This window comes from Serratia sp. FS14 (genome assembly GCF_000695995.1).
GTDB classification, from domain to species: domain Bacteria; phylum Pseudomonadota; class Gammaproteobacteria; order Enterobacterales; family Enterobacteriaceae; genus Serratia; species Serratia nematodiphila.
This window is the reverse complement of the sequence record NZ_CP005927.1, coordinates 2,639,271-2,696,941: the sequence shown is the minus strand read 5'-3', so window position 1 is coordinate 2,696,941 and position 57,671 is coordinate 2,639,271. Positions and strand designations below refer to the sequence as shown.

Here is a 57,671-nt window from a genome sequence, read left to right as displayed (position 1 = left end):
TTACTGTTCTCATGATGCAAGGATGCAAAAAAAACATGGAATATGAACCACAGGATTTTTTTGAAGGCCAGCAACTGGACATCGCACAGCTGATTTATGATGGCGATGAAGTGAAACTGAAAGAGAAACTTCCCTCTGTCAGCAAGGAAGAACTGAATCGACCGGTGAAAGCAGACATGACCCTGCTGTTTTGGTCGGTGCTAAACTCAATCTATGATAAAAACACGCCAGAAAGGCTGAAAATAATAACCAACTTGGTAAAAACTGGCGCAGACCCGCTGCAACCCAGACCAGAAGGAGGTAGCAGCCCAGCGGAATTCGTCATGAAAGCCGACAAGGGGATTTGGGTCAAAGCCATGCTCGACGGCGGTTTACCGCCAAACGCAAAAGATAAGGTATTCAATGAGCCCATTGTATTCCAGACAATCAAAGCCAAGAACACGGAAACGTTAAAGGTGATGCTGGATTATGGCGCGGATATAAATATCAGAGACTCCTTACAACAAACCTTATTAATGGATGTTTTTTTTAGCTCAGCCTTTGAGCACATGACCCTACTGCTCAATCGGGGTGCAAATCCTAACCCGGTAAATATAAACAATCTTTCGCTGTTAACAGCAGTGAATCGGCAAATAAAAGATAGCCAAGATGGCTCAGAATACAATGAACAGTGTAAGAAAATACTCGAGCTCATGCTTTTGAAAGGGGCAAAGGAAGCGCAGTAATTTCATCAACGCTGATCTGACAGCTGCCGGTTATTTATACCGGGGCTGTCAGATTGCATCTGTTTTCCGATACACACGCTATAGACCACACAATAAAACTGATTGAAGAGACGCGGGTGTCACCATTCTCAGGGGGAGAATATGAGCAAATTGATAATGGCAATAGCGCTACTGTTTACTGTCCTCATGGTGCAAGGATGCAACAAAAGCATGGAATATGAGCCACAGGATTTTTTTGAAGGCCGGCAGCTGGACATCGCACAGCTGATTTATGATGGCGATGAAGTGAAACTGAAAGAGAAGCTTCCCTCTATAAGCAAGGAAGAACTGAATCGACCAGTGAAAGCAGACATGACCCTGCTGTTTTGGTCGGTGCTAAACGCAATCTACGATAAAAATACGCCAAAAAGACTGAGGATTATTACTGAGTTGGTTAAAGCGGGTGCAGACCCGTTGCAGCCCAGACCGGAAGGGGGAAGCAGCCCGGCGGAATTTGTCATGAAAGCCGACAAGGGAATTTGGATCAAGGCCATGCTCGACGGTGGTTTACCGCCAAACGCAAAAGATAAGGTATTCAATCAACCCATTATATTCGAAGCGTTAGAAGCGAAAAACCCTGAAACGTTAAAGGTGATGCTGGATTATGGTGCGGATATAAATACAATGGATTCATTGGGGAATACCTTGTTAATAAACTCCCTAGACTATCGCTCGTTTGATCATACGATTCTTTTATTGGAAAGAGGTGCAGATAATAAAATCAAGGGTAAGTTTGGTTGGACTATGGGCAATCAGCTCCAACGCTTTATAGATAGAGGGGTAGGCGATGCCGAGGATAAGGAGAAAATTAACAAGATAAAAGAGTTATTAATTAAAAACGGTGGAGACTGGCCTCCTCTACTTGTAGAGAATTGATACTCCCCTACCCTACGGCATGGATAGGTCGACGTCGAAGACATGTAATATACCGCTCAGGGGCGAAATGGCAACCACCCCTGCTCGCTCTGCCGATAGTTGCCGACGTTAACGCAACTCCTTCGCTATCGCGCTAAACATCAGCGACGCCTCCAGCGGTTGCGCGCTGAAAGAAGGCTCCGCCTGCGGCCAGGTGGACCACTGGACGATCACCAGATTCTCCGCCTGATTCACCATGATCATCTGGCCGAAGATCCCCAGCGCCCACAGGGAATGCTTGAGGGACGCCTGCGGAGCGGGTTCTACGTTAGTCGCATTGGCCGGCACTTCGTTGTTCCACCATTGGAAGCCGTAGATGCCGTTAGGATGCGCCGCCGATACCGAACCCGCCGCCCGCGTCCAGTTGGACGACTGGGCTACCCAATCTTCCGGCAAGATCTGTTTGCCGTTCGGCAACGTCCCGTTATGCAGAATGAACTCACCGAAGCGCCCCCAGTCTTCCAGCGTGGCGTTAAAGCCGTGCGCGCCCACGTCGTGCTGGCCTTTGGCGTAGGCATGCCACACGCCATCGCTCGCCATGCCGTACGGCTGCCAGATGCTTTGCTCAAGATAGGCCGCCAGCGGCATGCCAGTGGCACGCTCCAGTACGTCGCCCAGCAGCCACGCGCCGCCGGAGGAGTAAGACCAGTTCTGCCCGGCCGGATGCGCACGCTGCAGGCCGGCCACCAGCTTGCGCACGCAGGCATAGGTGCCGGGTTTGGCTTCACACTCGGTCAGCTGCGCGAAGTCCGACTTCGGGTTGGTGTAATCCTCATTCCACGCCACGCCGGAGGTGTGGGTGATCAGCTGCCTGAGGGTCACGCCGTCCCACGCGGTGCCTTTCAGGTCGGGTTCGTATTGCGTGATGAGATCGTCGAGCGAGCGGATTTTGCCCTGTTTAATCGCCACGCCCACCAGCGTGGCGACCACCGATTTGCCCACCGAGCGCGATGTCCACAGCGTGGCGTCGGTATTACCCTGCCCCAGATATTTCCAGGCGATTTTGCCGTCTTTCAATACCAGCATGCCGCTGACGTTCTGGCGCTGAAGATAATCCTGCAGGCTGTAGGTTTTGCCATTCACCCGATAGCTGGCATTCGTTAGCTGTTTAGCGGCAGCCACCAGCGGTATGGCACTACCGTGATGAAACACATCCCCGGCATAGTTGCGGTAGTCGTTACGAAAACCGATCACCCGATCGCTCTGGCTCCAGGTGAGCATCTTGTGCGTGTCCGGCAGTTGCGCATCAAAAGGTGCGGGACAGGCGCTGAGTTCGGTGCCCGCACAGGCGGCCAGGGCGGCGGGCGCCAACAGGCCGCTGCAGAGACTGATGACAACGCCCGCCAACAGGCTGCGGTTAAACACTTTGCTTTTCATATTTTTTCTCGCTTAGCTCAGGAAGGCGTTCAGCTTAAAAAAACGCGGCCTATAATAAAAAACGCCTGATGGGGGAAAATCCCCCGCAAAATCGACGGGAGAACCGCGTGCCGAGCCTGATTTATTCCTTTGCCCAACTGGAAGCCTTCACCGCCGTGGCCGAGCACGGCAGCCTGGCGAAAGCCGCGCTCAAGCTGGGCAAAGACCGCACGACGCTGCGCGATTTGATTGATTTTCTCGAGGATGGCTTGGGCTATGCGCTGTTCCTGCGCGAGGGACGCAGCCTGCACCTGACGCCGGAAGGGGAACAGCTGCAGCGCCAGGCACATCTGCTGATGCGCCAGGTGAAAGCCTTTGAGGCGTTTGCCAAAGACGTGCCGAAGAGCGCAGCGCAGGAAATCTCGCTGGTTTACGATCCCTTCACGCCCCGTGCATTGCTGCAAGCGCTGATTGCCGCCATGGCCCAACGCAACACGCGCCTGAGCCTGATTAACGCCTCGCGTGATGAAGCAGAAAGGCTGCTGGCAAACGGCCAGGCCGATCTGGGGATCTGTCAGGCGCGCCACCGCAGCGTGGGCGACGCCATGGAGTGGCGCGCCTTAGGGGCGATAGAGATGGATTTTTACGCGTCTAAAGCGCTTTTCCCCGGCACGGAACAGCCGCTTTCGCTGCTGGAACTCTCCCTGACTCCGCAGGTAATTATGCACCCGGATTCTGACGAGCCCGTGGCGCGACGCCTGCAAATATCAGGGCATACAATATTTACCAACGAGCTGGAAATGCTGCGCGCCCTGCTCGAACAGGGCTGCGGCTGGGGATTCTTACCGACGCATATGCATGCCGAACAGTGGAAAAACGTCAACACGCTGCGCACCGAAGTAGGCAGCCAGGGGATCAGCCAAACCATGGTGACCATCTGGAAGCCCGGCAATGACCGGCGGGCGCTGATTGATGAGACGTTGGCGTTGTTGCCGGGGTTGTGGCGGGGAGTTGGGGGTGAAAAGTCGCTGTCAAATTCAAATTAGCGGTGTTGTTATCGGTAATCGAGCATAGAGCTCATCACCTGCGTTGCTTATTCTATCATTCTTAAGCGGGAATTGCGGTTTTCCCCTATTAGCCCCACAACACCTCCGTTCCACAGCTACTGGTGTTGATTTATTGCTTTGAACGGCGGTATTAGAGGGGCGGTTTTGAGCGAGAAGCGGAAGTTCACTTCAAGTGAAGTCTAGTCTACATTCATAGGAATTCTAAGAAGATTATGCGTTTTCGTATAGACGCCATTAACCCCATTAGCTACTTTAATACTTTTGATAGCCATCAAGTGGTAAGCCTTTATCTCCTGAAATTTTAAGAATATTACAAATAATTTCAAAATATTGCGGCTGAATGCCTTTGATTCCTTTGAATTTACCATGATCGTTTAGCGAACGAATAGTTTTGAAATTACCCCACAATTTATTTTTGGTTATAATTTCATTAACTTCGTGGTGTTTCGTGCAACCATGCTCTCGATAAATTTTTATGTACTCGTTGATTTCCTTATTTTCATTCAAAGAAAGAGATTTTCCTCTAATAACTGACTCAAAAGTCTGTCTCTGCTGGGAATACTCTCGATAGAGAAATACCATTTTACTGAATCTATCCGAACCACTGGATACTAGCAATTGCAAATTTTGCCACGAAAGCTGCGTTATATTTGTGATATGGATAGTGCTTTTTATACCTTTTTTATTAGATACTTGAACCACTTTATTTACACTAAAATTTGCAATTTCTCTGTAAAGATTTACGTCATAATCAATTTTCATAACGACCTCCAATTATACTCACCATTGAAATTTAACACAAAATTATGGAAATTCGAAGTTCTGTGTATAATTGCATCAATTAAGTTTTCCCCGAGAGCAAATTTAAACAGCGTAGAGGGAGTTATTCGAGATCATCATATCTGCAATCTGTGGTACGGTCGTGGTTTTCTCACCCCAAAAAGATCTGTCAACACCTTGTTGAATATAGGACACTGGAGGTTATCAAAGCACGTTAAGGGATTGAGTGCTGGAACCATTGGATGGAAAAAGGCAGTACTGAACCAACGTCCGCTCTTAGCACAAAGCAGCCATTAACACCTAACCTCTACCATGCGATACACCTTACCAAACTCTCCGCCAACAAAATACAACTACATAAAATGATTCAATTCACAATTAATAAACCAACAATATTATTACCTCTGCTTTCATTCTATTATTTCCCTCCCCACTCCGACCTAAACCCCCAACTCCCCCCTAGCACCGCCCCGCCCTTTCCCTACAATAAGGGATCTGTTGAGGCATAACGCAAGGAAAGACGGTGTCGAAAGCCAATCCCAATGCCACTATCGTGGATATCGCCCGCCGCGCCAGGGTGACCAATATCACCGTTTCCCGCGCCTTCAATAAGCCCGAGCTGGTCAAGCCGGAAACCCGCGAGCGCATTCACGCCATCGCCAAAGAGCTGAACTATGTGCCCAACGCGTTCGCGCAGGGGCTGAAAAGCAGCAGCAGCCAGATTATCGGCATCGTTACCAGCAGCATGTACAACCCGTTCTATTCCGGCCTGATCAAGACCGTGTCGCGCATTGCGCGCCAGCAGGGCTACCAGATCATGCTGTTCGACACCGACGGCAGCGAAGAGGCGGAAATGCGCGCCATTCAGGCGCTGTTCGGCTACAAGGCGCGCGGCATCCTGCTCTCGGCGGTGCGCGACGACAAGCGCTACCGCCCCGCCTATCTCGAGCTGGCCGAGGTGTACGGCGTACCGCTGATCCTGATCGACCGCGATCTCTACGATCAGCAGCTGAGCGGCGTGTTCCTCGATAACCGCGAGATTGGCGTGCTGGCCGGGCGTTATCTGGCGGAGCAGCCGGAGCAGAAGCTTTTGATCATCGGCGGCCCGGCGGATTCGGAAATTACGCTAACGCGCACCGCCGGCATCGTAGCGGCGCTGCAGGGCAGCGGGCGTGAGATTCATATCATCAACGGCGACTACGATTTCACCTCGCAAGAGAGCGAGGTGCGCGCCTATCTGGCGCAGCCGCAGAACCGCCCGGATTACATCATCGGCCTGAACGGCATCATCACGCTGGGCGCCATCGCCATCTGCCACGAGATGGGGCTTTATCAGCAGGTGAAGTTCTTCTCGATAGACGAGCCGCCGCGCGCCGGCGCTTACGGCCTGCACATTCCGGGGGTGTATCACGATACGCAGAAACTGGGGGAGATCGCCGCCGAGCTGCTGTTCAGCGCCATTAACAGCCCGCGCGGCGAGTTGCCGGTGCGCAGAGAGTTCTTCACCGGCTCGCTGTTGAATCGCTGACGGACGCTATTGCCCGTAGTAGGCGTGTTTACCGTGCTTGCGCAGGAAATGTTTGTCCAATAGCTCCGGCTGCATCGGGGCGATGGCCGGTGCCAGCTGGCGCGTCGCCATCGCCATGATCGCCACCTCTTCCAGCACCACCGCGTTGTGTACCGCATCCGCCGCGTCCTTGCCCCAGGCGAACGGGCCGTGCGAATAGACCAATACTCCCGGCACCTGCAGCGGATCGCGCCCCGTCTGATTGAAGGTCTCGATGATCACCTTGCCGGTTTCCCCCTCGTAATCGCCGGCGATCTCCGCCTCGCTCATCGGCCGGGTGCAGGGAATGTCGCCGTAAAAGTAGTCGGCGTGGGTGGTGCCCAGCGCCGGGATCGGCTGCCCGGCCTGCGCCCAGATGGTGGCGTTGCGGCTGTGGGTGTGCACCACGCCGCCGATGTCGGCGAAGGCGCGGTACAGCGCCAGGTGGGTGGCGGTGTCGGATGAGGGTTTGCGGCGCCCTTCGCGCACCTTGCCCTCCAGATCCACCACCACCAGATCCTCCAGCGTCATCGCCTCGTAGGCGATGCCCGAAGGCTTGATCACCACCAGCCCGCTCTGGCGGTCGATCGCCGAGACGTTGCCCCAGGTAAAGGTCACCAGCCCGTATGCCGGCAGGCTGAGGTTAGCGGCCAGCACCTGCCGCTTGAGTTCGTTCAGCATGCGATGCCTCCCTCATTCATTTGTTGTTCGATCCAGGCCTTGGCCTGGGCGATGCGTTGCTTATCCTGCCCGTCTTCACGCGCCCACATCTCCAGCAGGTAGGGGCCGCGATAGCCGAGCGCGTTGAGCACGGAAAAGGCGTGGGCGAAATCCACACAGCCCTCGCCGAACGGCACGTCGCGGAACTGCCCGGCGCTACCCGGCCCCACCGCGACGGTGTCTTTGAGGTGCACGGCGGTGATGCTGCCGATGCCCAGCGCCAGCTCGGCGGCGACGTCGTTGCCCCAGGCGCTGAGGTTGCCGAGATCGGGATACACCGTGAACCACGGGCTATTGACGTGGCGGGCGATGTCGCGCCATTTGCTGATGCTGTTGATGAACGGCGTGTCCATCACCTCCACCGACAGCATCACCTGCGCCCTGGCGGCCTGCGCCGCCGCCCACTGCATGCCCTCGATAAAGCGTTCGCGGCTGTGGCGATCGGCGGGTTCGTAATAGACGTCGTAACCCGCCAGTTGGATGTTGCGGATGCCGAGATCCGTCGCCAGTTCCAGCGCCTTGCTCATCAACACCCGCGCCCGTTCGCGGGTGGCAGCCTCGGCGCTGCCGAACGGATCGCGCCGGTGCGCCGACAGGCACAGGCTCGGCACCGTCACCCCGCTGTCGAGCCGCGCCTGGATAAACGCCAGCCGCTGGCGGCGATCCCAGTCCAGCCGCTGCTGGCGCGCCGGCTGTTCGTCGATCGACATCTCCACGAACTCAAAGCCCAGCTCGGCGGCGGTGGCCAGCCGCTGCGGCCAGCTCAGTTCGGCGGGCAGCGCCTTTTCATACAGTCCCAGACAGGCGGCGTTAGTCGTTTGCATCAGTCACCTCACTCAAAGCCTGGGCGACCGCCAGATAGCGCGCCTGCTGGGCGCGCAGGCGCCGGTGGGCAGCGGTCGCGGGATAATAACAGCGCAGTTTGGGCGGCGCGGCGGCGATCGCTTCGGCGAACCCGGCGTACTCCCCGGCGCCGACGGCGGCACACAGGGCGGCGGCGCGGCAGCCGCTCTGGCGCGTTTCCACCACCTCAAGCGGCAGGTTGCCGGCGTCGGCGTACATCTGCATCCAGACCTCGGACTGCGTCGGCCCGCCGGTCATGCGCACCCGCTCGATGCGCGGGTTCAGCTGCACCATGCGCTCCTGATGGATCAGGTGCGAGAACACGATGCCCTGGTAGATCGCCTGCACCACGTCCGCCATCTCGTGGTGGGCGCTCAGGCCGATCAGCCCGCCCGGCGTGTTGCCGCCGAGGTTGGAGCCGTACAGATAAGGCAGGAACAGCAGCCCGCTCGGCTGCTCGCGGCGCTCGGCCACCCAGGCGTTGAACTGGGCGTACCGCTGCCGGTCGTCGGCGCAGAACTGGCGCAGGAACCAGGCCAGGTTGCCGGCCGAGGTCGGGCTGCCTTCGTGCACGAAATAGCGGCCGTCGATGCAGTAGCGCCCCCAGGCGTAGGGGTAATCGGCGGGAATGATGCGCTCGGTCACGCAGGTGGCGATCGACCAGGTGCCCGCCACCGCGCTGAGCGTGCGATCGTCAGCCACGCCGGAGCTGAGCGCCGCGCCCACCACGTCGAACAGGCCGCCGTACACCGCGGTGCCCGCTCGCAGGCCGCACTGCGCCGCCGCAGCGGCCGTCACCCGCCCGGCCAGCTGCGCCGAGCCGATCGTTGGCGCGGTCTTCTCCTGCGCCTCTTCGATGCCGAAGGCGGCCATCAGCGCCGGATCGTAAGCGCCGCTGCGCTGGTTAAACAGGTTGCTGCCGGAGATGTTGGTCACCTCGGCCGCCGCCTCGCCGGTGAGGCGAAAGCGCAGGTAGTCGTGCGCCATCAGGATGCGATCGACGGCGGCGTACTGCGCCGGTTGCCGCTGCTTCAGCCAGCGCAACAGCAGCGCCGGGTGGCTGGGCCACAGCGGCTGCAGGCTGCGCGGGTAGCTCTGCGCGTCCACCCCGACGCAGCGCAGCTCAGCCACCGTGGCCGCCGCGCGGTTGTCCGAAGACAGAATGCCGTTGCCGACCGGCTTGCCGTGGCGGTCGATGGCGTACAGCCCTTTGCCGTGCGCCGAAAAGCTGACGCCGCGCACCTGCCCGGCCGCCAGCCCCGCCGCGTGCAGCGTCTGGCGGATCGCCGCGCACACGTCATCCCACAGCGCGTCCATATTGCGTTCGCTAAAGCCCGGCTGGGCGGCAATCGCCGCGCCGTCGCGCTCGGCGATCGCCAGCTCTTCGCCGCTTGCCCGGTACAGCCCGGCCTTGATCACCGTGCCGCCGACGTCTATGCCAAGAAAGACTGACATCGCGCCTCCTATTTGCGCCGCACGGAGCTGAGGTAGATGGCGGCCAGGATGATGCCGCCCTTCACCACGTTCTGGATATACGGCGACACGTTCATCAGATTGAGGCCGTTGTTGAGCACCCCGAGCATCATCGCCCCCACCAGCGTGCCGACGATGGCGCCGCGCCCGCCGGAGATCGCCGCCCCGCCCAGCACTACGGCGGCGATGGCGTCCAGCTCGAAGCCTTCGCCGGCGTTGGGCTGCCCGCTCATCAGGCGCGAGGTCAGCACCAGCCCGGCCAGCGCGGCGGTCAGGCCGCTGATCACGTAGACCAGCATCTTGTAGCGCGGCACGCGGATGCCGCTCAGGCGCGCCGCCTCTTCGTTGCCGCCCATTGCATAGACGTAGCGGCCGAACGGCAGCTGGTTGAGCATCAGCCAGGCCAGCAGGTACACGCCGAGCATGATCAGGATCGGCACCTGGATGCCCAGCACCGTGCCGCGGCCGAAGAAGGAGAAGACGTCGGGCAGGCCGGAGATCGGGTAGCCGCCGGTATAGAGCAGCGCCAGGCCGCGGGCGATGCCCATCGACGCCAGGGTGACGATGATCGGCGGCATGCGCAGGTAGGCGATGCAGGCGCCGTTGGCCAGGCCGAACAGCGCGCCGAGCGCCAGCGCCGCCACCATCGCCAGCGGGATCGGCACCGCCGCCAGCATCAGCCCGGCGGCGACCGAGCCGGCCAGCGCCATCACCGGCCCCACCGAGAGATCGATGCCGCCGGTCAGGATCGCGCAGGTCATGCCCACCGCGATGATGGCGTTGATAGACACCTGGCGCGCCACGTTGGTCAGGTTGTTGACGCTGAGGAAGCTGTCGTTCAGCAGGCTCATCAGCACGAACAGGACAGCGAAGCCGATAAACGGCAAGACCGCCGGGTGATGCAGCAGTTTTTCCCAGCGCTTGCCGAGGCTGGGGCCGGCGGCGCGGCGCGCCACGGCGGGTTGTTCAATTCCGATCATAAGGCACTCCCGGTCGCGTGAAGCATGATGTGGTTGGATTCGATGTCGTCGCCGGTCAGCTCGGCGACGATGTGGCCGCCGCGAAACACCAGCACGCGGTCGCACACGCCGATGATCTCCGGCAGTTCGGAGGAAATCATGATGATGGAGATGCCCTGCTGGGTCAGTTGCTGCATCAGCTGGTAGATCTCGGCCTTGGCGCCCACGTCGATGCCGCGCGTCGGCTCGTCGAAGATCAGGATGTTGCAGTCGTTGTTGAGCCAGCGGGCGATCACCACTTTCTGCTGGTTGCCGCCGCTCAGGGTGCTGACGGCGGTCTCAGCGTCCGGGGTTTTCACCCCCACGGCGCGGATCAGCCGCTGCACCACGTCGCGATCCTTGCGGGCGCTGACGAAGATCTTGCCGCGCCGGTGGTGCCGGTTGAGGGTGATGTTCTGCGCCACCGAAAACGGCAGCACCAGGCCCTCGGTTTTGCGGCTCTCCGGCAGCAGGCCGATGCCCTGCGCCAGCGCCTGCGCCGGGGAGCGCAGCGCCGCCGGTTGGCCGCCGAGGCTGACGCGTTTGCGGTGGCAGCGGCTGGCGCCGATCAGCGCCGAGACGGTCTCGGTGCGCCCGGAGCCCACCAGCCCGGCGAAGCCGAGGATCTCGCCCTTATGCAGCCGAAAACGGTCGGTCGCGCCGTGCTTCTCGCGCTGGATCTCCGCCTCCAGCAGCACCGTCGCGGTATCGACCGGGTGCTGTTTCACCGGGAAGGCGTTCTCGATTTTGCGCCCGACCATCAGCCGCACCAGCTCTTCCACGTTAGTGTCGCCGGTGGCCAGCGTTTCGATGTAGGCGCCGTCGCGCAGCACGGTGATGCGATCGCAGATGGTGAAGATCTCGTCCAGATGGTGCGAGATAAACACCATGCCAACGCCCAGCAGCCGCAGATCGCTCATCACGCTGAACAGGTGTTCGGCCTCGCCCGGCGTCAGCGTGGCGGTCGGTTCGTCCAGCACCAGCACTCGCGCCTCCAGCGACAGCGCCTTGGCGATCTCAACGAACTGCTGCTGCGCCACGCTCAGCTGCTCCACCGGGCAATCGAGATCGATAGCCACCGTCAGCCGCTTGAAGATCGCCTCGGCCTTGCGCCGCATCGCCCGCCGATCCAGCAGGCCCCAGCGGTTCCTGATCTCCCGGTTGAGGAAGATATTGTCGATGGCGCTCATGTAGGGAATCAACGAGAATTCCTGAAAAATAATGCCGACCCCGGCCTCGATCGCCTGGCGATAGTTGTTAAAGCGGCGCTGCTCGCCGTCGATAAAAATGTCGCCCTCGTCCGGCTGATGGATGCCGCACATGATTTTCACCAGCGTCGATTTGCCGGCGCCGTTTTCGCCCAGCAGGGCGTGCACCTCGCCCCGTTGAATGGCCAGATCGATGCCGTCCAGCGCCTTCACGCCGGGAAAGCTCTTTTTTATTCGCTTCAGTTCCAGTAAAGGTGTCACCGCATTGCCCTCCGCGCCGAACGCCCCGCCGCAGCGGGGCGAACCTGCCGCTGTTACCAGCTAAAGCCGGCCGCATTGCTGCGGTCGATCAGCTTCACTTTGACCGGCACGGTTTTCGGCACCGTGGCGCCCCAGTAGCGGGCCAGCGCAATGCCGAGCGCGATGCGCAGCTGGTCGCGCGGGAACTGCGCCGAGGTAGCGATGAACGGCGAATTCGGCTTGAGGATCTCTTTGATGGCTTCCGGCTGGCCGTCGACGCTCACCAGCTTGACCTTGGCGCCGTTGCTTTCGATCGCCGCCAGGGCGCCGAGCGCGCCGACGTCGTTGACGCTGAAGATGCCCGCCAGATCCGGCGCCGACTGCAGCATGTTTTCGGTGACGGTCAGCGCGGTGTCGCGCTCCTGCTTGCCGTTTTGCTTGGTGACGATCTTGATGTCGGGGTATTTCTTCATCGCCGCTTCAAAGCCGCGCACGCGCTCCAGGATCGGCACCACCGGGATACCGTCGAGGATCGCCACCTTGCCTTTGCCGCCCAGCGCTTTCGCCAGATACTCGCCCGCCTGGAAGCCGGCGTCGTAGTTTTCCGAGCCGACGAACGAGTCCAGCGGCCCTTCGGCCTGCGCGTCGATCGCCACCACCACCGCGCCGGCCTTATGGGCGGAGATCACCGCCGACTGCACCCCCACCGAGTCGGTCGGGTTGATCAGCAGGATATCCACCTTCTTCTGCAGCATGTCCTCCACGTCGCCGATCTGTTTGGCGACGTCATGGCGCGCATCGGCCACGTACACCTTGGCGCCGATATCCGCCGCCGCCTGATCCAGCGCCTGCTTCATGGTGACGAAGTAGTCGTTGTTCATTTCCTGGAACGACATACCGATCGTGATTTGCTTGGCCAGCGCCCCATGGCTGGCCGCCAACATTCCACCGGCGACGATAAAAGGCAGGGTCTTTTTGAATAATGAAAACATAGCCAATTCTCCTGTAGGGAAGCTTCTTGTTGTGGTTATCAGAGCAACAGCATGTCTTTGCGTTTGGCCGACCGGCCGGCCCCTCCATTGCGGACGGGCCGACGGTCGTGACTGCAACAGCGGTACGGCGGGAGGGTCAGGGAACCAGGATCACCTTGATGGAGTCGGTCGAGTCCGCCAGGGCGAAGGCTTCGTCCCAGTCGTTCAATGAATAGCTGTGGGTCACCACGCCGATTGAGGTCACCAGCCCGCGCTCGAACAGATCGATGGCGATCTCATAGCTGTAGGGCGCCAGGTGCGCGCCGCGAATGTCCAGCTCCTTGCGATCGCCGATGATCGACCAGTCGACGGTGGTTTCCTTGCCGAACACGCTGAACTCCACGAAGCGGCCCAGCTTGCGGATCATCTGCAGCCCCTGGGTGACGCCGATCGGCGCGCCGGTGGCCTCGATGTAGACGTCGCAGCCGTAGCCGCCGGTCAGCGATTTGACGATCTGGTCGGCGTCTTCCTTCAGCGGGTTGATCACCACGTCGGCGCCAAACTCCTTCGCCAGCGCCAGCCGCTCGTCGATGGCGTCGATCACGATCAGTTTCTTCGGCGTCTTCAGGCGCGCCACCTGCACCATGCACAGCCCGAGCGGCCCGGCGCCGGCCAGCACCACCACGTCGTCCAGCTGGATGTCGCCGCGCGCCACGGTGTGAATGGCGCAGGCCATCGGCTCGATCAATACCGCGTCTTCATGGCTCAGGCTTTCCGGGATCTTGTGCACGATGGCGTTCTCGGAAAAGCGCATGTATTCCGCCATGCCGCCCTCCGCCACGTCTTTCTGGAAGCCGTAAATGTTATGCGTCTCACACATCCAGTAACTGCCGGATTTGCAGTAACGGCACTCCCAGCACGGCACGATCTGCTCGGCGATCACCCGCTCACCGATCCGGTATTTGCCTTCCGCGCCCTCGCCCAGCGCGGCGATGCGGCCGTAGAACTCGTGCCCCGGCACCACCGGCGGTTTGACCCACGGGGTCTCCCCCCAAAACATCTGCGCACCGTTCTTGCACTTGCAGTCGCCTGCGCAGATGCCGCAGCCTTCCACCTTGATCACCAGCTCGCGCGCCTTCGGCAGCGGCGTGGGCACCTGTTCGAAACGGTAGTCCTGCGGGCCGTGGCAAACGACCGCGCGCATTTTTTCCGGCAACTGGCTCATCCATCCCTCCAATATTCTCGTTAAACGCTTGAAAATTATAAATGTTGACGTTGTCATTTTTATCAAACAAAAAACAAACTGAGTTATAAAATTATAAATTTCAACAAATTAACCATTACACATCCCGATAACTAAAAATGACAACGTGAACATAGAGCGACATATAACCAAAGCTGCAAAAATAATTATTTGAGCAAAATCACAGTTCGTTAACATTGCGGCTAAAAATGCTACAAATGCGGATCGCGATCCCATTTACGGGATCGGCGATCCGGGCAGATCCGCTAAATCAGCAGGCGCACGCGATCGTAGATCTGGCGATCCTCCGGCCGCGACGATCGCACCTGCTGGCGCAGGGTGCGCACCAGCGTGTCGATAAACGCGTGGGCGGCGGCGCTCAGAATGCTGTTGCGCCGGGTGACGATATTCAGCTGCGCCGGTTGGCAGCTCTCGCGCAGCGCCAGCGGCTGCAGGCGAGAGGCGAATTGCGGCAGCGCGGCGATCGGCCGCGGGCACCAGGTGCACATCTCGGCGGATTCCACCAGCGCCTGCAGCATGCCGAACGAATGCGCCTGGATAATGCGCTGGCGCGGCAGGCGCGCGCCGTGGCGGTGGAACACCTCGTCGAGCAGCGCATCGAAACTTTCCTGGGTATAGCTCATCACCCAATCCTCCTCCAGCAGCTGATGCAGCGAGGTGCTGTGTACCAGCGGGTGGCCGCGCCGCACCATGTACGCCGTTTCATACTCCAGCAGCGGCTCGCAGTGGAACTCCTGCGGCGCCGACGACGCCGGCAGCGGCGTGACGGCGAAATCCATCGTGCCCTCACGCAGCTGCGATTGGGCGTTGGCCATCAGGCTTTCCGACAGTTCCAGCCGCACCGCCGGCACTTTGCCGCGAAACGCCATCACCGCCGGCGGCAGCACCGTCAGCATCAGCCAGGGGGTAATCGCCGCCTTGACCAGATCCGCCGCACTCCCGCGCAGCGCCGCCATTTCGCCCTGCGCCTGCTCCAACTGGTTCAGCACCAGCCGGGCGTGCGCCAGCAGGGTTTTGCCGTAGGGGGTAAAACCCAGCCCGGTCGGCGTGCGGATCAGCAGCGGCAGCGCCTGTTCTTGCTCCAGTTCGCGCAGTGCGCGGGTCACCGCCGCCTGCGACAGCCCCAGATGCCGCGCCGCCGCGCGAATGCTGCCGCTGTCGGCGCTGGCCACCAGCGCCTGCAGTTGGTGCAGTTTCATGTCCACCTCCTGACAATCATAGGTTGTCAGCATAACCGAACGGCGGCTACCCGGCAAAAACGGAGTTTGCTAGTCTCGATGCCTGTCCCTCTGCCCCGTTCCGTGCCCGTTGGCCGGAATCCTTTTGCCGGAGACCGTGATGAACCCTTCACTGGTACTGCCTGAGATCGCCGCCGTTCATGATGAGATGGTCGCGCTTCGCCACCACCTTCACGCCCACCCGGAGCTGGGCTTCCAGGAGTTTGCGACGTCGGATCTGGTGGCGCAGCGGCTGGAGGAATGGGGTTACCGCGTCACGCGCGGCGTAGGACAAACCGGCGTTGTCGCCACACTGCAGCGCGGGCCGGGAAAATCGCTCGGCATCCGCGCCGACATGGACGCCCTGCCGATTGCCGAAACCACCGAACTGCCTTATGCCAGCACCCATTCCGGGGTGATGCACGCCTGCGGCCACGACGGGCACACCGCCATGCTGCTGGCGGCGGCGCGCTATCTGGCACGGCAGCCGAACTTTTTCGGCACGCTGCACCTGATCTTTCAGCCGGCGGAAGAAGGCGGCGGCGGCGCCAGAGTGATGATTGAAGACGGCCTGTTTGAGCGCTTCCCCTGCGACGCGGTGTTCGCCATGCACAACGTGCCCGGCTTACCCACCGGCCACCTGGGCTTCGCCTGCGGCCCCTTCATGTGCTCGGCCGATACGGTGCACATCACCCTGCACGGCCACGGCGGCCACGGCGCGGTGCCGCAGAGCACCGTCGATCCGGTGGTGGCCTGCGCAGCCATCGTTATGAGCCTGCAAACCATCGTGGCGCGCAATATCGATCCGCAGGAAACGGCGATCGTCACCGTGGGGGCGATGCAGGCCGGCCAGGCCGCCAACGTGATCCCGGCGACCGCCACCCTGACGCTCAGCGTGCGCGCGCTGACGGCGGCGGTGCGCGCGCGGCTGGAACAGCGCATCACCGAACTGGTCACGGCGCAGGCCGCCAGCTTCGGCGCCCGCGCGGAGATCGACTATCAACACGGCTACCCGGTGCTGGTGAACCACCCGGCAGAAACCGAACTGGCGCGCGCGGTGGCGCTGGAATGGGCCGGAGAGAGCCGAGTGCTCCCCACGCTGCGGCCGTTCACCGCCAGCGAAGATTTCGCCTTTATGCTGGAGAAGTGCCCGGGCAGCTACATCTCGATCGGCAACGGCCCCGCCACGCCGGGCAATTCCCTGCACAACCCCGGTTATGACTTCAACGACGACAGTCTGTCGTTGGGCGCCACTTACTGGGTCAAATTGGTCGAGCGCTTTTTGGCTCGCCCCGCGGTTTAATCGCCAACACAGAGGAAATGACATGAAAATCATCAAAGGGCTGTTGTTGTTGCTGCCGCTGGCCGCGAGCTTTCCCGCGCTGAGCGGTGAATTCAGCGGCAAAGTGATCAAGCTGGGCATCGATCCCACCTTTCCGCCGCTGGAGTATAAAAATCCGCAGGGCAAGCTGACCGGCTTCGGCGTCGATATCGCCCAGGCGCTGTGTGACCAGATGCAGGCCAAATGCGTGTGGGTGGAAAGCAGCTGGGACGGCATGATCCCCGGCCTGCAGGCGAAGAAGTTCGACGCCATCGCCTCGTCGATGACCATCACGCCGCAGCGCCGGCAGCAGATCGCTTTCTCCAGCAAAGTCTCCAACGCCCCGGCGCGGCTGGTGGCGCATAAAGGCAGCAATCTGCAGCCTACCGCCGCCTCGCTGAAGGGCAAATCGGTCGGCGTGCAGCAAGGTTCCAGCCAGGAGGCCTACGCCAACGCGCTGTGGCGGCCGGCCGGCGTCAACGTGGTCGCCTACCAAAGCCAGCAGGAGGTGAACGAAGATCTGGCCAACGGCCGCCTGGATGCGTCGCTGCTGGCCAGCGTCAGCGCCAGCGAATTCTTCAAAACGCCCGGCGGCAAAGACTTTGCCTTTATCGGCGCCGAATTGAGCGACAGCAAGTACTTCGGCGTCGGCGACGGCATCGGGGTGCGCAAAGAGGATACCGCGCTGCTTAACGCCTTCAACGCCGCGCTGCAGGCGATCCGCGCCAACGGCACTTACAAGAAAATCAACGACAAGTATTTCGACTTCGACATGTACGGTGCGGAGCAGTAACACGCGTTCCCCGGCGGTCACCTGCAGATCCTGCAGGATGGGGAGGCGCCTTCGGCCGCCGGGGAACGCCCCAACGGAAACGGCAATGTCGGCAAGAACGGAAAATCAGGCGGGATAAGGATGCGGGCCAGGCAGGACGCCCGGCCCGCTAAAGCGGGTTACTTCACTTCGCCCATCGCCTTCAGCTTTTTGGACAGCTCGCGGCGTTCTTTGGACAGATCGGCATTTTTGATGATGTAGTCATCAACGCGATCTTCGTAGTCGCTGCGCATGTTGGCGATGATGCCCTGAATGTCTTCAATGCTCATGCCGGGCTTGATGTACTCACTCAGGTTGTCGAGCAGCAGCACGCGCTTCTGGTTATCACGAATTTTCTTTTCGTTGTCGACGATCTCGCGTTGCAGTTTGTTTTTGCGGCGGAACATACGCACAAACTCCAGCACGTCCTGGAAACTCGGCTTATTTGCATTATCCATCTTTATACCCTTGCTTTAGTAATACACAGATTCATTTGCTTACGGCCACATGGCACCAAGATACAGGTTTGTGGCGGTCCGGCACAACAGTGATTGGCTTATCTTACCCACTTTGCCCCGGCGGCCAAAACCCAAAGCGCCGCCTTCATGATCTGACCCCTTATTCGCGCCCGGCGGCGGTGCAGACCTGGAGCAGATCCCCCAGCTCTTCCAACTGCTGCGCCAGCTCCATGCTGAGCCAGACATAGCCGTAAATCGGCGCTTCGCCGTGTTGGCCAAGGCTGACCTCTTGCATCAGCGTTTTCAGCTCGCCGGCGATTTCCGCCAGCTGCCCCGCCGCCGCCTGGCGCTGCGCCTGCGGCCCTTCGCGCATCAGCACCGCCAGCGACTCCAGCGAGCTCAGCGTCAGCAGCTGGGTGCTGCGCAGCGTGCGGGCGTTCAACATAATGAAGTGCGTTTCACGCGAGGCCCAGTAGGCGTCGGCCATCAGCTCCAGCGTGCACACCAGATTGCGGCTGAGGGTTTGCACCGCCTCGAACACCGCTTTGGGGATGCGGGTTTCCTTGCTGGCGGGCACGATCAGGCTGCGCAGCTTCACCACCTGATTCAACAGATCCTTGAGCTGCGGCTCCAGCCGCGGCCGCTCAATGACGTTCGGCGAAAAATACGCGCCGTAGATACGGGCGGCGGTTTGCAGACAGTCCGCCATTTGCATGCGCCACAGAATGTAGGCGCGCTGCGGGTAGATGCTGGTGAACAGCAGCGCCAGCAGCGAGCCGAAGATCACGTCGCCGCTGCGCCACAGCGCGGTATGCATGTCGCCGGCGCCCGCGCCGCACACCACCGCCAGCGTGATCCCCACCAGCAGCGCCATATACGGCCGTTTGCCGAGCGTCAGGTAACCGCAGACGAACATCACCACGCCGCACCATGCCAGCATCAGCGGCAGCGAATAGAGTTCCAGATACAGGGCGATCAGGCCGGAAGCCGCGCCGAACACCGTGCCGGCAATGCGTTGCAGCGCCCGCTGCAGCACGTTGCCCCAAAACGAGATCGGCCCCATCACCACCACCAGGGTGATCAGCGGCCAGGTGCCTTCGGGCACCGCCAGCAGGCGGATCAGCAGAAAGGTCAGGATAAACGCCAGCCCGATGCGCACGCCGTGAACGATGCGATAGTGGCGATAGGTCAGCAGTTCAAGTGAAGAGATTTTTCGATCGAGGCGCACAGTGCCTCCGATAAACACCAGCCAGGCCGCTATTTTAGCGGAGGAAGCCCGGCAAGGAAAAGGCGAATGAGGCGTCCCCCATTCGCACTCAGGCTCAGGCGGCGTATTTGTCGACCAGCGCGCGCAGAACGGCGGCGGTTTCAACATCCATCACGCCGTCATACTTCTGCGGACGGAAGTGCAGCTGGAACGCACGCACCAGCTGGCGATAGCCTTCTGCGGTGTTCGCCGCCGAGGTGTCGTAGCCATATTGGGCGAACAGTTTCAGCAGCTCAGCCTGCGCCGGCAGACCCTGGCTGCAGTACTCCTGCTGGCGCTGCTGCTTGGTCGCTTCGTCATACCAGGCGCCGACGCCGGCCTGATACAGCTGCTGCCACGGGAACTGCGGGCCCGGATCGCTCTTGCGGCCCGGCGCGATGTCGGAGTGCGCCACCACGTTCACCGGCGAGATGTCCGGATAACGCTGCAGGATGTTCTGCGCCAGCTGGGTGACCGCCTCGATCTGCTGCGGATTGAACGGCGGGAAGGTGATGTTTCCACCGTCGCCGCTCGCCAGGTTGACGATCTCGATGCCGATCGAGGTGTCGTTGATATTGCTGCGGGTGCCCCACTGGCTGGTGCCGGCATGCCAGGCGCGCTCGTTCTCGTCCACCAGGTTGAAAATGCGCACGCCGCTGAAGCCGGCGGCCTGATAGGTGGCATCGGTCGGATCCGGCACCAGATAGTGCGCGCTGACCGATTTTCCGGTCAACGACGTCACCGAGTCGGCGAAGTTTTGCGCCGTGTAGTGCAGCACCAGAAAGCGCACGCGGTGGCCGAAGCTGGCGACCGATCGGTAGCTATTGTAATCAATCTTGTACATCGTAAAGTCCCTCTCTCGTTTGATTTCACTGAGCGGCCTCTCATCATGACAGGCCGCTCCGCACAGGTGAACCTTTGGCTCACCCTTTTTGTTTTAGCTAATTGCTAAATCATGCGCAAGCGTTTTTTAGCAAAACCGTTATTTACCTTTTTGCTAAAGAGTGCGATCATCAAACGATGGAAACTAAAGAAATCAGGCGCAACAATCTGCGCGAATTGATGGCCCGCTACGCCCGGCAAGGCGTCAACCAGAATGAGTTCGCCACGCTGGTTGAGTCTTCCGCGCCGACGCTGAGCCAAATCATCGGGGAGAAATCCTCCCGCAATCTTGGCGACAATCTGGCCAGGCGGATCGAGGCCAGGCTGAATTTGCCCAAGGGCTGGTTCGACGTGTTTCATGAAAAGCAGCTGGTGCGCCCGTTTGACAACGTGGCGGCGGAGTCGGACTTCCAGCCCGCCCGTTTGAAACCGGTGGTATGGGAAGATACCGAACAAGACAAGGAAGAGTTTGTGGAGATCCCGCTGCTGGATATCGATTTTTCCGCCGGCGACGGCTGCTACGAAATCGTCGATCGCGAGGAGTTTTCGCTGATCTTCCGCCGTTACTATCTGCACAAGATGGGGGTGGCGGTCAACGCCGCGCGCATTATCCGCATCTCCGGCTCCAGCATGGAACCGCGTCTGCAGGACGGCGACGTGGTCGGCATCAACACCGACGATACGCGCATCCGCGAGGGCAAGACCTACGCCATCCGCCACGGCAATTTGCTGCGGGTGAAGGTTCTGATCGAACAGCCGGACGGCGGCGTCGTCATCCGCTCCCTCAACCGGGAAGAGTACCAGGACGAGCATCTCAGCTATCAGCAGCGCAAGGAGCAACTGGTGGTGCTCGGCCGCGTCTTCTGGTCGTCTTCGTCCTGGTAACGGACGATAACCTCGGGCGCCCGTTGCGCCCGGCGGTTATTTGAAGTCCACCACCATCTGCTGCTGGATAGACAGCCCGCGCGTCGACTGCACGCAGCCGGCGATGTAGTCGGTGAAACGCGGCGGTTTCGGCATGCCCAGCTTGAGGATCTTCTCGTTGCTGAAACGCACGTTGAGCATGGCGAACGATCCGTACAGGCGCATCGCCTTCAGCATCAGCCGCTCGTTGCACGGGCCGAAAATGTCTTTCAGCTGGCGGCGCATTTTCACCAGCGCGTCATAGGTCACCTGCGCATACTCATCGCCCACCGGCGCTTTTTCCAGGGCTGCCGCCATGGCGTTGTCAATTTCGGCAAAGCTGACGCTGCTCTCCTCACCGGCGGAGATGTGATAAACGTCGTTCTCCAGCGTTTCGCTGTTCATCAGCATCACCAGCGCATCCGCGCAATAGTCCGCCGGGATCACGTCGATATTGTCCTGCAGCGAGCACATGAACTTGCGCAGCATCAGCGCCATGCCAAACACCCAGAAAATGCTGCTGGAAGGCTGGCAGCCCAGGCGGGTGTGCCCCACCACGATCGACGGACGAGCGATGGTCAACGGCATTTGCGGGCAGCGCTGGCGCATCAGCTGTTCGATGGTGGATTTGGAACGGGTATATTCCACCAGGTGTTCGGCGTCTTCCTCAAACTCGCCGCTCTCCGCCACCAGCGAACCCGGCTCCGGCGAACAGGACATGGCGGTGCCGACGTGCAGGAAACGTTTTAATCCCGGCACCTGCGCCATTCTTTCGGCAAAGGCCAGAGTGCCTTCTACGTTTACCTTCCAAATGAGCGGGTTATTACCAAATGAAGCAACGGCCGCGCAGTTAATAACGTGCGTAACATTGTTAATACGCGCGTCAGTTAAAAAGTCGGCCGGTTCGGAAAGGTCGCCCAATAATATATTTTCAATCGTAATTTTAGACAGCAGATTCGCATCGATATTAAACTTTTCCATATTCGCGCGAATACGGGCCAGCCCTTGCTGCGCATCGTCTGCACGCACCAGCAAAAGATAATTAACAGACTGATTTTCAATCAATAATTTTTCGAGAACCGCACCACCAAGAAAGCCGGTAGCGCCGGTCAACAGTAGCGTTTTCATCATTGTCACCCACATTGGCATTGAATGTGGGTGATTGTATCCGCGGATATTTAAACAAATATTAAATAGAATTACGGCGCCCTTAAACACTTTTCTTAATATTATCTTAAGGAATCTTTTGAAACATCCATCATGGGTTTAGTAACAAAAGAACCGCGTAGACTCCATGATTAATCTCCGCCGTTTAAATACCATTGATGTAGTGCCTGATTAAATTTAACGGTCAATGTTATTTCTCTTCTCGTCCGTGGAGGACTTATGACCTATAACCAAAAAATCTGGTTGGGGGTTTTGCTGCTGTGCACCCTGTTTTGGGCGGCAGTGATAAGCGGCGCCTGTTCGCTGTATAATCGGGCAGATCGCCTCAATGCGCACCAGGCGCAGAGCGAGTTCGCCGCCCGCCACAGTCTGCCCCCCTGCCCGCAGCAAAGCGTTCAGGCCTCCGCCGCCCCCCGGAATGGGTAGGGACAAGACCAGCTAACGATCCTATTATACCCTAAGATTAACAGGGAGATAACGATGGCTCGAAAGCTGGATAGCTTACCGCAGGCGCAACGCGAGAAAATAGAAACCGATTTGCTGGCCATCAGCGTGATCTACAACGAGCGCTACGGCATCGCCTCGACCCAGACGGAAACAGAACAACAGATCCCCGATCACCTGCTCCCCTACTTTCATCAGCGGCTGGATTACTATCGCCGTGCGTAATTGCGCGCATTTCGCTAACCGCCGCTTGGCATCGCTCCCCACGCCGTTACAATAGAGGCATATTGTATCCGCCACTGAAGAGACGCGATTTTGAGCAGCAAGGCAACGGCCACATTTTATATTCACGATTACGAGACCTTCGGCAAGAGCCCGTCGCTGGACCGCCCGGCGCAGTTCGCCGGCGTGCGCACCGATATGGATTTCAACATTATCGAAGAGCCGCTGGTCATCTACTGCGCCCCGGCCGACGATTACCTGCCGGAACCCGAGGCGGTGATGATCACCGGCATCACGCCGCAGGTGGCGCGCGCCAAAGGCGTTAACGAGGCCGAGTTCACCCGCCAAATCCATCAGGCCTTCAGCGTGGCCGGCACCTGCATTCTCGGTTACAACAACATCCGCTTCGATGACGAAGTGAGCCGCAATATCTTCTATCGCAACTTCTACGATCCCTACGCCTACAGCTGGCAAAACGGCAACTCGCGTTGGGATCTGCTGGATGTGATGCGCGCCTGCTACGCCCTGCGCCCGGACGGCATCGTCTGGCCGGAAAACGAAGACGGTTTCCCCAGCTTCCGCCTCGAACACCTCACGCACGCCAACGGCGTCGAACACACGCAGGCTCACGACGCGATGTCAGACGTATACGCCACCATCGCCATGGCCAAGCTGGTTAAGCAGGCGCAGCCGCGGCTGTTCGATTTCCTGCTGCAGCACCGCAACAAGCACAAACTGAACGCCCTGATCGACGTCGCCGAAATGACGCCGCTGGTGCACGTCTCCGGCATGTTCGGCGCGGCGCGCGGCAACACCAGCTGGGTGTCGCCGCTGGCCTGGCACCCGGACAACAAAAACGCGGTGATCATGTGCGATCTCGCCGGCGACATGACGCCGCTGCTGACGCTGAGCGCTGAGCAGCTGCGTGAACGGCTCTACACCCGCCGCGACGATCTGGCGCCGGATCAGACGCCGGTGCCGATCAAGCTGGTGCACATCAACAAATGCCCGGTGCTGGCGCCGGCCAAAACCCTGCTGCCGGAGAACGCCGAGCGGCTGGGCATCGATCGCCAGGCCTGCCTGCAAAATCTGCAGCTGCTGAAACAGCACCCGGAAGTGCGCGAGAAAGTGGTGGCACTGTTCGCCGAAGCCGAGCCGTTCAAAGGTTCCGAGGACGTCGACGCCCGCTTGTACGACGGTTTCTTCAGCGACGCCGACAAGGCGGCGATGAGGATTATCCAGCAGACCAAGCCGCAGAACCTGCCGGCGCTGGATCTGGCCTTCAGCGACGGCCGCATGAAAGAGCTGCTGTTCCGCTTCCGCGCGCGCAACTATCCGAATACGCTGGACGACGCCGAGCAGCGCCGCTGGCTGCAACACCGCCAGGAAACGTTGAGCGCGGAGCGCGTGCAGAGTTACCTGCTGCAGCTCGAATCGCTGTATAACCTGCACGAAGGCGACAAAGAAAAAACCGCCCTGCTGAAAGCGCTGTTCGATTACGGCAAAGAGTTGGTGGGATAAAACCCGCAGCAAGCAGAAAAGGAAAAGGCCGCGAAAGCGGCCTTTTTTGTGGCTGAGGAGACGGCTCGCGCTTAGGCGGCGTCTTCGCTCGCTTGCGGCACCGGCAGACGGAAGCTGCGGGTAACGAAGGCCAGGTAGATCAGACCGATGGCCGCCCAAACCAGGCCCAGCGTCATCGAGCTGGCTTCCAGGTTGATCCACAGCGCGCCGACGGTCAGTGCGCCCATCACCGGCAGGATCAGGTAGTTGAACGTGTCCTTCACGGTGCGGTTCATCTTGTCGCGAATATAGAACTGCGAGATCACCGACAGGTTGACGAAGGTGAAGGCCACCAGCGCACCGAAGTTGATCAGCGCGGTCGCGGTCACCAGGTCAAACGACACCGCGGACAGCGCGATGGCGCCAACCAGCAGCACGTTCAGCGCCGGGGTACGCCACTTCGGATGCACATAGCCGAAGAAGCGAGTCGGGAACACGCCGTCGCGGCCCATCACGTACATCAGACGCGAAACGCCCGCGTGCGCCGCCATGCCTGACGCCAATACCGTCACGCAGGAGAACACCAGGATCACCGACTGGAAGAACTTGCCCGCCACGTACAGCATGATTTCAGGCTGCGACGCGTCAGGATCCTTGAAGCGCGAGATGTCCGGGAAGTACAGCTGCACGAAGTAAGACACCACGATAAAGATGATGCCGCCGATCAGCGCCGTCAGGAAGATGGCTTTCGGGATCACTTTCTCTGCGTCTTTGGTTTCTTCGGACAGCGAGCTGATGCCGTCGAAGCCCAGGAACGAGAAGCACAGGATGGTCGCGCCGGTAATCATCGGCACCACGTGAGCGTTATCGGACCAGAACGGGCGGCTGCTGACCAGCGTACCGGCGCCTTCGCCGTGGTAAACGCCGTTGATCACCAACCCCAGGAACACGATCATGATCGCCACCTGCACCACCACGATGATGGAGTTCAGGTTGGCCACCAGCTTGATGCCGCGCAGGTTGAAAATCGTCATCAACCCGACCAGCACCGCCACGAAGATCCAGGACGGGACGCCCGGGAAGATCGCTTCCAGGTAAATCTTGGCCAGCAAAATGTTGATCATCGGCATGAACAGGTAGTCCAGCAGCGATGACCAGCCCACCATAAAGCCGACGTGCGGGCTGATGGCTTTCTGGGCGTAAGTGTAGGCGGAACCGGCGGAAGGGAACTTCTTCACCAGCTTGCCGTAGCTCAGGGCGGTAAACAGGATCGCCAGCAGAGCGAAGGCGTACGCGGTCGCGACGTGACCATCGGTCAGGCCGGATACGATGCCGAAGGTATCGAAGATGGTCATTGGCTGCAGATAAGCCAGACCCATCATCACTACCGGAACTAATGTCAGGGTTTTACGCAGCTGAGTGCGCTGAGCCGGAGCGGCGTTAAGGGTGTTATCGGACATTGTTCAGCCCCCCCTTACCTTGAGCCTTGCGGATGGCGGACACGCCAAGACTTAAGGTTGCGGGGAAACTTCGCAACGAGCGACTTAATTCTAAAAGAAGGGGATTGTAAGCTGGATAACGGGTCGAGGTAACCTCGGCTGCTCCATAGTCGCTGCGGCCACAGCGGAAACCGGCGGGCACCGGCGCTAAAGTGAAAAATTGCCCCATCTTTCTAATCCTCATGAGTCACGACCATAAAGTTTTGTTTGATCGTGCACGAAACTATTTATCTATCCGGATCGGTGTCCGGCCTCGCTTGGTGTATGAAACGCTACGTTGGTAAAACTTAATGCAAAAAAATAACCGACGCTTTCAAAACGTCGGCTATCTGCATTTGAGATATTTTGCACCAGAATGCCTCCGGATGACAAGATCCGGAAGCCCTCAAATACAAATTCTTTTTGTCGATCGAACGGAAAACCAGCCCGGCAGGCGAATTAATCCGCTACCGGCAGGCCGGTCGCCCGCACATACTTCTTACTTTATACGCCCATTCAGGCATTTTTCAACATCCAGTCGATCTCGGTTTCCGTCACCCGCCGTTCAAACTGCAGCAATTCGTCCGTCTTGCAGGCGTGATAAACCTGGGTGAAACGCTCGCCCAGATAGTGGGTCAACGCATGCTGATGTTCAAACTCGTACAGCGCATCGCTCTGGCGGATCGGCAGCGGCAGCCCCTCCTGCTCCAGCCCGTTGCCGGTCACCGGCTCAGGCAACGGCAGCGCGTTGTCCAACCCGTACAACATGCCGGCCAGGATCGCCGCCATCACCAGATAGGGGTTGGCGTCGGCGCCGGCCACGCGGTACTCCACCCGATGATTCTCCGGTTCGCCGCAGGGAATGCGCAGCGCCACGGTGCGATTGTTGTGGCCCCAGGCGGCCTGGATCGGCACATACATCCCCGGTTGGAAACGCCGATAGGCATTGACGTTCGGCGCCAGCAGCGCCATCGACGCCGGCATCAGGGTGATCATCCCGGCCAGCGCCTGTTTCAGCAACGGTGAATCCTCGCCTTCGCCGTCGGCAAACAGGTTGTTGCCCGCCCCGTCCTGCATGCTGACATGCACATGCATGCCGCTGCCGGCGTAATCCTCATAGGGTTTGGCCATAAAGGTGGCGTGCATACCGTGGTTCTCGGCCACCAGCCGCACCAACCGTTTCAGCGCCAGCGCGTGGTCGCAGGCCAGCAAGATGTCGTCGGAATGGCGCAGGTTGACCTCGAACTGCCCCGGCGACGCCTCCGCCACCGCGCCGTCCGCCGGCAGCCCCTGCAGCTTCGCCAACGCGTCGATATCGTTCAGCACCTCGGCGAAATGGTTCAGGTTATCGACGGAGTACACCTGGCTTTGGGTATTGCGCTCCTGAGTGCCGGGCGCACACGGCGGCTGCAAATCGCCTTCTGCGTCGCGCTGCCTGTCGATGAGATAAAACTCCAGCTCTACCGCTGCCACCGGGAACAAGCCGCGCTGTCGCAGCGCCTGCCACACGCGGTTCAGCACATTACGGGGTTCAACGTCAAAGGGAGTGCCATCTTCATCCAGCATGGTCAGCAACACCTGGCCGATATGCTCCGGATCGGCGGCCGACGGCGTCAGCGAACCGGGCACCGGCAGGCAAATGCGATCCGGCTCGCCGAGCTCCTGCCCAAGACCGGTCTCCTCCACCACGTTGCCGAGGATGTCCATGGCGAACACCGACGCGGGGAAGTAGCTGCCTTTTTCCAGTTTTTTCAACCCTGAGACGGGTATGCGTTTGCCGCGGAAGGAACCATTGAGATCGGTGAGAAGGATATCGACATACTGCGTGGCGGGATGGCGTTCCAAATAATGAGCAACCTCATTTTGGAACGCGCTACTTCGCCTCTCTTCATGATGCTGTGCAAAATGTTCAACTGCTGCGCTATTGGTTTGCATACGTCACCCGCCATTATGCTCTTAAGGCGCGTTAGCGCCCGTCCGCCGTTCGATTCAACACATGATTGGATTTCTCGCCAGGTCGCGCCGCTGCCGGGCGCTCAAAATAACATCCACAATATGAAACATAGTATTAACAGAATGGGTTTGCAAATGTTACAATCCTGTTTGATTATTCACCACCGGCTGCTAAATTGATAAAATATTGACCGAAAAGGCCTTGCTGCCATTTTTACGTCAACTATTTCGTCCAACGCACCGAGAGTGAACATGGGCAATATATTTTCCAAACCTGCCCTAACTATCGATATCATGCAGCATCGTTATCGCCCAGACAGGCGCCCGATAACGATATTCATGTCTGCCTGTCGCCCCTACCAGAAGGAAGTACCGCTATGAGCGAAGCCAGCTTGGCACCGGGCAAACGCCTGTCACAGATCCGTCAGCAATTGGGTTTGTCGCAGCGCCGGGTCGCCGAACTGTCCGGGTTAACCCACAGTGCGATCAGCACCATCGAACAGGACAAGGTCAGCCCGGCCATCAGCACGCTGCAAAAGCTGCTGAAGGTGTATGGCCTGTCGCTGTCTGAATTCTTTGCCGAACCGGAGGCCGTCGACGAACCGCGCGTGGTGATCGACGCCGAGGATCTGATTGAGATCGGCAACCAGGGGGTGTCGATGAAGCTGGTGCACAACGGCAGCCCGACGCGCAACCTGGCGATGATGCTGGAAACCTACCAGCCCGGCACCACCACCGGCGAAAAGATCAAGCATCAGGGCGAAGAGATCGGCACCCTGCTGGAGGGCGAGATCGTGCTGACCATCAACGGCCAGAGCTATTGTCTGAGCGCCGGTCAGAGTTACGCCATCAACACCGGCATTCCGCACAGCTTCAGCAATACGTCGGCTCGCGTTTGCCGCATCGTCAGCGCACACACCCCTACCACCTTCTGACCGCTTCTCGCACCGGCGCAGCCTGACGCGGGTTGCGCCCCTGCCCGCCCACGATTTTTTCATCGCCGTTATGCCATTTTGTTGGTTGCCAACGGCGCAATCTATGTTACAACAGAGCAAAACAGCCATCTAAACATCTAAACGGCCTTAACACCCTATGTCAACCGCAACGCCTTCACGCCTCGAGATGCGCAATATCTCGATCGCCTTCGCCGGCTTCAACGCGCTGCAGGACGTGGACTTCACGCTGCAGGGCGGATCAATCCATGCGCTGGTCGGCGCCAACGGCGCGGGCAAGTCGACGCTGATGGCGATCCTCTCCGGCGCCCACGATCATTATCGCGGCGAGATCCTGATCGACGGCCAGCCGGTGGCGATCCACTCCCCGTTGCAGGCGCGCCGTCACGGTATTCACGTGGTGCAGCAAGAGGTCGACGTCGCGCTGATCCCCACGCTGCCGGTAGCGGAAAACATCATGCTGGACTGGCTGAACGAGCCGGGCCACTGGCTGAACTGGGCGGAGCTGCACCGCCGCGCCGTGCAGCTGCTGCAGCAATGGGCGCTGCCGCTCAACCCGCGCAGACGCCTGGCGGACTGCACGCTGGCGGAAAAACAGCAGGTGCTGCTGGCGCGCGCGCTGTCGCACCGCTGCCGTTTTCTGGTGCTCGACGAGCCGACCGCGCCGCTCGATCGCGCCGAGAGCGAGCGCCTGTTTAACGTGGTGCGCCGCCTGCAATCCGAAGGCATCGGCATCGTGTTTATTTCCCACCGCATCCACGAACTGAGCGACATTTGCGATCGGCTGACGGTGCTGCGCGACGGCCGGCGCGTCAGCGAAGACGCCATGCGCGGGCTGAGCGGCGAACAGATCGTCGAGAAGATGCTCGGCCATCGGCTGGACGACATTTTCCCGCCGCCGCGCCCGCCACACCCTGAGCGAACGCTGCTGCAGGTGCAGGGCTTGCACGATCGCCATAAGCTGCGCGACGTTTCGCTGCGGCTGCATGAGGGCGAGATCCTCGGCATCGCCGGGCTGGCCGGGGCGGGCAAAACCGAACTGTGCAAGGCATTGTTCGGCGCCGGCGCCGTGCAGCTCGAGCGCGGCGAACTGCGCGGGCAGCCCTGGGTGCCACGCGCGCCGCACCTGTCGGTCGAACAAGGATTGGCGCTGGTGCCGGAAGAACGCCGCAAAGAAGGCATTTTCATCGACGAGGCGATCCCGATGAACCTGAGCGTCAGCGCCGACGACAGCTTCTCGCGCTGGAGCCTGTTCAGCCGGCGGCAAGAGCTGCGCTGGGCGCGCGAGATCATGCAGCGTCTGAATATTCGCGCCTCCGGCCCGCAACAGCGGCTGGCGCGCCTGTCAGGCGGCAATCAACAAAAAGTGGCGATCGGCAAATGGCTGCGCGGCGACGCCGAGGTGCTGATCTTCGATGAGCCGACCAAGGGCGTGGACATCAAGGCCAAACAGGAGCTGTTCAGCCTGATCGACGGCCTGGCCCGCGCCGGCAAAGGCGTGATTTACGCCTCCGGCGAGTTCGCCGAGCTGATTGGCCTGTGCGATCGCATCTGCGTGCTGTGGGACGGCCGCATCGTGGCGGAATTGAACGCCGCCGACATCGACGAAGAAACCTTATTGCTCTATTCCACCGGAGGAACCCCTGCGTGAGTAAAGAATTTGCCTTGCGGCCTGCGCTGCCCTGGCGCCAACAGCTGTTTGATTTCCTCTACAAGTGGGGCATGCTGCTGACCGTCGCGGCGCTGGTCGCCCTGTTTGGCCTGGCGTCGGACAACTTTCTCGATGCCAACAACATCATCAATATCCTGCGTTCGATCGCCATCGTGACGGTGATCGCCATCGGCGTCTCCATCTCGCTGTCGGTCGGCGGTTTCGATCTGTCGGTCGGCTCGACCGCCTCGCTGGCCAACGCGCTGGTGATTTCGCTGTTCGTCTGGCACGGGTTCGGCACCGCCGGCGCCATCGTGGTGACGCTGTTGCTGTGCACGCTGGTCGGCCTGTTCAACGCCCTGCTGATCGTGGTGCTCAAAATCCCCGATATGCTGGCGACGCTGGCCAGCCTGTTCGTGCTCCAGGGCGTGGCGATGACATACAGCTACGGCGGTTCCATCACCCAAAACATGGTGCTGCCGAATGGCGACATGGCGGAAGGCCTAATCCCGGAGGTGTTTGCCGCCCTCGGCCAGGTGCCGGTGATCGTGCTGATCATGCTGGCGGCCACCGTTGCGGTGCAGCTGTTCCTGTCGTTGACCAAGCACGGCCGCCGCATGTACGCCATCGGCGGCAACCCCGAAGCTGCGCGTCTGTCGGGCATCCGCACCGTACGTTACAGGGTTGCCGCTTACGTCATTTCCTCTTGGCTGGCGGCGCTTGGCGGCATCTTGCTGGCGTCACGTATTGGCTCTTCGCAGGTCAATGCCGGCGGCGGTTATCTGATGGACGCGGTGGCGGCGGCCTATATCGGCTTCTCGCTGGCCGGCGCCGGTAAACCCAATGCGATCGGCACCCTGATCGGCGCGGTGATCCTCGGCGTGCTGCAAAACGGCCTGGTGATGCTGTCGGTGCCCTACTATGCCATGGACATTATCAAAGGCCTGGTGCTGGCGTTGGCGCTGGCCATCACCTACATCCAGAAACGCTGATCCTCCCCGGCGCACGCCCGCTGCGCCGCTTTTCCCTTTAATTCATCCGGTTACCCTTTTCCGTCAGCAGAACAATCATACAAATGATATGAATTATCATTAGCGTTTACATTAAGAAAAAATCCTTACAATACCCTCACGCAACGCTGACGAAGCGAAGTATTTCTCAGCGAACGATGAATAATTTCATCAGAAATTCAATTGGTTAATTACTTTCACTTCAATCCAGGAAAGGTTTACCTCATGGAAACGCCACGTTACAGCAAGCTCGCCGCTCTGGTGATCGCCTCACTCAGCGCCACCGCCGCACTGGCCGCGCCGCAGGACGACACCCAGGACACCATGGTCGTCACCGCCTCCGGCTTTCAGCAAAAAATTCAGGACTCCGCCGCCTCCATCTCGGTGATCCCGCGCCAGCAAATTGAAGATAAAGCCTATCGCGATGTGACCGATGCGCTGAAAGACGTGCCGGGCGTGGTCGTCACCGGCGGCGCCAGCAGCAGCGACATCAGCATCCGCGGCATGTCCTCCAAGTACACGCTGATCCTGGTGGACGGCAAGCGCGTCGACACCCGCGGCACCCGGCCGAACAGCGATAACGCCGGCATCGAACAGGGCTGGCTGCCGCCGATGGAAGCCATCGAACGTATCGAAGTGGTGCGCGGGCCGATGTCTTCGCTGTACGGTTCCGACGCCATGGGCGGCGTGATCAACGTCATCACCCGCAAGACCTCCCGCACCGAGTGGAAAGGCTCGCTGCACGGCGACGCCACCCTCCAGGAAAACCGCGATTCCGGCGATCTGTTCCAGACCAACGCCTACGCGTCCGGTCCGCTGATTGAAGGCCTGCTCGGTGTGCGGGTCAACGGCCTGCTGTCGCGCCGCGCGGAAGATAAAATCGCCAACGGTTACAACGAACAGCGCATGCGCAGCGGCACTGCGGTGTTCACCCTGACCCCGGACGAGAAAAACGAATTCGACTTCGAAATCGGCCGCTCGCTGCAGGATCGCAACAGCACGCCGGGCAAATCGGTGGTAGCGGAACGCTGCAGCAGAGGCAAATGCACGCCGACATCGCGCAGCGAAAGCCTGTATACGCGCACCAACTATGCGCTGACCCACAACGGCTATTACGACTTCGGCAACTCCACCAGCTACGTTCAGCGGGAAGAGACCAACAACCCGGGCCGCAAAATGAAGATGTACAACACCATCTTCAACACCCAGAACCAGTTCGAGCTGGGTGCCCACATGCTGAACCTCGGCGGCCAATACCGCTATGAGAAACTGGGCGACAGTGGCAACCAGCTAAGCTCGGCGCAAGACGTCAATCAGCTGACGCGCTGGAGCTGGGCGCTGTTCGCCGAAGACGAATGGGCGCTGACCAACGACTTCAGCCTGACCAGCGGTATTCGTATGGACCGCGATCAGAACTTCGGCAGCCACTGGACGCCGCGCATGTACGGGGTCTGGCACCTGACCGAACAGTGGACGATGAAAGGCGGCGTCTCCGCCGGCTACAAATCGCCGGATCTGCGCCAATCCTCCGCCAGCTGGGGCCAGGTCACCGGCGGCGGCGTGCGTAAAGGCATCATCGTCGGCAACCCGGATCTGCAGCCGGAGAAGAGCCTGAGCGAAGAGATCGGCCTGATGTGGGATAGCCTGAAAGGCGTCAACGCCGGGGTCACCGTCTTCAACACCGACTTCAAGAACAAGATCACCGAAGTGCGCCGCTGCGAAGACACACCGGATTGCACCATTGGCGGTACGCCCTACGACTTTATCAGCGATCGCGTCAACGTCGACAAAGCCAATATGCGCGGCGTAGAGGCCACCTTCGGCTGGCAGATCAATAAAGACTGGAAGTGGAACGCCAACTACACCTACACCGCTTCCGAGCAGAAGAGCGGCGAGTTCCAGGGCAAGGCGCTGAACCAGATGCCTAAGCACATGATCAACACCGTGCTGGACTGGCAGGCCACGCAAGACCTCAGCCTGTGGTCGCGCGTTAACTTCCGCAGCCGCACCTCAGACTACCTGAGCCGCACGTCGATGGAGACCAGTACCCCGTCCTACACCTTCGTCGATGCGGGCCTGAGCTACCAGGCGGCGAAAAACCTGCAGCTGACCGGCGGGGTCTACAACATTCTCGACAAGACCGTGGATTACGACCACTACCGCACCACGCTGGACGGCCGCCGTTACACCGTCGGCATGACCTACAACTTCTGATGCCCCCGGGCGCGCGCTGCGCGCCCTTTTCATTCCATCACCGTGAGGAAGCTCCATGAAATTACGCCGCTCCCCCCTGATGATCGCCCTGCTGGCCGCGATGGCGCTGGCGGGTTGCCACAGCAAAACCGACGCGCCGGCGGCCTCGGCCACCGTCAACGTCCAGCACCTGAACGGCAGCACCGAGGTGAAGAAACACCCGCAGCGCATCGTGGTGCTGGATTACGCCTCGCTGGAAACGCTGCAGCTGCTGGGCGTCGAACCGCTGGCGCTGCCCGGCAATCGCAAAAACTTGCCGGATAGCCTGAAACGCTATCAGGACGACAAATACCTCAATGCCGGCACCCTGTTCGAGCCGGATATGGCCGTGCTGCGCGCCGCCAAACCGGATCTGATCCTGATCGCCGGCCGGGCGTCCAAAGCCTATGACGAGCTGAACACGCTGGCGCCGACGCTGAATATGTCCGTCGATCAGCAGGATCAGTTGGGCAGCCTGAAACAGCGCACGCTGCAGCTGGGTGAGCTGTTCGATAAGCAGCAACAGGCGCAGGCGGCGGTCGATAAGCTGGATGCGCAGATCGCGGCGGTCAAACCACAGGCCGCCCAGGCCGGACGCGGGCTGGTGGTGCTGTTCTCCGGCGGCAAGATCAGCGCTTACGCCCCCAAGAGCCGTTTCAGCTTCGTCTATGACGCCCTCGGCTTCGCGCCCGCACTGCAGTCCGATGAAAAAGACGTGCGCGGCAACAAGCTGACGCCTGAGCAGGTGGCCAAACTGAATCCGGACTGGCTGTTCATCATCGACAGGGACGCCGCGACCGGGCGGCCGAACGCGGTGGCGCCGCAGAAAATCCTTACCGGCACCGCGCTGAAGAAAACCGCGGCGGTGAAGAAAGGCCAGGTGGTTTACCTGCCGGCGGCCGAGGTTTATCTGTCCGGCGGCATCGTCACCGCTCAGCACGTCGTCGAACGCGTGAGCGAAGCACTGAACCGCGCTGCGCGATAAAAAAAGCCCGGCGATGCCGTAATGCCAATCAGTTAAGCCTTACTGGCATTTTTTATCCGGTCTCTGTAAGCGCCGTGCAGGAAAAATTGCCGTAAATACCCCGAATTTCTCTGTTACCACAATGAACGGCAATTGGAGGGGCCGAAGGCGCGGCCCCTCCACCCGCGCCTTCGCTTAACACCGTCTGTCCGCTACGCGGATACCCTCACCGCGTCTGCGTTATCGGGCGGGTCGGCTGCGACAAACGTCCCTGTTAGTCTCGCCTCAACCGGCCTTCCCTGGCCGGTTGCCCCTGACAACGCCGTCTTGCTCGGCAACCGGTGATGCGCGCCAAAGGTCAACCCCCGTGCTGGCAGCTACCGGGCAACCCATCCTTTATGAGATTATGGCAGAGAAGAGGGATCGGAGATGAGCACGGTATTGGACGCCCTTGAAGACGCCGAACGTAGGCATAGCGCATTAGGCGAAACCGCCATGGACGGCGGTTTCAGGTGAGACAGGCAGGGACGCCTGTCGCAGCCGGCCTCAATGCGGTATGGCGGAGAGAGGGCAGTTGGCAAAGCCAACCGTCTGATAGGGCAAAGGCGCGGGTTGCAAGGGACCGCGCCTACGGTCCCTTGCTCGGTCGAGGCACATGAGTTTCATGGTGCATCTCACATTTATCGACCGAAATACGTCACCAATACCTTCAGAAAAACGCTAACTGACAAGCATTACGGCGATGCCGGGCTTTTTCCTGGATTAAATCGTCGGCTGGTTTACCAGGCCGTCTATCAGCACCTGCGGCGTGCCCTGCGAACAGCGCTCGATGCGCCCGCGCACGCCGTAGACCCGCGCCAGGCTCTGCGGCGTAATCACCTGATCCGGCGCGCCGTCGGCGATCAGATCGCCATCCTGCAGCATCAGCACGTGGTCGCCGTGACGCAGCGCGATGTTGATGTCATGCACCACCACCACCGTCACGATATTGCGCTTGCGGGTTTCACGGCGCACCAAATCCATCACGTGGAACTGGTAGTTGAGATCGAGCGCGCTCAGCGGCTCATCCAGCAGCAGCAGCGACGGCTGACGGATCAGCGACTGCGCCAACCCCACCAGCTGTTTCTGGCCGCCGGACAGCTGATCGAGGTAGCTCAGCGCCAGGTGGGCGATGCCCAGCTGTTCCAGCAAAGCCATCACTTCCGCTTCGCTGCCGGCGTTGCTGCGGCCGCCCGAGGCGCGCTGCGCCACGATGATCGACTCCAGCACGTGCAGATGCACCCCGGCGGGCAGCGACTGCGGCAGGTACACCACTTTCTCCGCCCGACGGGCGAACGGCATCTGCATCAGATCGCCGTCGTCCAGCCACAGCTTGCCCTGCGCCGGGTTCAGCCCGGCCAGCGAGCGCAGCAGCGTCGATTTGCCGCTGCCGTTCGGCCCCAGCAGCACGGTGATTTGCCCGCGCGGCAGCATCGGCACCGAGAGATTGTCGATCACCTGACGCTTCGGGTAGCCCGCCGAGAAGTTTTCTATGCGCAAGCCCTGATTCATACGTTCCCCCGATGGCGCAGAATAATGCTCAGGAAGAACGGCACCCCGACCAGCGAGGTGACGATGCCCACCGGAATGATCACGCCGGGCACCAGGTTTTTCGACGCCACCGAAGCCATCGACAGCACCAGCGCGCCAATCAGCGCGCTGGCCGGCAGGTAGAAACGGTGATCTTCGCCGAAGATCATGCGGGCGATATGCGGCGCCACCAGGCCGATAAAGCCGATCGGCCCGACAAAGGCCACCGCCAGCGCCGAGAGAATGCTGATGCGCAGCAGCGTGGTCAGCCGCAGGCGGCGCACGTCGATGCCGAAGCTCACCGCCCGGTCTTCCCCCAGACGCAGCGCGGTCAGTTTCCACGAGCTCATCATCGACAGCGGCAGCAGCACGGCGAACACGCCGAACAGAATACCCAGCTTGTCCCACGAGGCGCGCGCCAGGCTGCCCATGGTCCAGAACACCAGCCCCTGCAGCGTGTCCTCGCTGGCGATGAACTGCATCATCGAGACCAGCGCGTTGAAGGTAAACACCAGCGCGATGCCGAACAGCACCACGCCGGAGGTGGCGACCCGCGTCCAGCGCGTGATGCCGTCGAGCATCAGCGCGGCGAACAGCGCGAAGATAAAAGCGTTGGCGGAGATGAACCACTGATCGGGAATGCCCGGAATGCCGATGCCGAGCACGATCGCCAGCGCGGCGCCAAAGGCCGCGGCGGAAGACACGCCGAGAGTAAAGGGACTGGCCAGCGGATTATTCAGGATGGTCTGCATTTCCGCCCCGGCCAGGCCGAGCGCAAAGCCCACCACCACCGCCATCAGCGCATAGGGCAAGCGGATGTCCCAGACGATCACCCGCGTGCCGGCATCGGCCGCGGCGGGGTCAAGCAGCGTTTGCCACAAAGACGACAGCGACAGGCCGGATGGCCCCATGGTGAAATCCAGCAGCAGCGAACCCAGGATCGCCAGTGCCAACACGCCCATCATCAACAGGCGATGGCGAAGAATATGCTGATAACGCCCCATCACGCCGGCGTTGGGTTGCCCCTTGGCGTCAGTCATGGGATCGGTGGATACGCTCATTCGTTAAGATACCTGTTACAACCATCATGACAGCGGCGCGAAGGCGTCCGCCGTAAACCGGAAAGCGCGCGGCGACCGCCTGCGCGCAGCCGCCCACAATAAAGCAAACGATAATACTTATCAATCATATCAATAGGTGAAAACAGCGTTGTCGAAATGTAATAATTTGTTTTTATCGCCATTTTTCAAACCACCACGCTTTCCCCCGCTAACGGCCAGTAGGTTAATTATTCTGAAAATTATTCCTGATCCGACCAGACTCTGACAAATAGCGGCAAAACCACATAGAATCCAAAACCACAGCACCGCGCGTGCAAAAAACTTTCAGGCCGCCGCAAGAGCGGCCTTATTGACGAGGCTGTAATGAGAAGTCCATCTCCGGCGGTAACGCCCAAACGCCCGGCGCTGCTGAACTGGCTGTTGCACAGCCCGCTGCACGCCGATGACGAACCGTTTCAACGCCAGCTGCGTCTCACGCTGACGCCCTCTCCTCTCACCCCCTGGCTGAATGCCGTGGGGCCGGCCGCGCTGTTGGTGGGGTACGCCTGGCTGAACCAACCGCTGGTCGGTATCGGCCTGCTGCTGCTGTTGCTGCTGTTGACCGCCGGGCGTGCCAGGTTGGCGCAAAGGCGCCAACCCGCCTGGCCGAACGCCATGCTGGTGACGGTGTTGTTGTGGGCGCTGCTGGTTGGCGCCAGCGCCGCGCTGGCGATGCTGTCGGGCCGCTTCGTGCTGATCCTGTTCGCCGGCCTGACCATCACCGCCCTGGCCTGCTGGTTGATGCAGCGCCATGCCGCCGCGCCGCGCTTCGCGCTGCTTGAGGTGATCGCGCTGACGCTGCCCTACCTGCTGGCGGCGCCGCTGTCGCGCGTGCAAAATCTGTTTGTCATGGCAGATCTCGCGCCGCTGTGGCTGGTGCTGGCCCATGGCATGATCGCGCGCTACCACCGCCAGTTGGTGCAGCACGTCACGCTGGCCTGGGAGAAGCAGCAGGCATCGCACCGCGATCGCCTGACCGGCTTTCTCAACCGCGCAGGCGGCGAGGTGGTGATGCGCAGCATCTGCCGCCCCGCAACGGCGCAGCCGATCTCCCACCTGTTCATTCTCGAATTCGGTCCGCTGGCGGCGCTCTACCAAAGCCACGGCGTCCAGATCGGCGACGACGTGCTGCGCACCGTCGGCGAGCGCCTCAAGACGCTGATCCGCCCGAGCGACTACGTCTGCCGCTATACCGGCGGTCTGTTTCTGATTCTGGTGCACGATCTGCCCTACGGCGCGGAAAGCGAGTTTCTGGCGCGCATTGTGCCACCGCTGGAGGCGCCTTACGATTTTGGCGCATTCGGCGAGGTGAACATGCAGCTCAACGCCGGCATTGTGGCGCTGACGCAGCATTATGCGACGGTGGAAGATTTGATGAGTTCGGCGCAGCAGGCGCTGGCGGAAGCCAAAGGCGGGAAAAAGTAAAGCCAAACGCGGCGGGAACCCCCGCCGCGTATCACTCACCGAAAATTACTTCACGTCCATCTTCGGAAATTCCATTTCGCTGTACTTCACGACACGGGTGCCTTGCGACAGCTTGTAACCGAACCAAATCAGCAGGAACAGCGGAATGCCGATGTAGGTCGCGGTAACGCCGTACCAGTCAATCTTGTCTTGCAGGAAGGCCTGGTAATTCTGGCCCAGGGTAATGATCAGACACAGCACGAAGGCGAAGATCGGCCCCAGCGGGAAGAAACCGGAACGGTACGGCAAGTCGTTGAGATCGCGCCCCTGCAGCATGTAACCGCGACGGAAACGGTAGTGGCTGATGGCGATGCCCAACCAGGCGATGAAGCCGGTCATGCCCGAGGTATTCAGCAGCCACAGGTAAACCGACTGGTTGCCGAACATCGAGGTCAGGAAGCACAGCCCGGCCACCACGCAGGTCGCGTACAGCGCGTTGCGCGGCACGCCGCCTTTCGACAGCTTGGCGAAGATGCGCGGCGCTTTGCCTTCCGATGCCAGGGTGTACAACATGCGGGTCGATGCGTACATGCCCGAGTTACCGGCCGACAACACCGCCGTCAGGATCACCGCGTTCATCACTGCCGCCGCCGACAGCAGGCCGGCATGCTGGAACACCAGGGTGAACGGGCTGACGCTGATGTCTTTCACGTCATTGCGCAGCAGACTCGGATCGGTATACGGAATGATCAGGCTGATGATCAGGATGGCGAAGATATAGAACAGCAGGATACGCCAGAACACCTGACGCACCGCGCGCGGAATATTTTTACCCGGGTTTTCCGATTCGCCGGCCGCGATGCCGATAAGTTCAGTGCCCTGGAACGAGAAGCCGACGATCATGGCCACGCCGATCATCGCCGAGAAGCCGCCGGCGAACGGCGCATCTCCAATGGTCCAGTTCTGCCAGCCGGCATGCTCGCCGCCTTTCAGAATGCCGACAATCATCAGCACGCCGACGGCGATGAAAATAATCACGGTGCTGACCTTGATCAGCGCGAACCAGTATTCCGCCTCGCCGAACCCTTTCACCGAAATGTAGTTCAGCAGGAACATCAGGCCGAGGAACAGCGCGCTCCAGATCCAGCCGGGCGTGTCCGGGAACCAGTAGCTCATCACCAATTGCGAAGCCACCAGGTCAACGGCGATGGTCACCGCCCAGTTGTACCAGTAGTTCCAGCCCAGTGCGAAGCCGAAGCCTTCTTCCACGTATTTGGCGCCGTAGGTGGAGAATGAACCGGAGACCGGCATAAAGGCCGCCAGTTCGCCCAGACTGGTCATCAGGAAGTACACCATCAAACCGATCAGAGCGTAAGACAGCAGCGCCCCGCCGGGGCCTGCCTGAGAAACCGTGGCGCCCGAGGCGACGAACAGGCCGGTGCCGATGGAGCCGCCGATGGCGATCATGGTCAAATGCCGGGCTTTCAGCTCGCGGCGCAATCCGGGAGCTTGCTGCCCCGATGTTTTTATATCCTGCTGAGCCATTCGTTCCCTATCTATCTGCTCTTCGAAAAATGAGGGCGGATTGTAACAAATACCCGCCGGTGAACTAGCAACATTGCACCGATATAAGATAGCTTCATAATTCAGAGGCAATTATTAGCCGCGCCCCTTATGGCCTTACTTACTCTCATTAATGTGAGCGCGCGCAGGTTTTTATGCTTTCTTTGGCCTGCGCGGCGATAGAAGACGTGACGCGCTGTCGATTACAGCACGCAATAGCTGAGAAAACGCTGCAACGCGTTGGAAATGTGCTTTTGCCGATGGCGGATCAGGTACAGCGTGCGCCGCAGCGGCGGCAGCGGCACCGGCAGTTCCACCAGCGCGCCGCTGGCCAGCTGTTCCGCCACCACCCGCCGGGACAGGCAACTGATGCCGATACCGTGCCGCACCGCATGCTTGATCGCCTCCGAGTTGCCGAGCTCCATCACCAGCTGGAAGTGCGGCAGGTGCGCCAACAGCAGATGATCCAGCACCTCGCGAGTGCCCGAACCGCGCTCACGCAGGATCCAAGGCGCATTCGCCAGCGCCTCCAGCGTCGGCGGTTGACGGGTCAGCGGGTTATCCGGCGCAGCGAACACCACCAGCTCGTCCTCCAGCCACGGCTGCGTCACCAGCTCCGGCATATGGCAAGGCCCTTCGATCAGCCCCAGATCGACGCGAAAATCCGCTACCGCCACGATCACATCCTGGCTGTTGCCGACGTTCAGCTCCAGCGGCGTGGCCGGAAAGTCCCGGCGGTAACGGGCGATCATCTCCGGCAACATATAGTTGCCGATGGTGCTGCTGGCGGCGATGCGCAGCGCCCCGCCATCATGGCGAAACAGCTGCTCGATCTCCCCCGCCTGCTCCAGCAACGCCAGCGCCTTGGGGTACAGCAAGCGGCCGTGTTCGTTGATCACCAGCCGTTTGCCGACGCGATCGAACAGCTGCACGCCCAGCTGCCCCTCCAGATCCGCCAGCGCCGCGCTGACCGCCGACTGCGACAGCGCCAGCACCACCGAGGCCTGAGTGGTCGAACCGCTTTTCAGCACTTCGGTGAAAACTTCCAGTTGACGCAACGTGATATGCATAGCCGTCCCGGTATTGAAAGAAGGTTCTGCCAGAGAACCCCAACATGGTGATGTGGGCAGCCCGGCCAGGCTACCCTGTTTGCGGCCAGATCGGCGCGCTATTTGCCCAAGGCGACCAGCTGCGCCGCCGCGGCCAGCACCGGCTCTCGCGGCGTGCCGGCTTCGTCCCGCAGTATCAATTGCAGCATCGCCACGAGATGCTCGCGGTCGATCGTCTTGTTTTCTTCAATCAACCGCCGCACCGCGCGCCCCACTTCCTGATCTACCTGCTCTCTGCGTTGATCGTCGGTATCCATCGCCTGCTCCTGTTAGTTGGAAAGTTGACGGCGGCTCGCCGCTCCTCCACACCCTAGCCGCAATGCGGCGTTATGCCAATGCCTGATCCCATACCACTTATTCAGATAGGTTATAAATATATAATCAATTTCTCTTTTATTCAGCCCAAACGTACTCTTAGCAGCAAGAAACAGACTGAAGGACTGACTTTTATGGCGACTGATACCACTCACACCTATCCCGAGCGACGCTTTCCGCTGTTTGGCCTGCCGCGGCTGGTGCCGGGGCTGGCGCTGACCGGCGCGCTCACCGCGCTGGCCGTCTGGGCCGGCGATATTCCCTGGGTGGCGGAGCTGGGGCTGGGGGCACTGACGCTGGCGATCCTGCTCGGTATTCTGGTGGGCAACACGCTGTACCCCCACTGGCAAACCGTTTGTCACAGCGGCGTACAGCTGGCCAAACAGCGTCTGCTGCGTCTGGGCATTATCCTTTACGGCTTCCGGCTGACCTTTCAGCAGATCGCCGACGTCGGCGCCAGCGGCATCATCATCGACGCGCTGACCCTGATCACCACCTTCCTGCTGGCCTGCTGGCTCGGCAAGAAAGTGTTCGGCATCGACAGCCAAACCGCGATACTGATCGGCGCCGGCAGCAGCATTTGCGGCGCGGCGGCGGTGATGGCCACCGAACCGGTGCTGAAGGCCGATTCCAGCAAAGTGGCGGTGGCGGTCTCGACCGTGGTGGTGTTCGGCACCCTGGCGATCTTCGCCTACCCGTGGCTGTATCAGTTGAATGAACACTTCCAGTGGCTGCCGTTCAGCCAGGAAACCTTCGGCATCTACGCCGGCTCCACCATTCACGAAGTGGCTCAGGTGGTCGCCGCCGGACACGCCATCGGGCCGGACGCCGAAAACGCAGCGGTGATCGCCAAGATGATCCGCGTGATGATGCTGGCGCCGTTCCTGCTGCTGCTGTCGGGCTACATCAGCCGCGGCAGCGCAGGCAAGGCGGAAAAATCCGCCATCACCATTCCGTGGTTCGCCGTGCTGTTTATCGCCGTCGCCGGGCTGAACTCCTTCAACCTGCTGCCGGCCACGCTGGTGCGCCATCTGATCACCGCCGACACCTGGATGCTGGCAATGGCGATGGCGGCGCTGGGGTTGACCACCCACATCAGCGCCGTGCGCCAGGCCGGGGTGAAACCGATTCTGCTGGCCACGCTGCTGTTCGTCTGGCTGCTGGTCGGCGGCGGCGCGATAAACCAACTGGTGCAACACCTGCTGTAATCGCCCTCGGCGGCCCGCTTCGGCGGGCCGCCGCTTTTCACCATTCAATCCGCCCGCCATCAATGCCATAATGTCACCGATAACACAGGAGAATGAAGATGAAGTTTGTCGGTGCACATGTCAGCGCGTCAGGCGGCGTGGATCAGGCGGTTATCCGCGCGCACGAATTGGAGGCGACCGCGTTCGCCCTGTTCACCAAAAATCAGCGTCAATGGAAGGCCGCGCCGCTGGCCGCGGACGTGATCGATAAGTTCAAGAGCGCCTGCGCCCAGTACGGCTTCGGGCCGGGGCAGATCCTGCCGCACGACAGCTACCTGATCAACCTCGGGCATCCGGTGGCCGAGGCGTTGGAAAAATCGCGCGAAGCGTTTATCGACGAGCTGCAGCGCTGCGAACAGCTGGGGCTGACGCTGTTGAACTTCCACCCCGGCAGCCACCTGCTGCAAATCGATGAAGATAAATGCCTGGCGCGCATCGCCGAATCGATCAACATCGCGCTGGACAAAACCGCCGGTGTGACGGCCGTGATCGAAAACACCGCCGGCCAGGGCAGCAATCTGGGCTTCAAATTCGAACACCTGGCGGCGATCATCGACGGCGTAGAAGACAAAAGCCGCGTCGGCGTCTGCATCGACACCTGCCACGCTTTCGCCGCCGGTTACGATCTGCGCACCGAAGAGACCTGCGAACACACCTTCAAACAGCTCGGTGACATCGTCGGTTTCAACTACCTGCGCGGCATGCACCTGAACGACGCCAAGAGCGAGTTCAACAGCCGCGTCGACCGCCACCACAGCCTGGGGGAAGGCAACATCGGCAAAACGGTGTTCAGCTACATCATGCGCGATCCGCGTTTCGACAATATCCCGCTGATTCTGGAAACGGTAAACCCGGATATCTGGGCGGAAGAGATCGCCTGGCTGAAGGCGCAGCAGTAACCCTCCCTTGGCCGCTCGCCTATGCGCGAGCGGTTTCCCCCACCGTGTGCTCTGCCGCCAGCATGGCGCCGAACTGACGCAGCGTCTCTGCCTCCAGGCCCGCCGCCCTAAACACCGCGGTGGTAAAGCTGACCGGCGCCGAGCCCGGTGCCGTAATGACACGGTCATCCACGACGGCGGCGGCGCTCGCAACGTAATGGCGCTGCCCGCTGTAGCCCTCAACATTGCGCGTCAAGAACTCGGCATCGTTGGAGGTATGCGCCCTGCCGTTCAACAGGCCGGCCCGCGCCAACGCCAACGTCCCGCCGCAAATGCCCGCCAGAGTCGCGCCGCGTTGAGACTGCTCGTTGAGCAACGCGCGGATATCCGGCGCCCGTTCGGTTTCCCACAGGGTGCCGCCGACCACCACCAGCACCTCGGGGCGCCAATCCGCCAGTTCGGCCACGCTTTTTTCAACCTCGACCGTCAACCCGCCCTGTGAGCGAAGCGTTCCGGCCTGCGGCGCAAAAAACGCCACCTCCAGCCCATAAAACGGGCCGCCAACGCCGGCAATCAGCGCGTATTCCCAATCGGCGAAACCGGGTGTCAGTACGATCGCCACTTTTTTAGCCACGGATGAATCTCCTTGAGTCATTGCTTGTTCGCAGGAACAAAGTCGCGCTATCAGCTTAGAAAGCGTTGTGGTTTCTGACCAGGGGTAAATCGTGCTAACTGCCTAAGGCACAAACAAAAACGCGCAGCTCGGGGCTGCGCGTTTTGCGGTATCGCGAGGCTTACGCCGCGGCGGTAACCGGTACTTCAGCACGTTTCAGCAGGGCATAAGCCACCCCGGCCAACAGCGTGCCGGCGGCGATCGCCACCAGGTACAGCAACACCGGCGAAATCGCGCCCGGGATCAGCAGCACGAACAGCCCGCCGTGCGGTGCCATCAGTTTGGCGCCGAAGGCCATCGACAGCGCGCCGGTCAGCGCCCCGCCGGCGATGCAGCACGGCAGCACGCGCATCGGGTCGCGGGCGGCGAACGGAATCGCCCCTTCAGTGATGAAGCACAGCCCCAGCACCAACGCCGCCTTACCGCCTTCCTGTTCGGATTTCGGGAACTTGCGGCGCGCCAGCAGCGTCGCCAGACCCATCGCCAGCGGTGGCACCATGCCCGCCGCCATGATCGCCGCCATCGGCGCATACACCGAAGAGCTGAGCAGCGCCACGCCGAACGCGTAGGCCGCTTTGTTCACCGGGCCGCCCATGTCGGTACACATCATGCCGCCGAGGATTGCCCCCAGCAGTACGGCGTTGGCGGTACCCAGCGATTGCAGCCAATGGGTCAGACCTTCCATGATCTTCGCCACCGGCGTGCCGACCACGTAAATCATGATGAGGCCGGTGATCAGGCTGGCGACCAGCGGAATGATCAAGATGGGCTTCAGCGCTTCCATACTTTGCGGCAGGCGCAGCTTGCTGCTGATCGCCTTGGCGACATAACCCGCCAGGAAGCCGGCGATGATGCCGCCGAGGAACCCGGCGCCGGTGCTCACTGCCAGCATGCCGCCGATCAGGCCCGGCGTCAGGCCCGGACGATCCGCGATGGAGAAGGCGATGAAACCGGCCAACACCGGCACCATCAGCGCAAAGGCGGAGCCGCCGCCGATCTGCATCAGCGCCGCCGCCAGCGTGCCTTTGACTTCAAACGCCTTGATGCCGAACACGAAAGACAGCGCGATGCACAAACCGCCCGCCACCACCATCGGCAGCATGTAGGACACGCCGGTCAGCAGGTGACGATACGGGCCGTTGCCCTCTTTCTTTTTCGCCGCCGGCGCCGCGCCACCGCGCTGCTGCGGCTGGAACACTTCGGCTTCGGCCTGCGCCTTGTCCAGTTCCTGGGCGGTTTTCTTCAGCGCCAGACCGGTGGAAGTACGATACATCGGCTTACCGGCAAACTTGTCCAGATCCACTTCGATGTCCGCCGCGACGATCACCAGATCCGCCGCCGCCACTTCTTCCGGAGTGATGGCGTTGCCGGCGCCGACGGAACCGCGCGTTTCCACCTTCACCCACCAGCCGCGTTTCTTGGCTTCACTTTCAATGGCTTCGGCCGCCATAAAGGTGTGCGCCACGCCGGTTGGGCAAGCGGTGATCGCCACGATGCGTTTTTGCCCATTGGCTTTCACCGGTGCCGCCGCCTGCGGCGCCTGATAGGTTTCAGCTTCGGCCTTGGCACGCGCCAGAAAAGCGTCCGGTTCCCGCACCGCCTGTTCTACCTCGCCCACATACACCAATTTGCCGTTCAGCCCGGCGTCAGCAGGAGCAGCCTGCCCCGCCACCACCACCAGTTCGGCGTCCTGCAGTGACTCGACCAGCGTCAGGCCAGTTTTGGCCGCGGCGGCCTCCAGCATGCGTTTCGCCAGGTGGCCACGGGCCTGCCCCAGCGAACTGTCTACCATCAGCAGCGTTTTCATTCTGCCTCCTGCTATTGATTGAAAGGTTTCAGATCGACGCGCGCCATCATCGCGGCCAACTGGGGACGATCGGTCACGCCGACGTTGCTTTGGCTGACCGCCAGCGCCGCTACCGCCGTGGCCAGACGCAGAGTGTGTTCGCTGGATTCGCGCATCAGCAGGCCGTAAATCAGGCCTCCGACCATCGAATCGCCGGCGCCCACGGTGCTGACCACCTCACAGGACGGCGGTTTGGCGATCCAGGCGCCGGAGGCGTTAACCCACAGCGCGCCTTCCGCACCGAGGGAGATCACCACGTGGGCGATGCCCTGTTCACGCAGCGCATGCGCGGCCTCGACCACGTCCGCCAGCGTCGGCAGCGGGCGGCCGGCCCAGATTTCCAGCTCGCGGCGGTTCGGTTTGACCAACCACGGCGAGGCCTTCAACCCGGCGACCAGCGCTTCGCGGCTGCTGTCGAAAATGATGCACGGGCACTTGGCGCGCAGCTGGGTCATCCAGTCGGTAAATGCGTCGGGATCGACGCCGGCCGGCAGGCTGCCGCTCACCGCCACCATGTCGAACTGGCCCAGCCAGCTCAGCGAGTCGCTGACGAAGCGATCCCAGTCCTGCGGCGTCACTTCGAAACCGGAGAAGTTGAAGTCGGTGACTTCGCCGTCTTTTTCCGTCAGCTTGACGTTGATGCGGGTACGGCCTGGCACCACCTGAAAGCGGTTGGCGATCCCCAGATCGCTGAACAGCAGCTGGAAACCGTCCTGATTGTCTTTGCCCAGGAAGCCGCCGACGGTGACGTCGATGCCTAAATCCTTCAACACCTTGGCGACGTTGATGCCCTTACCGGCGGCGTGCAGGCCGGCGGTTTTTACCCGGTTGACTTCCCCGCGTTCGATCTGCGGGCAGAAACCCACCAGATCGTACGCCGGGTTCAGGGTGATCGTTGCTACTCTTCTGCTCATGCTGCGCCCTCGCCCAGTCCTTCATTAATCGCTTCGCCAATCGCCTTCAGCGCGGCTTCAGCATCTTCTCCATTGGCGGTAAAGCGCAGGTGATGCCCTTTCTTCACGCCCAGCGCCACCACCTTCATCAGGCTGCGCCCGTTGGCCGGCTTGCCACTGCCGTCCAGGTTGGTGACGGTGATGTCACTGTTGAAACTTTTGATCACGTTGACCAGCGCCGTGCCCGGCCGCGCGTGCAGACCGTGCTCGTTGCGGATCACGAACTCGGCGCTCAGCACGCTGCTCTCCTCAGCCACTTCGCTGGTCAGCAGCGCCAGCACGCCGGCGGCATCCGCCTTCAGCAAACGTTCAGCTTTATTGGCCAGCAGCAGATCGCTGAGGTAGTTGAGCACCGCCAGCGGCTGCGTGTCGGCGACCGACACCGTCAGCAGCAGCGCCACCGGCTCGCCGTCTTCCACGAAAGCCTGCGCCGGGCGGCTGACGGTGGCCGCGCTGGCCAGGTTGCCTTCGACGCTGTCGCTCAGCCAGATGCCCTGCCCCAGGTTCAGCGGCCTGCGGGTGATGACATCGCTGACGAACTGCGCGTTGACCGCGCCGGCCTTTTGCAGCCGGCCGGCGTTCAGCGCCTGCAGCGTCATCAGGCTGTCGGCGGCGACGTCGAGCGCAATCAGCGAGACGTCGAACTGGAATTCGGCGCTCTGCTGCTCGCCCATCAGCAGGCTGCGCAGCTCTTCCGCAGAGGTGGTTTGCGCCAGCCGCTCCGCCACGCTGTCATCGCTCAGGACGTGGGTGAGCTGGCGCAGCAGCGCCAAATGCTCGTCGGAGCGGGCGGCGATGCCGATCGCCACATAGGCGGTCTGGCCTTCGCCCCACGCAATGCCCTGCGGGAACTGGAACACCTGCACGCCGGTTTTCAACACCAGATCGCGGGTATCGGTGGTGCCGTGCGGAATGGCGATGCCGTTGCCCAGATAGGTGGACGTCTGCAGTTCGCGCTGCAGCATGCCGTCCACGTAACCGGCGCTGACGCAGCCGGCTTCGGTCAGGGCGGCGGCCACCAGGTGGATGGCCTCTTGCTTACCGTCGGCAACGGCGCCCAGATGAATGTCTTGCGGTGACAACTGGAACATGATTCTCCTCTCCTGCTGAATTGAATCGTTTCAGCTTCATTGAGAAAAAGGAGCGTTATCCGTTCGCCACAAGCGGCCGGACAACGCTGAAACGTTTCAAGGAGTGTGTGAGCAGCACAAGGCGAAAGCAAGCTTTCTCCCTTTCGCCATTGCAGATTTTTGAGCTTACGCACACTTTTGCCGGCGTATTGGCCAGCGCCGGGGCAAAATGACATACTGTGCTGAAAGCTTGCTGACGGAGAAAAGCATGAACGTAGTGACGGGCGTCGGGGTGATCATCGTCAACCCGCAAGGCGAGATTTTGTTGGGCAAACGCTGCGGTTCCCACGCGCCCTTTTGGTCGATCCCCGGCGGGCATCTGGATGCCGGTGAAACCTTCGAGCAGTGCGCCCAGCGCGAAATCGCCGAAGAGACCGGGTTGCTCATCGACCCGCCGCGCTTTGTTGGCGTCAGCAACAATCTGCAAACCTGGCGCGCCGAAGGCAAACACACGGTGTCAATCTGCCTGCAGGTGGATCACCCCGGCGGCAACGCCGAGCTGAGAGAGCCCGAGAAATGCGCCGAGTGGCGCTGGTGCGCGCCTGAAGCCCTGCCGGAACCCCATTTCGAAGCCAGCCGCACCGCCATCCGCCTGTGGCTGAGCGGCCTGGCCTATTTGCCCACGGCCTGACCCATCGCGAGCGCGTGCTGCGCTCGCTTCCCCTGCTGCAGCGTCCCATCGCTATATAAATTGGAATATAACGCTATTTTTTGCGATATACGCCATTTTTTTGACTACGGATAACCCTATGGGGTTAACCCTCTTCTATCATTACCCCTGCAATCGACGTGGCATTCTGACCTCCGGTCGGCGGCCTTTTGGCAAGATTTTATTTTAAATTCATAATTATAAGCGGGTTTACCATGAGCAAAAAACTGACTGGCTTTGAAAAAAAGCGTCGGTGGGGATGGCTATGGCTTTTGCTGCTGGGGATTATCCTCGGCGCAGCGCTGTTGGCCGGGACCGCCACCGTCTTCCATAAAACCAGCGATACCGCCTTCTGCGTTTCCTGCCACACCATGCAACAGCCGCTGGCCGAATATCAAGGCAGCGTCCACTTCCAGAACACCAAGGGCATCCGCGCCGAGTGTGCCGACTGCCACGTGCCGCACCAGCCGATCGACTACCTGTGGACCAAGATCCGCGCGGTAAAAGACATCTACGGCGAGATGGTCGGCACCATCGATACGCCGGAGAAATACGAAGCGCACAAGCTGGCGATGGCACAGTCGGTCTGGAAGACGCTGAAAGAGAACGACTCGGCCACCTGCCGCTCCTGCCACAGCTACGACGCCATGGACATCACCGCCCAGCGCCCTGAGGCGCGCCTGCAGCACCCGGTGGCGATCAAACAGGGCGAAACCTGCATCGATTGCCACAAGGGCGTGGCGCATATCCTGCCGGACATGAGCGGCGAAACCCAGGCCGGCGCCGCCGAGCTGGCGAAGGCCGCGGCGCTGACCGCACCGGACGCCACCACCCTTTACACCATCGCCACCGAACCGTTCTTCCTCGGCGCAGACGACAGTCATAACGCCGGCAACCTGATGCCGTCCACCGAAGTGCAGGTGGTCAAGCAGGATGGCGACAAGGTGCTGGCCACCGTGAGCGGCTGGCAGCAGGACGGCGTCAGCGAAGTGTTCTACGCCGCGCAGGGCAAGCGCATCCTCAGCGTGCTGCTGGGTGAGGATGCGCGCCAACAGCTGAAGACCGCGTCGACTCAGACCGATGCGGAAACCGGCCTGGTCTGGCATCAGGTCTCTCTGCAGGTGTGGCTGCCGCGCAAGCAGCTGATCGACGATCAGCAAAAAATCTGGCGCTACGCCGCGGACATGATGTCGGCCAACTGCACCGGCTGCCACGGGCTGACCGCGCTCGATCGCTTCAACGCCAACCAATGGATCGGCGTCATCAAAGGCATGGCGCCACGCACCTCGCTGACGCAGGAACAGCTGCGCGTGCTGACGCAATACGTACAAAAACACGCCAGCGACATGCCACCTGCCGCACCGGCCAAGCTTTAAGGGAGAAGCGCAATGAGCAACCAACAACCGTTAACCATGAGCCGCCGCCGCTTCCTGACCGGCGCCGCCGCGCTGGCCGCCGCCCCGCTGCTGGCGGGCTTATGGCCCAAAGCGGCGCTGGCGCAGGCCATCAGCGAAGCGCTGCCGCAGTTCATCGTCTTGCGTCAGGCGCAAAAAGGCATTTTGACCGGCGCCCACTGGGGCGCGTTTGAGGCCATCGTGCAGGACGGCAAGATGGTCGGCGTGCAGCCGGTGCAGGACGATCCGTATCCCAATGAGCTGATCACCATGGCGCCTTATCAGGTGCACGCCGAGAACCGCATCAAATACCCGATGGTGCGCAAAAGCTGGCTGGAAGGCGGCCCCGGCAGCCGCACCGAACTGCGCGGCCGCGACGAGTGGGTGCGCGTCAGCTGGGACAAAGCGACCGAGCTGGTGTGCAATGAGATCGTTCGCCTGCAGAAAGATCACGGGCCGCAGTCGATCTACGCCGGTTCCTATGGCTGGAAAAGCGTCGGCATGCTGCACAACAGCCGCACGCTGCTGCAGCGTCTGATGAACCTGACCGGCGGCTTCCTCGGCTACGCCGGCGACTACTCCACCGGCGCAGCGCAGGTGATCATGTCGCACGTGGTCGGCTCGATGGAGGTCTACGAACAGCAGACCGCCTGGCCGAACGTGATCGAGAACAGCGAGCTGGTGATCCTGTGGGGCTGCAACCCGATGGTCACGCTGAAAAACAGCTGGAACGTGCCGGATCACGTCGGCCAGACCGGCTTCGAGGCGCTGAAGAAGAAAGGCACCCGGGTGATCAGCATCGATCCGGTGCACAACGACAGCGCCAAGTTCGTCAATGCGCAGTGGATCGCCCCGCGCCCTTATACCGACGGCGCGATGCTGATCGGCATCGCCCACACGTTGCTGACCGAGAAGCTGCATAACCCGGACTTCCTGAAAACCTACACCGTCGGCTTCGACAAGTTCCAGGCCTACCTGCTGGGCGAGAGCGACGGCGTGGCGAAAACCGCCGAATGGGCGGCCGACATCAGCGGTGTCGATGCCGACACGCTGCGCAGTCTGGCGCGTGAGATGGCGAAGCATCGCACCATGATCATGGGCGGCTGGGGCATCCAACGCCAGCACCACGGCGAACAGCAGCACTGGCTGCTGGTGACGGTGGCGGCGATGCTCGGCCAGATCGGCCTGCCGGGCGGCGGCTTCGGCTTCAGCTATCACTATTCCTCCGGCGGCAGCCCGACCGCCAAGGGCGGCATCATCGCCGGCATCTCCGCCGGCAACGCGCCGAAGAACTCCCCGGCGCCAATCCCGGTGGCGCGCATCGCCGAATGCCTGAGCAACCCGGGCAAAACCATCGACTTCAACGGTGCCAAGGTCACTTACCCCGAGGTGAAAATGGTGTATGTGGCGGGCGGCAACACCTTCCACCAGCATCAGGACACCAATAACCTGGTCAAAGCCTGGCAGCGGCCGGACACCATCGTGGTCAACGAGCCTTACTGGACCGCCACCGCCAAGCATGCCGATATCGTGCTGCCGGCCACCACCAGCTACGAGCGCAACGATCTGGAAATGGGCGGCGACTATTCGCAGCTCTACGTGTTCCCGATGCATCAATGCGTGCCGCCGCAGCACGAGTCGCGTAGCGACTTCGACATCTTCTCGGCGATGGCGGCCAGGCTGGGCGTGCAGGAAGCCTTCACCGAGGGCAAGGATGAAACCCAGTGGCTGAAAGGCATGTACGACGACATGAAGAACCAGGCGCGCGCCGCGCGGGTGGCGCTGCCGCCGTTCGACATGTTCTGGCAATCCAACAACTACGTGCGCTTCCCGGTGCCGGAGGCCAATAAGCAGTGGGTGCGCTTCGCCGACTATCGCGACAACCCGCTGCTGAACCCGCTGGGCACGCCGTCGGGCAAGATCGAGATCTACTCCGACGCCATCGCCAAAATGCATTACGAGGATTGCCCCGGCATTCCGACCTGGATGCCGCCGCACGAGTGGTATCGCGGGCCGGAAGCGGCCAAATATCCGCTGTCGCTCAATACCGCGCACCCGACCAACCGGCTGCACTCCCAGCTCGATAACACGCCGCTGCGCGAGAAATACGCGGTGGCGGATCGTGAAGCGATCCTGATCCACCCGCAGGACGCGCAGCCGCGCGGCATCAGCGGCGGCGATCTGGTGCGGGCGTTTAACGATCGCGGTCAGATCCTGGTGGGCGCGGTGGTCAGCGAAGACGTGCGGCCCGGCGTGGTGCGCATCAGCGAAGGCGCCTGGTTCGATCCGGCCGATCCGGCGCAGCCCGGCTCGCTGTGCAAGAACGGCAACGTCAACTGCCTGACCTTCGACATCGGCTCTTCCAGCCTGGCGCAGGGCAACTGCGGGCAGATGGCGCAGCTGCAGATCGAGAAGTATCGGGGGCCGGTATTGAAAAATACCGCTCATGCGGTGCCGCAAGGCGCCTGATCCCGCGGTAAACAGAGGGCGCAACGCGTAATGCCGGTCAGTTAAGCCTGACCGGCATTTTTTTATCCAGTCTCAGTACGCGCCGTGCAAAAGGAATAGCCTTAAATATCCGGTATTTCTCTGCGACCGCTATGAACGGCATCTGGAGAGACAGCCACTACGCCGGTCCCCCACACCATTCGGGGCGGCTGCGATGGCGGCAGGCGCGACGCTGTGTCTGTGGAGGCTGAGGGCAGCTTAGGGCGCGGTGTCCGCTTCCAGTCTGGCGAGGTAGATCAGCGCCTGATCGCGGTGATCGTGGCACATGTCGCGGCTCGGCTGCAGGCTGCCGCACACCTTCGGCCGCAGCGGCGAATGAAACAGGCCGCAGCGCAGCCGTTCATCCAGATGAATGCAGCGGGTATTGGCGGGCTTGCCGTTCGGCATGCCGGGGATCGGGCTGGATATTGACGGCGCGATACAGCAGGCGCCGCAGTCGCTGCGACAGTCCATCAGCGCTACTCCTGGTGGGCTGGGGGGAAAGAAGCGCGACAATAGCAGCCGCACGCGGCCACCGCCAGCAGAATCCCTGCGTCCCCGCGATCTTTACACTCATCGCTCTGCGCCGGCCGGCTGCACCCGATGGCGAATAAATGCCCAGCAAACCTTGATTTAAAGAAAAAAACGCGTGAAACGTGCAATTCCTTCGCTTTACATGCGCCATGTGCCCATGTACTATTGAGCTAGTACAAAAGAACTTCTTCCCTCAGGAGCACACATGTCTACGGACACCATCCAGAAGCTGGCCCGCCCTTCCGTCCTCGGCGGCGCGATGATCATTGCCGGAACCGCCGTTGGCGCCGGCATGTTTTCCATTCCGATCGTCACTTCCGGTGTCTGGTTCAGCGGCTCCGTCGCGCTGCTGGTGTATACCTGGGCCTGCATGCTGCTGTCCGGCCTGATGATCCTCGAAGCCACGCTGCACTACCCGAGCGGCGCCAGCTTCAACACCATGGTCAAGGATCTGCTGGGCAAAGGCTGGAACGCCGTGAACGGCCTGTCGGTGGCGTTCGTGCTGTACATCCTGACCTACGCCTATATCTCCGCCGGCGGCTCGATCATCGCGCACACGCTGGAGGGCATCGTCGGCGTCGGCCAGACTACCGCCGGCCTGGTGTTCGCGCTGGTGGTGGCGTTTATCGTCTGGCTCTCCACCCGCGCGGTCGATCGCCTGAGCACCATTCTGATCGGCGGTATGGTGATCACCTTCGTGATGTCGGTGGGCGACATGTTCACCCACGTGCAGCCCGCGGTGCTGTTCAACACCGGCGACGATCGGGCCAGCTATCTGCCTTACGCCCTGGCAGCGCTGCCTTACCTGCTGACTTCGTTCGGCTACCACGGCAACATTCCCGGGCTGGTGAAGTACTACCACAAGGACAGTGGCTCCGTGGTGCGCAGCCTGGTGTACGGCACCCTGCTGGCACTGGCGATCTACATCCTGTGGCAGTATGTGATTCAGGGCAATATCGCGCGCGACGCCTTCAAGCAGGTGATCGCCGAGGGCGGCAATATCGGCAGCCTGCTCAAGCAAATGGGCAACGTCTCCAGCAGCCAGACCGTCAGCCAACTGCTGAACGCCTTCTCCTATATGGCGCTGGCCAGCTCGTTCCTCGGCGTGTCGCTGGGCCTGTTCGATTATCTGGCGGACTTCTGCAAGTTCAAGGACGACGCCGTCGGGCGCAGCAAGACCGCGCTGGTGACCTTCGTGCCGCCGACCCTGGCCGCGCTGCTGTTCCCGAACGGTTTCCTGTACGCCATCGGCTTCGCCGGGCTGGCGGCCACCGTCTGGGCGGTGATCGTGCCGGCGCTGATGGCGCGCGCCAGCCGCCGCCGTTATCCGCAGGCCGGTTACCGTGCACCGGGCGGCAACGGCGTGATCCTGTTCGTCATCCTGTTCGGGTTGATCAACGCCGCCGCACATATTCTGTCGCTGTTCGGCCTGCTGCCGGTCTTCCGGTAATCCTCGAAGGGAGAGCACCTGCTCTCCCTTTCCTGCACTGTTTTTACGCCGGGCTATTGCCTGAAATCGGCGGCGCGAGTACCTTGTCGCAACTTCTCTAATACTCTTCATTGCGGATGAATTGAAATGGCAAGAGCTAACGAAATTAAGCGCGGCATGGCGATCAGCTACAACGGCAAGCTGCTGCTGGTAAAAGATATCGACGTGCAGAGCCCGAGCGCCCGCGGCGCCAGCACCCTGTACAAAATGCGCTTCTCCGACGTGCGCACCGGCCTGAAAGTGGAAGAACGCTTCAAGGGCGACGATATCCTGGACACCATTTCCCTGTCGCGCCGCAAGGTGAACTTCTCCTATATCGACGGCGAAGAATACGTGTTCATGGATGACGAAGACTACACCCCGTACATTTTCAAGAAAGACCAGATCGAAGACGAGCTGCTGTTCATTCCGGAAGGCGGCCTGCCGGGTATGCAGGTGCTGACGCTGGATGGCCAGGTGCTGGCGCTGGAGCTGCCGCAGACCGTGGATATGGAAATCGTCGAGACCGCACCGGGCATCAAAGGCGCTTCCGCCAGCGCCCGCAACAAACCGGCCACCATGGCGACCGGCCTGGTGATCCACGTGCCGGAATACCTCAGCGCCGGCGACAAAATTCGCATTCATATCGCCGAACGCCGCTACATGAGCCGCGCAGACTAGTCGCGCCTACGGGGCCGATACTCGGCCCCGTTTCATTTTCCGCTACGGCAATTCCGGGAAAAAGCGCCGCTTGAGCGCCAGCTCGACGCCGCGCAGCTCCGCCAGCCCTTTCAACCGCCCGATGGCCGAATAGCCCGGATTGGTTTTCTTTTTCAAATCGTCCAGCATCTGATGCCCATGATCGGGGCGCATCGGGATCGGCCGCCGATCGCCCGCCCGCTGCCGACGCAGTTCTTCGGTCAGGATCGCTTCGATCACCGCCACCATGTCCACATCGCCCTGCAGATGCGCCCCCTCGTGGAAGCTTTTCGGGTTCTCCTCGCGGCAGGTGGCGCGTAAGTGGGTAAAGTGAATACGATCGCCGAAGGTTTCAATCATCCGCACCAGATCGTTGTCGGCGCGCACGCCGTAGGAACCGGTGCACATGGTGAAGCCGTTATGAATGCTGTCGACGGTCTGCTTCAGCCACTGCATGTCTTCGATCGTGGAGACGATGCGCGGCAGGCCGAGGATCGGCCGCGGCGGATCGTCGGGATGCACCGCCAGCCGGATGCCGGCCTCTTCCGCCACCGGCACGATGGCGCGCAGAAAGACCGCCATGTTTTCGCGCAGTTGCGCCTTGTCGATGCCGTCGTATTCCGCCAGGCGGCGACGGAACTGCTCCAGCGTGTAGCCTTCTTCCGCACCCGGCAGCCCGGCGATGATGTTGCCGGTCAGCGTGGCTTTCTCCTCCTCGCTCATGGCGGCGAAATAGGCCGCCGCCTGACTGCGCTCTTGCGCCGTATAGTCCGCCTCGGCGCCGGCGCGCTGCAGGATGTGCAGCTCGAACGCGGCGAAGGCTACCTGATCGAAACGCAGCGCTTTGGAACCGTCCGGCAGCGGATAGGCCAGATCGGTGCGCGTCCAGTCGAGGATCGGCATGAAGTTGTAGCAAACGGTGTCGATGCCGCAGGCCGCCAGATTGCGTAGTGACTGCTGGTAATTGGCGATGTACCGCCGCCAGTCGCCGCTGTGGGTTTTGATCTCCTCATGTACCGGCACGCTCTCCACCACCGACCACACCAGCCCCTTTTCCGCCAGCAGCGCCTGCCGCGCGCGGATCTCGTCGATCGGCCAAACTTCGCCGTTCGCAATATGGTGCAGCGCCGTGACCACCCCGGTCGCCCCGGCCTGACGCACGTCATCCAAAGAGACCGGATCGTTCGGGCCATACCAACGCCATGTTTGTTCCATGTTGTGTCCTTATGCCTGTCTCGCATCGCGATGTTGTTATACCAGTTTAATTTAGATGTCAGCTAGCTTTAACTTACTCTTTCGCCGCGCGCTGTCAAAATTGAACCGTTCATTGGTTGATCCGCTTCACGATTCTGGCTTATTTTGGCCTGACCAATTCCCTTAACCTGCCGACAACTTTAGACTGGTGGCAGTTTTTTATCGTCAGCGCGCCCTTGTTGATGGGGCGACAAACTGGTCCGCTAACTTGACGCAAGTGGCCCGCCAGCTGTCTACTCGCTTTGGAGATGAGATGAATACGATCGCCAACACCCCGCTGCCGGGCGCCGTCCGGCAACCGAATTATGATCGCCGGGCCCTGCGCAGCCGCATCGTGCACCTGGGTTTCGGCGCGTTCCACCGCGCGCATCAGGCGCTGCTGACCGATCGGGTGCTGAACGCCCACGGCGGCGACTGGGGCATTTGCGAGATCAGTCTTTCCGGCGGCGTGCCGCTGTTTGAGGCGCTGCGGCAACAGGATCATCTGTACAGCGTGCTGGAGAAAGGCGCGGACGGCCATCAGGCCATCGTGATCGGCGCGGTGCATGAGAGCCTGCACCGCAAACTGGAGGGCATCGCCGCGGTGCTGGAGAAGCTGGCCGAACCGCAGGTGGCGATCGTCTCGATGACCATCACCGAAAAAGGCTACTGCATCGAGCCCGGCAGCGGACGGCTGGACCGACAGCATTCGGGGATCGTCGCCGATCTGGCGTGGCCGCATCAGCCGCAGACCGCGCCCGGCATTTTGGTGGAAGCGCTGCGGCTGCGGCGCGAACGCGGCCTGCCCGCCTTCTCCCTGCTTTCCTGCGACAATATTCCGGAGAACGGCCACGTGCTGCGCC

The 57,671-nt window shown here is 60.9% G+C and carries 51 protein-coding genes (2 of these 51 cut by a window edge); 24 read left to right on the top strand and 27 right to left on the bottom strand.

Annotation, left to right across the window (positions count from 1 at the left end; genetic code table 11):
• Both L085_RS12245 and L085_RS12240 read left to right on the top strand, forming a co-directional pair.
• Positions 1-725 carry the 3' portion of an ankyrin repeat domain-containing protein gene (locus tag L085_RS12245; protein WP_044030846.1) on the top strand. Its footprint begins 34 nt before the window's first position, so the window shows 725 of its 759 coding nt (coding positions 35-759); its start codon lies off the left edge, out of view; it ends in the stop codon at positions 723-725.
• Positions 726-866: 141 nt separating this feature from the next.
• Positions 867-1,640, top strand: a complete 774-nt coding sequence (locus L085_RS12240) for an ankyrin repeat domain-containing protein (protein WP_044030845.1) — start codon at positions 867-869, stop codon at positions 1,638-1,640.
• A gap of 108 nt (positions 1,641-1,748) precedes the next feature.
• Here L085_RS12240 and L085_RS12235 read toward each other — a convergent pair whose 3' ends face one another.
• A complete protein-coding gene (locus L085_RS12235) occupies positions 1,749-3,056 on the bottom strand; it encodes a serine hydrolase (protein ID WP_044030844.1) in 1,308 nt (435 codons plus the stop codon).
• Between the two features lie 107 nt (positions 3,057-3,163).
• Between L085_RS12235 and L085_RS12230 the strand changes: the two genes are divergently transcribed.
• Entirely contained in the window at positions 3,164-4,081 is a 918-nt protein-coding gene (locus L085_RS12230) for a LysR family transcriptional regulator (RefSeq protein ID WP_044030843.1), read from the top strand.
• Between the two features lie 273 nt (positions 4,082-4,354).
• Here the strand turns inward: L085_RS12230 and L085_RS12225 are convergent, their stop codons facing one another.
• On the bottom strand, positions 4,355-4,864 hold the full coding sequence (locus tag L085_RS12225) for a hypothetical protein (RefSeq protein WP_049870662.1): 510 nt from the start codon (positions 4,862-4,864) through the stop codon (positions 4,355-4,357).
• Between the two features lie 541 nt (positions 4,865-5,405).
• On the opposite strand from L085_RS12225, the gene L085_RS12220 reads away from it, so the two are divergent.
• Entirely contained in the window at positions 5,406-6,410 is a 1,005-nt protein-coding gene (locus tag L085_RS12220; RefSeq protein ID WP_044030842.1) for a LacI family DNA-binding transcriptional regulator, read from the top strand.
• A gap of 6 nt (positions 6,411-6,416) precedes the next feature.
• Here the strand turns inward: L085_RS12220 and araD are convergent, their stop codons facing one another.
• The 8 genes from araD to L085_RS12180 form a co-directional block, all read right to left on the bottom strand.
• Positions 6,417-7,109 (bottom strand): L-ribulose-5-phosphate 4-epimerase, encoded by a 693-nt coding sequence (araD, locus tag L085_RS12215; protein ID WP_044030841.1) that lies wholly within the window; start codon positions 7,107-7,109, stop codon positions 6,417-6,419.
• A complete protein-coding gene (locus L085_RS12210) occupies positions 7,103-7,972 on the bottom strand; it encodes an L-ribulose-5-phosphate 3-epimerase (RefSeq protein WP_044030840.1) in 870 nt (289 codons plus the stop codon). The genes araD and L085_RS12210 overlap by 7 nt, the downstream gene beginning before the upstream one ends.
• Positions 7,959-9,446 carry an FGGY-family carbohydrate kinase gene (locus L085_RS12205; RefSeq protein ID WP_044030839.1) on the bottom strand — a complete coding sequence of 496 codons (1,488 nt, stop codon included), beginning with the start codon at positions 9,444-9,446 and terminating at the stop codon, positions 7,959-7,961. Before L085_RS12205 ends, L085_RS12210 begins: the two co-directional genes overlap by 14 nt.
• A gap of 8 nt (positions 9,447-9,454) precedes the next feature.
• The gene (locus tag L085_RS12200; protein WP_015378500.1) at positions 9,455-10,444 is read right to left on the bottom strand and encodes a ribose ABC superfamily ATP-binding cassette transporter permease; all 990 of its coding nucleotides are present in this window, start codon (positions 10,442-10,444) and stop codon (positions 9,455-9,457) included.
• Complete coding sequence (locus tag L085_RS12195) at positions 10,441-11,931, bottom strand: sugar ABC transporter ATP-binding protein (protein ID WP_044030838.1); 1,491 nt, start codon at positions 11,929-11,931, stop codon at positions 10,441-10,443. Before L085_RS12195 ends, L085_RS12200 begins: the two co-directional genes overlap by 4 nt.
• Positions 11,932-11,984: 53 nt before the next feature.
• Positions 11,985-12,902 carry an ABC transporter substrate-binding protein gene (locus L085_RS12190; protein ID WP_015378502.1) on the bottom strand — a complete coding sequence of 306 codons (918 nt, stop codon included), beginning with the start codon at positions 12,900-12,902 and terminating at the stop codon, positions 11,985-11,987.
• Between the two features lie 136 nt (positions 12,903-13,038).
• Positions 13,039-14,106: an alcohol dehydrogenase catalytic domain-containing protein gene (locus L085_RS12185; RefSeq protein WP_044030837.1), complete on the bottom strand. Its 1,068-nt coding sequence runs from the start codon at positions 14,104-14,106 to the stop codon at positions 13,039-13,041.
• A gap of 284 nt (positions 14,107-14,390) precedes the next feature.
• The gene (locus L085_RS12180; protein WP_044030836.1) at positions 14,391-15,344 is read right to left on the bottom strand and encodes a LysR substrate-binding domain-containing protein; all 954 of its coding nucleotides are present in this window, start codon (positions 15,342-15,344) and stop codon (positions 14,391-14,393) included.
• A 139-nt stretch (positions 15,345-15,483) separates the two neighbouring features.
• On the opposite strand from L085_RS12180, the gene L085_RS12175 reads away from it, so the two are divergent.
• Together L085_RS12175 and L085_RS12170 are read left to right on the top strand one after the other, a co-directional pair.
• Entirely contained in the window at positions 15,484-16,665 is a 1,182-nt protein-coding gene (locus L085_RS12175; RefSeq protein WP_044030835.1) for a M20 aminoacylase family protein, read from the top strand.
• 22 nt (positions 16,666-16,687) lie between these two features.
• A complete protein-coding gene (locus L085_RS12170; RefSeq protein WP_015378505.1) occupies positions 16,688-17,476 on the top strand; it encodes an ABC transporter substrate-binding protein in 789 nt (262 codons plus the stop codon).
• 158 nt (positions 17,477-17,634) lie between these two features.
• Here L085_RS12170 and tmaR read toward each other — a convergent pair whose 3' ends face one another.
• The 3 genes from tmaR to L085_RS12155 form a co-directional block, all read right to left on the bottom strand.
• Positions 17,635-17,952: a PTS system regulator TmaR gene (tmaR, locus tag L085_RS12165; RefSeq protein WP_004935612.1), complete on the bottom strand. Its 318-nt coding sequence runs from the start codon at positions 17,950-17,952 to the stop codon at positions 17,635-17,637.
• Positions 17,953-18,112: 160 nt separating this feature from the next.
• Complete coding sequence (locus L085_RS12160; RefSeq protein ID WP_021505906.1) at positions 18,113-19,180, bottom strand: FUSC family protein; 1,068 nt, start codon at positions 19,178-19,180, stop codon at positions 18,113-18,115.
• A gap of 94 nt (positions 19,181-19,274) precedes the next feature.
• On the bottom strand, positions 19,275-20,042 hold the full coding sequence (locus tag L085_RS12155) for an N-acetylmuramoyl-L-alanine amidase (RefSeq protein WP_021505907.1): 768 nt from the start codon (positions 20,040-20,042) through the stop codon (positions 19,275-19,277).
• A 176-nt stretch (positions 20,043-20,218) separates the two neighbouring features.
• Between L085_RS12155 and L085_RS12150 the strand changes: the two genes are divergently transcribed.
• Positions 20,219-20,965 (top strand): helix-turn-helix transcriptional regulator, encoded by a 747-nt coding sequence (locus L085_RS12150; RefSeq protein WP_004935623.1) that lies wholly within the window; start codon positions 20,219-20,221, stop codon positions 20,963-20,965.
• A 36-nt stretch (positions 20,966-21,001) separates the two neighbouring features.
• Here the strand turns inward: L085_RS12150 and L085_RS12145 are convergent, their stop codons facing one another.
• The gene (locus L085_RS12145) at positions 21,002-22,111 is read right to left on the bottom strand and encodes an SDR family oxidoreductase (protein WP_004935629.1); all 1,110 of its coding nucleotides are present in this window, start codon (positions 22,109-22,111) and stop codon (positions 21,002-21,004) included.
• Positions 22,112-22,369: 258 nt separating this feature from the next.
• Here L085_RS12145 and L085_RS12140 point away from each other — a divergent pair, with 258 nt between their 5' ends.
• The 3 genes from L085_RS12140 (at position 22,370) to sbcB (ending at position 24,337) form a co-directional block, all read left to right on the top strand.
• The gene (locus L085_RS12140) at positions 22,370-22,576 is read left to right on the top strand and encodes a hypothetical protein (RefSeq protein WP_044030834.1); all 207 of its coding nucleotides are present in this window, start codon (positions 22,370-22,372) and stop codon (positions 22,574-22,576) included.
• 54 nt (positions 22,577-22,630) lie between these two features.
• Positions 22,631-22,819: a DNA polymerase III subunit theta gene (locus tag L085_RS12135; RefSeq protein WP_004935635.1), complete on the top strand. Its 189-nt coding sequence runs from the start codon at positions 22,631-22,633 to the stop codon at positions 22,817-22,819.
• A 90-nt stretch (positions 22,820-22,909) separates the two neighbouring features.
• Complete coding sequence (gene sbcB, locus L085_RS12130; protein WP_015378509.1) at positions 22,910-24,337, top strand: exodeoxyribonuclease I; 1,428 nt, start codon at positions 22,910-22,912, stop codon at positions 24,335-24,337.
• Between the two features lie 71 nt (positions 24,338-24,408).
• Here the strand turns inward: sbcB and L085_RS12125 are convergent, their stop codons facing one another.
• Together L085_RS12125 and L085_RS12120 are read right to left on the bottom strand one after the other, a co-directional pair.
• A complete protein-coding gene (locus L085_RS12125; protein WP_004935642.1) occupies positions 24,409-25,776 on the bottom strand; it encodes an APC family permease in 1,368 nt (455 codons plus the stop codon).
• A gap of 534 nt (positions 25,777-26,310) precedes the next feature.
• A complete protein-coding gene (locus L085_RS12120) occupies positions 26,311-27,729 on the bottom strand; it encodes a glutamine synthetase family protein (RefSeq protein ID WP_031300715.1) in 1,419 nt (472 codons plus the stop codon).
• 395 nt (positions 27,730-28,124) lie between these two features.
• Between L085_RS12120 and puuR the strand changes: the two genes are divergently transcribed.
• From puuR to L085_RS12095, 5 genes are all read left to right on the top strand, one after another.
• A complete protein-coding gene (puuR, locus tag L085_RS12115; RefSeq protein WP_044030833.1) occupies positions 28,125-28,682 on the top strand; it encodes an HTH-type transcriptional regulator PuuR in 558 nt (185 codons plus the stop codon).
• A gap of 157 nt (positions 28,683-28,839) precedes the next feature.
• A complete protein-coding gene (locus L085_RS12110; RefSeq protein WP_044030832.1) occupies positions 28,840-30,351 on the top strand; it encodes a sugar ABC transporter ATP-binding protein in 1,512 nt (503 codons plus the stop codon).
• Complete coding sequence (locus L085_RS12105; RefSeq protein WP_044030831.1) at positions 30,348-31,343, top strand: ABC transporter permease; 996 nt, start codon at positions 30,348-30,350, stop codon at positions 31,341-31,343. Before L085_RS12110 ends, L085_RS12105 begins: the two co-directional genes overlap by 4 nt.
• A gap of 243 nt (positions 31,344-31,586) precedes the next feature.
• Positions 31,587-33,575, top strand: coding sequence for a ligand-gated channel protein (locus L085_RS12100; RefSeq protein WP_044030829.1), 1,989 nt, complete (start codon positions 31,587-31,589; stop codon positions 33,573-33,575).
• Between the two features lie 55 nt (positions 33,576-33,630).
• Entirely contained in the window at positions 33,631-34,578 is a 948-nt protein-coding gene (locus L085_RS12095; RefSeq protein ID WP_044030828.1) for a siderophore ABC transporter substrate-binding protein, read from the top strand.
• Between the two features lie 741 nt (positions 34,579-35,319).
• Here L085_RS12095 and L085_RS12090 read toward each other — a convergent pair.
• Together L085_RS12090 and L085_RS12085 are read right to left on the bottom strand one after the other, a co-directional pair.
• Complete coding sequence (locus tag L085_RS12090) at positions 35,320-36,108, bottom strand: ABC transporter ATP-binding protein (RefSeq protein WP_015378515.1); 789 nt, start codon at positions 36,106-36,108, stop codon at positions 35,320-35,322.
• Positions 36,105-37,187 carry an iron ABC transporter permease gene (locus L085_RS12085; RefSeq protein WP_031300718.1) on the bottom strand — a complete coding sequence of 361 codons (1,083 nt, stop codon included), beginning with the start codon at positions 37,185-37,187 and terminating at the stop codon, positions 36,105-36,107. Before L085_RS12085 ends, L085_RS12090 begins: the two co-directional genes overlap by 4 nt.
• 363 nt (positions 37,188-37,550) lie before the next feature.
• On the opposite strand from L085_RS12085, the gene L085_RS12080 reads away from it, so the two are divergent.
• Positions 37,551-38,651 carry a GGDEF domain-containing protein gene (locus L085_RS12080; RefSeq protein WP_015378516.1) on the top strand — a complete coding sequence of 367 codons (1,101 nt, stop codon included), beginning with the start codon at positions 37,551-37,553 and terminating at the stop codon, positions 38,649-38,651.
• 45 nt (positions 38,652-38,696) lie between these two features.
• Here L085_RS12080 and L085_RS12075 read toward each other — a convergent pair whose 3' ends face one another.
• The 3 genes from L085_RS12075 to L085_RS12065 all read right to left on the bottom strand — a co-directional run bounded on the left by L085_RS12075 (position 38,697) and on the right by L085_RS12065 (position 41,559).
• Positions 38,697-40,175, bottom strand: coding sequence for an amino acid permease (locus L085_RS12075; RefSeq protein WP_033632569.1), 1,479 nt, complete (start codon positions 40,173-40,175; stop codon positions 38,697-38,699).
• 221 nt (positions 40,176-40,396) lie between these two features.
• The gene (gene yieE / locus L085_RS12070) at positions 40,397-41,263 is read right to left on the bottom strand and encodes a DNA-binding transcriptional regulator YeiE (protein WP_015378518.1); all 867 of its coding nucleotides are present in this window, start codon (positions 41,261-41,263) and stop codon (positions 40,397-40,399) included.
• Between the two features lie 98 nt (positions 41,264-41,361).
• Positions 41,362-41,559, bottom strand: a complete 198-nt coding sequence (locus L085_RS12065) for a hypothetical protein (protein ID WP_004935692.1) — start codon at positions 41,557-41,559, stop codon at positions 41,362-41,364.
• A 192-nt stretch (positions 41,560-41,751) separates the two neighbouring features.
• Between L085_RS12065 and L085_RS12060 the strand changes: the two genes are divergently transcribed.
• Together L085_RS12060 and nfo are read left to right on the top strand one after the other, a co-directional pair.
• Complete coding sequence (locus tag L085_RS12060) at positions 41,752-42,825, top strand: YeiH family protein (RefSeq protein ID WP_044030827.1); 1,074 nt, start codon at positions 41,752-41,754, stop codon at positions 42,823-42,825.
• 98 nt (positions 42,826-42,923) lie between these two features.
• The gene (gene nfo / locus L085_RS12055) at positions 42,924-43,763 is read left to right on the top strand and encodes a deoxyribonuclease IV (protein WP_033632566.1); all 840 of its coding nucleotides are present in this window, start codon (positions 42,924-42,926) and stop codon (positions 43,761-43,763) included.
• 19 nt (positions 43,764-43,782) lie between these two features.
• On the opposite strand, the gene L085_RS12050 is transcribed toward nfo, so the two are convergent.
• From L085_RS12050 to fruB, 4 genes are all read right to left on the bottom strand, one after another.
• Complete coding sequence (locus tag L085_RS12050) at positions 43,783-44,376, bottom strand: DJ-1/PfpI family protein (RefSeq protein WP_015378521.1); 594 nt, start codon at positions 44,374-44,376, stop codon at positions 43,783-43,785.
• A 160-nt stretch (positions 44,377-44,536) separates the two neighbouring features.
• Complete coding sequence (gene fruA, locus L085_RS12045; RefSeq protein ID WP_044030826.1) at positions 44,537-46,222, bottom strand: PTS fructose transporter subunit IIBC; 1,686 nt, start codon at positions 46,220-46,222, stop codon at positions 44,537-44,539.
• Between the two features lie 11 nt (positions 46,223-46,233).
• Complete coding sequence (gene fruK / locus L085_RS12040) at positions 46,234-47,175, bottom strand: 1-phosphofructokinase (protein ID WP_015378523.1); 942 nt, start codon at positions 47,173-47,175, stop codon at positions 46,234-46,236.
• Positions 47,172-48,305 carry a fused PTS fructose transporter subunit IIA/HPr protein gene (gene fruB, locus L085_RS12035; protein WP_044030825.1) on the bottom strand — a complete coding sequence of 378 codons (1,134 nt, stop codon included), beginning with the start codon at positions 48,303-48,305 and terminating at the stop codon, positions 47,172-47,174. Before fruB ends, fruK begins: the two co-directional genes overlap by 4 nt.
• Positions 48,306-48,552: 247 nt before the next feature.
• On the opposite strand from fruB, the gene L085_RS12030 reads away from it, so the two are divergent.
• From L085_RS12030 to torA, 3 genes are all read left to right on the top strand, one after another.
• Positions 48,553-48,975: an NUDIX domain-containing protein gene (locus L085_RS12030; protein WP_004935707.1), complete on the top strand. Its 423-nt coding sequence runs from the start codon at positions 48,553-48,555 to the stop codon at positions 48,973-48,975.
• Between the two features lie 233 nt (positions 48,976-49,208).
• Positions 49,209-50,369, top strand: coding sequence for a NapC/NirT family cytochrome c (locus L085_RS12025; protein ID WP_031300724.1), 1,161 nt, complete (start codon positions 49,209-49,211; stop codon positions 50,367-50,369).
• A 12-nt stretch (positions 50,370-50,381) separates the two neighbouring features.
• A complete protein-coding gene (gene torA, locus L085_RS12020) occupies positions 50,382-52,856 on the top strand; it encodes a trimethylamine-N-oxide reductase TorA (protein ID WP_044030824.1) in 2,475 nt (824 codons plus the stop codon).
• A 237-nt stretch (positions 52,857-53,093) separates the two neighbouring features.
• Here torA and L085_RS12015 read toward each other — a convergent pair whose 3' ends face one another.
• Entirely contained in the window at positions 53,094-53,348 is a 255-nt protein-coding gene (locus tag L085_RS12015) for a YkgJ family cysteine cluster protein (protein ID WP_015378527.1), read from the bottom strand.
• A 265-nt stretch (positions 53,349-53,613) separates the two neighbouring features.
• Here L085_RS12015 and mtr point away from each other — a divergent pair, with 265 nt between their 5' ends.
• Together mtr and yeiP are read left to right on the top strand one after the other, a co-directional pair.
• Positions 53,614-54,858, top strand: coding sequence for a tryptophan permease (gene mtr / locus L085_RS12010; protein WP_004935722.1), 1,245 nt, complete (start codon positions 53,614-53,616; stop codon positions 54,856-54,858).
• A 126-nt stretch (positions 54,859-54,984) separates the two neighbouring features.
• On the top strand, positions 54,985-55,557 hold the full coding sequence (yeiP, locus tag L085_RS12005) for an elongation factor P-like protein YeiP (protein WP_004935725.1): 573 nt from the start codon (positions 54,985-54,987) through the stop codon (positions 55,555-55,557).
• Between the two features lie 42 nt (positions 55,558-55,599).
• On the opposite strand, the gene uxuA is transcribed toward yeiP, so the two are convergent.
• Complete coding sequence (gene uxuA / locus L085_RS12000; RefSeq protein WP_004935728.1) at positions 55,600-56,790, bottom strand: mannonate dehydratase; 1,191 nt, start codon at positions 56,788-56,790, stop codon at positions 55,600-55,602.
• A 292-nt stretch (positions 56,791-57,082) separates the two neighbouring features.
• Here uxuA and L085_RS11995 point away from each other — a divergent pair, with 292 nt between their 5' ends.
• Positions 57,083-57,671, top strand: partial view of a fructuronate reductase gene (locus L085_RS11995; protein WP_044030823.1) — the beginning only. Its footprint extends 884 nt past the window's final position; 589 of the gene's 1,473 nt are visible here — the first part of the coding sequence; it begins with the start codon at positions 57,083-57,085; its stop codon lies beyond the right edge, outside the window.

Coding starts and splice junctions, on each gene's coding strand:
- L085_RS12135 (WP_004935635.1), top strand. CDS start 22,631: ATGGCTCGAAAGCTGGATAGCTTACCGCAGGCGCAACGCGAGAAAATA.
- fruK (WP_015378523.1), bottom strand. CDS start 47,175: ATGAGCAGAAGAGTAGCAACGATCACCCTGAACCCGGCGTACGATCTG.
- L085_RS12110 (WP_044030832.1), top strand. CDS start 28,840: ATGTCAACCGCAACGCCTTCACGCCTCGAGATGCGCAATATCTCGATC.
- L085_RS12025 (WP_031300724.1), top strand. CDS start 49,209: ATGAGCAAAAAACTGACTGGCTTTGAAAAAAAGCGTCGGTGGGGATGG.
- L085_RS12100 (WP_044030829.1), top strand. CDS start 31,587: ATGGAAACGCCACGTTACAGCAAGCTCGCCGCTCTGGTGATCGCCTCA.
- yeiP (WP_004935725.1), top strand. CDS start 54,985: ATGGCAAGAGCTAACGAAATTAAGCGCGGCATGGCGATCAGCTACAAC.
- uxuA (WP_004935728.1), bottom strand. CDS start 56,790: ATGGAACAAACATGGCGTTGGTATGGCCCGAACGATCCGGTCTCTTTG.
- L085_RS12065 (WP_004935692.1), bottom strand. CDS start 41,559: ATGGATACCGACGATCAACGCAGAGAGCAGGTAGATCAGGAAGTGGGG.
- L085_RS12085 (WP_031300718.1), bottom strand. CDS start 37,187: ATGAGCGTATCCACCGATCCCATGACTGACGCCAAGGGGCAACCCAAC.
- L085_RS12225 (WP_049870662.1), bottom strand. CDS start 4,864: ATGAAAATTGATTATGACGTAAATCTTTACAGAGAAATTGCAAATTTT.
- L085_RS12190 (WP_015378502.1), bottom strand. CDS start 12,902: ATGTTTTCATTATTCAAAAAGACCCTGCCTTTTATCGTCGCCGGTGGA.
- puuR (WP_044030833.1), top strand. CDS start 28,125: ATGAGCGAAGCCAGCTTGGCACCGGGCAAACGCCTGTCACAGATCCGT.
- L085_RS12200 (WP_015378500.1), bottom strand. CDS start 10,444: ATGATCGGAATTGAACAACCCGCCGTGGCGCGCCGCGCCGCCGGCCCC.
- L085_RS12145 (WP_004935629.1), bottom strand. CDS start 22,111: ATGAAAACGCTACTGTTGACCGGCGCTACCGGCTTTCTTGGTGGTGCG.
- L085_RS12090 (WP_015378515.1), bottom strand. CDS start 36,108: ATGAATCAGGGCTTGCGCATAGAAAACTTCTCGGCGGGCTACCCGAAG.
- L085_RS12120 (WP_031300715.1), bottom strand. CDS start 27,729: ATGCAAACCAATAGCGCAGCAGTTGAACATTTTGCACAGCATCATGAA.
- L085_RS12155 (WP_021505907.1), bottom strand. CDS start 20,042: ATGTACAAGATTGATTACAATAGCTACCGATCGGTCGCCAGCTTCGGC.
- L085_RS12075 (WP_033632569.1), bottom strand. CDS start 40,175: ATGGCTCAGCAGGATATAAAAACATCGGGGCAGCAAGCTCCCGGATTG.
- L085_RS12015 (WP_015378527.1), bottom strand. CDS start 53,348: ATGGACTGTCGCAGCGACTGCGGCGCCTGCTGTATCGCGCCGTCAATA.
- fruA (WP_044030826.1), bottom strand. CDS start 46,222: ATGAAAACGCTGCTGATGGTAGACAGTTCGCTGGGGCAGGCCCGTGGC.
- L085_RS12095 (WP_044030828.1), top strand. CDS start 33,631: ATGAAATTACGCCGCTCCCCCCTGATGATCGCCCTGCTGGCCGCGATG.
- tmaR (WP_004935612.1), bottom strand. CDS start 17,952: ATGGATAATGCAAATAAGCCGAGTTTCCAGGACGTGCTGGAGTTTGTG.
- fruB (WP_044030825.1), bottom strand. CDS start 48,305: ATGTTCCAGTTGTCACCGCAAGACATTCATCTGGGCGCCGTTGCCGAC.
- nfo (WP_033632566.1), top strand. CDS start 42,924: ATGAAGTTTGTCGGTGCACATGTCAGCGCGTCAGGCGGCGTGGATCAG.
- mtr (WP_004935722.1), top strand. CDS start 53,614: ATGTCTACGGACACCATCCAGAAGCTGGCCCGCCCTTCCGTCCTCGGC.
- L085_RS12030 (WP_004935707.1), top strand. CDS start 48,553: ATGAACGTAGTGACGGGCGTCGGGGTGATCATCGTCAACCCGCAAGGC.
- L085_RS12240 (WP_044030845.1), top strand. CDS start 867: ATGAGCAAATTGATAATGGCAATAGCGCTACTGTTTACTGTCCTCATG.
- L085_RS12125 (WP_004935642.1), bottom strand. CDS start 25,776: ATGTCCGATAACACCCTTAACGCCGCTCCGGCTCAGCGCACTCAGCTG.
- araD (WP_044030841.1), bottom strand. CDS start 7,109: ATGCTGAACGAACTCAAGCGGCAGGTGCTGGCCGCTAACCTCAGCCTG.
- L085_RS12080 (WP_015378516.1), top strand. CDS start 37,551: ATGAGAAGTCCATCTCCGGCGGTAACGCCCAAACGCCCGGCGCTGCTG.
- L085_RS12175 (WP_044030835.1), top strand. CDS start 15,484: ATGAACCCTTCACTGGTACTGCCTGAGATCGCCGCCGTTCATGATGAG.
- L085_RS12235 (WP_044030844.1), bottom strand. CDS start 3,056: ATGAAAAGCAAAGTGTTTAACCGCAGCCTGTTGGCGGGCGTTGTCATC.
- yieE (WP_015378518.1), bottom strand. CDS start 41,263: ATGCATATCACGTTGCGTCAACTGGAAGTTTTCACCGAAGTGCTGAAA.
- L085_RS12140 (WP_044030834.1), top strand. CDS start 22,370: ATGACCTATAACCAAAAAATCTGGTTGGGGGTTTTGCTGCTGTGCACC.
- L085_RS12180 (WP_044030836.1), bottom strand. CDS start 15,344: ATGAAACTGCACCAACTGCAGGCGCTGGTGGCCAGCGCCGACAGCGGC.
- L085_RS12205 (WP_044030839.1), bottom strand. CDS start 9,446: ATGTCAGTCTTTCTTGGCATAGACGTCGGCGGCACGGTGATCAAGGCC.
- L085_RS12185 (WP_044030837.1), bottom strand. CDS start 14,106: ATGAGCCAGTTGCCGGAAAAAATGCGCGCGGTCGTTTGCCACGGCCCG.
- L085_RS12170 (WP_015378505.1), top strand. CDS start 16,688: ATGAAAATCATCAAAGGGCTGTTGTTGTTGCTGCCGCTGGCCGCGAGC.
- torA (WP_044030824.1), top strand. CDS start 50,382: ATGAGCAACCAACAACCGTTAACCATGAGCCGCCGCCGCTTCCTGACC.
- L085_RS12150 (WP_004935623.1), top strand. CDS start 20,219: ATGGAAACTAAAGAAATCAGGCGCAACAATCTGCGCGAATTGATGGCC.
- L085_RS12210 (WP_044030840.1), bottom strand. CDS start 7,972: ATGCAAACGACTAACGCCGCCTGTCTGGGACTGTATGAAAAGGCGCTG.
- L085_RS12060 (WP_044030827.1), top strand. CDS start 41,752: ATGGCGACTGATACCACTCACACCTATCCCGAGCGACGCTTTCCGCTG.